The sequence below is a fragment of the Bacillus sp. iso_77 genome, from assembly GCF_056173625.1.
In genome coordinates this window covers 3,162,750-3,220,420 of sequence record NZ_CM149683.1, presented here as the reverse complement: position 1 = coordinate 3,220,420, position 57,671 = coordinate 3,162,750, and the positions used below count along the sequence as shown (strand labels likewise).

Genomic DNA, 57,671 nt, shown 5'->3' with positions numbered 1-57,671 from the left:
AATTGATTTAATGGTATCTTCTACATAATCCTCTGAATTAAACAAAGGAATAATAATAGTCATATCGTAGTTAAAGTTCATTTTCTTCCTCACTTTTGAATTAATAAATGGACAAATCAATTTTATTGAATTTTGAGTAGATATTATCTTAAAAGTGATGAATATCCTATAAATAGATTACAACAAATTAGAATAAATGAACAGATCATTAGTATTGTAGGATTTAAATCAAGTAACTTTATTACTTATACATTTAGGAAAAAACGTTTCAAGGGTTTGTTAATCAGTGAAATCTTCATCAACTTCTGTTACAATTATGAGCGGTGCTTTTAAAAAAAGTAATTCCAAAAACTTATATCTAAGGAAGATTAGAATGAACGCAATGTTGACGATATTGAAGGAGCAAATCAGTTCATTTCCGCTGATTATGCGACTTGCTGTTTATGAAACAAAATCAAAATATCAGATGAATTATTTAGGTGTTTTATGGCAGTTTTTAAATCCATTGATTCAAATGCTGGCTTACTGGTTTGTTTTTGGTTTAGGCATTCGTGGAGGACAGCCAATTGTCATTGGAGGCATGGAGATTCCATTTATCATCTGGATGCTTGCTGGATTAATACCGTGGTTCTTCATTAGTCCGACGATCCTTGATGGATCAAACAGTGTGTTTAAACGCATTAATATGGTATCGAAGATGAATTTTCCGATTAGTGCGCTACCGTCTGTGGTCATTATGTCCAACTTATTCAGCTATTTTGTCATGATGGGTGTCTATCTCATTGTGCTTATTTCTTATGGCATATATCCTGACGCGCATTGGCTACAATATATTTACTACCTTATATGTATGATCGCATTTATGTTTTCGTTTAGTTTGTTTAACTCAACAATTAGTGTACTCGTAAGAGACTATCAATTTCTTTTACAATCAGTGACACGTTTACTTTTCTTTTTGCTACCAATTTTTTGGAATATCTCAGAGAAGCTCACTGGAGACAAAGCATGGATAGGAGATATTTTAAGACTGAATCCTCTTTTCTACATTATTGATGGTTTCAGAAATAGTTTGTTAAAGGGAGAATGGTTCTTCCATGATATCAAATATACACTTTATTTCTGGCTGATTACGCTGCTTCTTTTAACAGTCGGTTCATTGCTGCATATGAAATTTAGGGATAAATTTGTCGATTTTCTTTAAAAAGTAAGGAGATTATACGATGAAACTAAAGGTTTCGTTTCGAAACGTATCCAAGCAATACGTCTTATATAAAAAACAGTCGGACAAGATCAAAGGGCTGTTTTTACCTAATAAAAATGAAAAAGGCTTCTTTGCCGTTCGTGATGTGTCTTTTGATGTCTATGAGGGAGAAACGATTGGTTTTGTAGGGATCAACGGGTCTGGAAAATCCACGATGTCGAACCTCTTAGCGAAAATCATTCCACCGACAAGTGGTGAGATTGATATGGACGGTCAGCCTTCGTTAATTGCTATTGCGGCAGGGCTGAACAATCAGTTGAGCGGTAAAGACAACATTCGTTTAAAATGCTTAATGATGGGCCTGACAAATAAGGAAATTGATGATCTTTATGAAAAAATCGTAGAGTTTGCGGATATTGGAGACTTTATAGATCAGCCTGTAAAGAGCTATTCAAGTGGAATGAAATCCCGTCTTGGTTTTGCTATTTCAGCACATATAGATCCAGATATCCTTATTATTGATGAGGCATTGTCTGTAGGAGACCAAACCTTCTATCAAAAATGTGTGGATCGTATCACCGAATTCAAAGAACAAGGAAAGACGATCTTTTTTGTCAGTCACTCCATTAGTCAAATCCAAAAAATCTGTGATCGTGTTGCCTGGATGCATTATGGTGAACTTCGTATGTTTGATGATACGAAAAAGGTTGTGAAAGAGTATAAGGAGTTTGTTGATTGGTTTAACAAGCTTTCCAAGAAAGAGAAACAAAAATATCAATCAGAACAGAAGGAAGGTCGAAAAGGCCTACAAACGACAGAGAAGGTCACGAGGTATAATGACACTGGAAAACGACGTTCCCTTTTCGGACCGGCGTTTCAAGTCACCATAATAGCTGTTTTAACCATCTTACTTGCCCTTTCTATGTTTTCGGATCGTCCGCTGCGTACACTGGCGACATTTGGTGCAATTCCCTCAGGTAAAACAGAGGCGCCCCAGTCAACGAACCATGAGACGAAAGGTGCCTCTGATGATATGAAAAAGATTGATCAACAGGCCATAGTTAAGGAAGATCCAATGACGGTTTATACAGACAGGGCCATGAAAAAAAAGGCAGACATCACATTATCGTTTGGACAAGAAGTAAAGGCTGTGGCTAAAAATAAAAAAGCCGTTCAAATCAAAATAGCATCAGAGACATATTATGTGCAACCTGATGCGCTACAAAACGCAGATGAATTGAAACCATTATCCATCGGACCAGCACAGTTCAATTCCTACGTATCACCCGCATCTGCGGGTTCGTATGAGTACTTACTTTCTTTCCTTGGAAAAGAAGAGTCTGTGCTGAAGCAAAGAATGCAAACACTTAGCTCGATCAAAAGTGAGCAAGGCGATATTATTGAGCGCCTGACCACTGAGAAAACCGATTATGTGATTCAAAATGGTCAGGCGAATACGGTGGTGTTCCGCGGAATCATGCCTATCTCTCCTTCAACACTTGGACTGACAGCACAGAATGTCTGGATGAATGAGAAACAAACGAAGTTCGCAGTAAAAGGCGAAAATCATCTATTTGTTATCGATAATGAACAGCATACGCTGACTGTTTCAGCGAGCAAATAAAAAGCTGCCGATGCCGGCAGCTTTTTTTAATTCACTTCTTCTTTTTCAAGTAGCTGTTTCATAAATGGAATGAGTTTTTTCTTTAGCTCTTCATCTTGTAGGGCAAACTCTAGCGTCGTTTCGATGAACCCTTGCTTCTCTCCGACATCATATCGTTTTCCTTCAAAATCATAGGCAAATACACGCTGGATGTCATTGAGCTTTTGGATGGCATCTGTCAGCTGAATTTCTCCGCCTGCACCAATTTCTTGTTGATCAAGGTACATAAAGATCTCTGGCGTGAAAATGTAGCGCCCTAAAATGGCTAAATTGGATGGTGCGGTTCCTTGCGGTGGCTTTTCAACAAAGTTTTTCACTTGGTAGCGGCGGCCTTCTTGGGTAAGAGGATCAATAATCCCGTAGCGATGCGTATCGCTGTCCGCTACCTGCTGAACACCAATTACAGATGAAAGGGTTTTTTCATATTCATCCATCAGCTGGCGAAGTCCAGGTGTTTCGGCTTGGACAATATCATCACCTAATAAAACAGCAAAGGGTTCATCACCGATAAAGTTGCGTGCACACCAAACGGCATGTCCGAGTCCTTTAGGTTCCTTTTGGCGGATGTAATGAATATCAGCAATATTAGAGGATTTTCTCACTTTTTCTAAAAGTTCACTTTTTCCTTTTTCTTCAAGGTTGCGCTCCAGCTCTGGCGCAAAATCAAAATGATCCTCAATGGCTCTTTTCCCTTTTCCAGTGACAATAATAATGTCTTCAATTCCTGACTCAACAGCTTCTTCAATAATATATTGAATGGTTGGTTTATCAACGATTGGTAGCATTTCTTTAGGCATAGCCTTTGTGGCAGGGAGGAAACGTGTCCCGAGACCTGCAGCTGGTATAATGGCTTTACGTACTTTTTTCAATGAACTTTGCACCTTCCTTACATATAGAAAAAAATGATGTGACATGACCTTCATTTTTCATCTTTCATAAAGTGTAACTTACAAATGATAGAAATGACAAATGATTTACGAGAAAGATTTAAAACCAATTGTAAAGAACTTGTGTAAATATTCATGTTGAAAAGAGTAAAGGTGATGTAAAGATTAAGAATAGAATGATTAGGATTCGTTCTTATTCTTTTGTATAATGAACAACATACAATAATTGAGAAGAAAAGAGGCATCGACTATTGAGAACATTACATGTAATGACTGTATTCGGGACGAGGCCTGAAGCGATTAAAATGGCACCCCTTGTCCTTGAGCTAAAAAAACATCCACAAATTAAATCTTCAGTTACTGTGACGGCTCAACATCGACAAATGCTTGATCAAGTGCTGAAAGCTTTTGATATTAAGCCCGATCACGATTTGAATATTATGAAAGAACGCCAGACATTATCTGAAATCACATCGAATGCACTGTTGAAATTAGATCAATTATTCAAAGAGGAAAAACCTGATATTGTGCTTGTTCATGGAGACACAACGACAACCTTTGCAGGAAGTTTGGCTGCGTTTTATCACCAAATTTCAGTAGGTCATGTTGAAGCGGGGTTAAGAACACATAATAAATACTCACCGTTTCCAGAAGAATTGAACCGTCAAATGACAGGAAATATAGCCGATATTCATTTTGCGCCGACACATGAGGCAAAGCAGAATCTTTTAGTTGAAAATAAAAAAGAAGAGACCATCTTTGTAACAGGAAATACAGCAATTGATGCATTGCAAACAACGGTTACAGAGCAGTATCAACACCCTATTTTAGAGAAAATAGGCACAGATAAAATGATCTTATTAACGGCTCATCGCAGAGAAAATCTTGGTCAGCCGATGAAGAACATGTTTAGAGCGATTCGCCGTGTTGTCGAAGAATTTGAAGATGTTCAAGTCGTATACCCTGTCCATCTAAATCCTGCTGTTCGTGATGCGGCACAGACTGAATTCAGTGATCTTGATCGTGTGCACTTAATTGAGCCGCTTGAAGTAGTTGATTTCCATAACTTTGCTGCTGCCTCACACTTTATTTTAACGGATTCAGGCGGTGTGCAGGAGGAAGCTCCCTCTTTAGGAAAGCCAGTATTAGTGCTGCGTGATACAACAGAACGTCCTGAAGGCGTGAAAGCTGGTACGCTTAAGCTTGCAGGAACCGATGAAGAAACCATTTATCAGATGGCAAAAGAGCTGTTAGAAGACAAGCAAGAGTATGATAACATGTCGAAGGCTTCTAACCCATATGGTGATGGACAAGCATCGAAACGAATTGTTGAAATGCTTCTTTATCACTATGGATTAACGGATGTCAGGCCGCAGTCATTTTGAAAATGACCATTCATATGTTAGAAAAATTTGTCGATACATGTTACAAATTCTAAATCAATAATTAAAAAAATATAAAAATGTGGTATTATAATGGCATATATTAAGATATGAATGGTTTTTTTGTAATATATTTTACAATCTATTCGTGTTGAAATATTGCCATTTTTTATTTGATATGATTGAGAGGGGTATTAAGTATGATTTATGCAGAAATATTAGCTGGTGGGAAAGGTTCTAGAATGGGTAATGTTAATATGCCAAAACAGTTCTTACCGTTAAATAATCGCCCTATCATTATTCACACTGTTGAAAAATTTCTATTAAATGATCGTTTTGAGAAGATTATCATTGTAACTCCTAAAGAATGGATCAACCATACGAAGAATATACTAGAAAAATACATACATGCTGATGATAGATTAGTAGTAATTGAGGGCGGAACAGATCGGAATGAATCGATCATGAGTGGAGTTCGTTTTATTGAAAAAGAATATGGGCTAAATGATGATGATGTCATTGTTACACATGATTCAGTAAGACCTTTTTTAACTCATAGAATTATTGAAGAAAATATTAATGCCGTTTTAGAACATGATGCTGTCGATACTGTTATCCCTGCTATAGATACAATTGTGACATCAGAAGATGGAGCAAATATTACTGATATTCCTGTACGTGACAACATGTATCAAGGCCAAACACCTCAAAGTTTTAAGATCTCTCTCTTAAAAAGACTTTATGGCGAACTAACAGAAGAACAGAAAAAGGTGTTGTCAGATGCGTGTAAAATTTGTATTTTAGCAGGACAAAAAGTGAATTTAGTCCGAGGCGAGGTATTTAATATAAAAGTAACGACACCATACGACCTAAAAGTTGCGAATGCTATTTTACAGGAGAACATAAAAAATGATTAATCAAACATATCGATTGGTTTCTGCTAGACAATTTGAAGTGACTTATAAGGATAAGGAATTTACTTCTGGTCAAGTCGTTGTTAGACCAACCCACTTGTCAATATGTGCGGCTGATCAGCGTTACTTTACAGGTACTAGAGGTAAGGAAGCAATGGATAAAAAGCTTCCTATGGCGCTTATTCATGAGGGTGTAGGGAAAGTGATGTATGATCCTACAGGAACGTTTAAAGTAGGGACACATGTGGTGATGGTCCCAAATATTCCAAATGAAGAAAATGAATTTATTGCGGAGAACTACCTGCGCTCAAGCTATTTCAGGTCAAGTGGATATGATGGGTTCATGCAAGATTATATGTTCATGAATCCGGATCGCCTTGTTGCCCTTCCAGAGCAAATGAACCTTCATGTAGCTGCTTTTATTGAATTAATTACAATTGCTGTTCATGCAATGAGTAGGTTTGAAAGAGTGGCTCACCAAAAACGAGATACATTTGGTGTTTGGGGGGATGGGAATCTCGGATTTATCACCTCCTTAATACTCAAAAAACGTTATCCTTCTTGTAAAGTATACGTTTTTGGAAAGAACCAATATAAATTAGAACATTTCTCTTTTGTCGATGAAGTTTATCAAATTAATGACATACCAAAAGACCTTCGAGTCGATCATGCATTTGAATGCGTCGGTGGACGTGGCAGTGAAAGTGCAATAGAACAAATCATTGATTATACTCAGCCAGAGGCATCTGTGGCTTTATTAGGTGTGTCAGAATACCCTGTGAAGGTAGCAACAAGAATGATTCTCGAAAAAGGGATTATTTTCATTGGAAGCAGTAGAAGTGGCAGCAAAGACTTTATTAATACTGTTAATCTACTAAATGAATTTCCTGAGATTGTAGATTATTTGGAGACATTAATTGGAGCAGTCCATACTGTGAGAAGCATAGAGGACATTGGAAAGGCATTTGAAGAAGATTTGACTTCTTCATGGGGGAAAACAATCATGAAATGGGAAATCTAACACAATGTATATGACAAAAATTGTGAAAGTTTTTTTTCAAATAGTCTACACAGTCTTTTCTAAATTAATTCCGGTAAGTCCGCAAAAAATTGTGATTGCTTCCTATAGAGATAATGAAATAAATGAAAATTTCAAGAACGTATATAATGAATTGTTAAAACAGCCCCATTTAAGAATTGTTCTATTATTCAGAAAGTCGGAGAGTGGGTTGATAGGTAAGTTTCTCTATATTATTTATTTATTGAGAACGTTGTATCATATTGCTACTTGCAAGGTGCTCTTATTAGATGATTACTATTATCCTCTTTATTTAATTAAAAAGCGGTCGGAAACAAAGGTTGTTCAAATTTGGCATGCATGTGGTGCTTTTAAAAAATTTGGTCACAGTATTAAGGATAAGCAGGGAGGACCTTCTTCAGCTTATTTAAAAGTTGTGCCTGTTCATTCAAATTATGATGTTGCAATAGTGAGTTCAGAAGAAGCAATTGGTCCGTTTTCTGAAGCGTTTAATATGCCTAAGCAAAAAATATTAGCGACAGGAGTGCCAAGAACAGACTTTTTTTATTCAGAAGAGCATATTCATGAATTGAAAAAGAGGTTTCATGAGGAATACCCAGAATTGAAGAATAAAGTGAAAGTGCTATATGCTCCAACTTATAGAGGAGGAGTTAATAAGCAGCATGGGGAGCAACTTCTTTTGAATCAGGAAACTCTTTTTAGACATTTAGATCCACAGCATTATGAACTGCTCATTAATGTGCACCCTTATATGCGAAAAAGTTCATTTGGAGAAGCAGATATATCTGAGAAGTTTACTTTATATGAGTTGATGATTGTTTCTGATGTGTTGGTGACAGATTACTCATCAGTTATATTTGAATATAGTCTATTAAATAAGCCAATGTTTTTCTATTGTCCCAATCTAGAGAACTATGTGCAAGAGAGAGACTTTTATTATCCATTCCATGAGTTTGCACCAGGACCTATTAGAACGAAAATGGAGCCTTTAATAGAGGATTTGAAAAATGTAAGTTTGGATAAAACACAAACAGACTTTCGTTCATTTTCAAAGCGGTTCATGAATCGTTGTGATGGACATTCTACAGAACGTGTTGTTTCACTTATACTAAGCTTACTGAATGAAGGAGAGAGAGTTTTTGAAATTTAAACTAGGGACACTATTCAGGAAAAGGAGTGTTCAAAAAAACCTTAATCATGTAGATGAAATAAGTGAAGAAAAGTTATTCTCACTATTCGATAAAGCAGAAGATGTCATCACCAATAAGAATATACCTATAAGAGTGATAACAAAATTTAACTGGTATGAATCATTCTTAACAATTGAGGGGTATATGTATATTGAAGGTATTCCCTTGCTGAGAGAAGACACTGTAAGAAGAAAGTTGTTAATCGTTCAAAAAGGGGATGTCGTACAATCCATTCCTCTGAAAAATCAACGTTTGGACGAATCAGAAAGACAGCAGCTGGGGTTTTCTGAAGAGTACGAATGGGCTGGTTTTTATCAAGAAATTAACTTTTCAAAGGTAAATGGAGGCAAGCCGTTACCGCACGGGAATTTTCATTTATATTTAGAGTTAGAAGTACTAGATGAACAAAATATAAAATACCATGAGACTCATACGTTAGGAAATATAAATCAATTCCTGAAGCAGGATATCTATGCAACCAAAATGGAACATTTTTCAGGAAAGAAAAGATTGAAATATAATTTCATTGTTACATACGATGAAGAGGAAAAAACAGCTTATGTATCATCACACAAACTCCAAGAAATTGACCAAGGGTTAATAGAGACGACTATGAAAAATGAAAATCGTATAATTCGTAAAATGAAGCGTGTTATGTTTCAAATCTTATATCAACTATTTTGTATCCTGCCAGTAAAACAGAATAAAATCACTTTCGCATCAGACAGTCGTACTGATTTATCAGGAAACTTTGAATTTGTCTATCAAGAGCTTCTTAATAGAGACGAAACGTTTGATTTTCAGTTTTTCTTAAAAGAGAGTATTAATTCGAAAAAAAGTATCGCAGAATATGTGCAAATGGCCTATCATTTTGCTACAAGCCGACAAATTTTAATAGATGATTTTTATCCAATCATCTATCCATTAAAGATCCGAAAAAATGCTGATCTTGTTCAATTATGGCATGCTGTGGGGGCATTTAAGACATTTGGTTATAGCCGTATAGGTTTACCAGGAGGCCCATCGCCGACATCTAAAAATCATAGGAACTATACGAAGGTCATTGTCAGTTCTGATCATATCCGTAAGCATTATGCAGAGGGATTTGGTGTGGATATTGAAAATGTCATTGCCACAGGAATTCCTAGAACAGACTTCTTTTTCGATGAAGCGAAAAAAGCTGAAGTTAGATCAAGTTTATATGAAGAATATCCTTTTCTAAAAGGGAAAAAGGTGATTTTATTTGCCCCGACTTTTAGAGGAAATGGCCAGCAGTCTGCTCATTATCCGTTCGAAGTATTAAATTATGATCAGCTTTATCAAGAGCTGAATAACGAATATATTTTCTTGTTTAAAATTCATCCGTTTGTTAAAAATCAAATTAATATTCCATATCAATATAGTGAATTTTTCTATGATTTTTCAGATTTTAGAGAGATCAATGAACTGTTGTTAATTGCAGACGTTCTGATAACTGACTATTCATCTGTTTGTTTTGAATTTGCTTTGCTACAAAAGCCAATGATCTTTTTTAGTTATGATGTGGACGAGTATATTCGAACACGTGATTTTTATTATGAGTACTTCTCATTTATCCCAGGCCCACTAGCTAGAACTTGTCGTGAACTCGTTTCAATTGTTAAGAACAATCAGTATGAATTCGAAAAGTTAGATTCATTTGTACAGTATTTCTTCGATGAATTGGATGGTCAATCGAGTAAAAGAGTAGTGGATGCGATCTTCTTAGAACAAAAAGAAGGCGATGAAAAATAAGGATAACCTCTTTTATAATGAAAAAACACCTTTCTTATAGAAAGGTGTTTTTTATTTACGAAGCTTCCAAACTATCCTTCAATTCCTTCTTGACTTTCGCTAAACTGCTGTCATCAAGCTGATAGTAATAAATATTATTGATTCGTGCGCCTGTACCTTTCAGCTCGTGCTGTTTCACATTTTGTCTTGCATCACGATAATCATTCATCATCGTCCACATGTCGTCAAAGGACATATTCGTTTTCATGTTATTTTCAACGACTTTAAACATATCACCGAATTTCGTAATAGATGAAATGTTAGCCCCTTTTGCAATGATGCCTTCAATGACTTGTCGCTGTCTTTGCTGACGGCCGAAGTCACCTTTAGGATCTTGCTTTCTCATTCTTGTATAGGCAAGGGCTTGATCACCGTTCAGGTTAATCTCTCCTGTACCAAATGAATGGCCATCATAGCTGAAAGCAAACGTACTGTTCACCGTAATGCCGCCAAGTGTATCGACAATGTCTTTAAAACTTTCCATATTTACTTTCACAAAGTAATCCACAGGTACATCAAGCAGTTCCTCTACTGTATCTGCCGCCATTTGTGTACCGCCGAAAGCGTAGGAGTGGTTGATTTTATCCATTGTGCCTTTTCCGACAATTTTTGTATACGTATCACGGGGGATACTCACCATCTCAGTTGTTTTCGTTTTCGGATTCACAGTCATGTATATTAATGTATCTGCACGGCCTCGGTCATTCTTTCTTTCATCGACACCCATGACTAAAATGGAGATCGGGTCTTTTTTACTTAAATCGACATCTTTGTCACGCTTATCTGACTTCTTTAAGTTCTCTTGAATGCCTGCGACAGTTGATGCGGCTGTATTCCAAAGATGATACGCGTATCCGCCAGTGGCTAATACGAATAAGCCAATAATCGATAAAACAATCCAAAGAACCTTCTTTTTCTTTCTTTTTCTCTCAGCTCTCATAATGTCCCTCACCTTTTCTATCATTCTTCCATGATTATAGGTTTACGAATCTTGATAAACAAGTTATTTTTTTACTCTGAACCTAGATATAGACGTTGTAACAAAAAAAAGGTTTCAAAAAACCTTAAATTTACCTTAAAATATTAAGTTATAAGACGATACAAAGACATGAGGTGAAAAAAATGAAAAAAATCGTCGTTTTACCGTTCTTAATACTACTACTAGGTATCGTGCTCACAGCATGTGGAACGGCTGAGCAATCCTCAGGAGAAAACAAGACAAGCAGTTCAACTCCTCAGGTCCTGGAAGAAAAAGCTGAATTTATTGGAATGGCTGATGCACATACAGTCGAAGTAAAAAAAGTGAATACGACCTTAAGCTATGAATTTACGGATAATTTTAAAGATGTATTAAATGAATTTAAACCAGGTGACAAAGTAGAAATCTCTTACTTTATCAATGACAATGGTCAAAAAGAAATTCAGAAGATTGAAAAACAGAAGTAAAAAAAGATGGGCGGGATGAACAAAATTGAAGAAAACAGGCATTACACTTATCGTTCTCATGACAATGACACTACTAATTGCACCTTTTCAGTCTGCCATGGCCAGCTCGACAATTTCAGTGAAATTGTCTAATTATATAGGAAACAAAACAAGCATGGATATTTCAACAACTGGGGAATACAAGCTGTCAGGATCAAATGTCGCTGTGACGAAAAGATATGACGGCAAAAATCGTTACGAAGTAGCCAATAGTATCGCTTCTGCAGGCTGGAAAAATCCTTCAACTGTTGTGATTGTGAGCCGAGATGCATTTGATCATGCCATTTCTGTATCGCCGTTAGCATACAAATTAGGCGCACCAATTTTGTACACGAACATTGAAAAGCTAACGAAGACAACCGAAAATCAGTTAAAAAAAATGAATCCTGATAACATCTTAATTGTCGGGAATACAAAAAGTATTTCAACAGCTGCTGAGAAATCAATCAAAAAGTATGGAAAAGTGAGACGCATTAGTGGGAAAGACAAATTTGAAATTTCCCAAAAAATCGCCAAAGAGATGGGTAATTATAAGCAAGCAATTGTTGTCGGCGGGAACTCATTCATGAATGGGATTGCAATTGCATCCTATGCATCGAGAAAAGGATACCCAATCCTATTAACAAAAAAAGATTCCATTCCGTCATATAAAATGCCAAGTAAAGTCATTATCATCGGCAGTACAAAAAGTACGGGACAAAAAGTAGAAAATCAAATCAAGAAAACCTCACAGGTGACACGAATCAGCGGTGCCAATCGCTACGAATTATCTGTGAATATCATTAAAAAATTAAACATTAATGCAGATAAAGTGTACTTGGCAAAAGCCTCTAGCTATATTTATGCAATGCCTTTGTCGCAATTGGCTGCAAAATCTAACAGTACCGTTGTGTATGTGAAGCCGGATTCTGTCACAGCGTCATTAAAAGCATTGCTGAAAGAAAAAGGTACATATGCTTACCATCTTGCTGGTAGCACAAGTGCGATTACAGATAGCTTAAAAAATTCTTTAGCCAAACAAGTCTATCTGAAAAAAAATCAAAACTACCAATTGAATATTTCTAACGGAAAAATTTCATTAAAAGGTATTAAGACATATAACACAGTAAGAGTTGTTCCTGAGAAATATTCAACTAAAAATGTCCTTCAAATCGCAGGGAAGCCTTACTTAGGGAACATCAACTTTGCTATTGAATCAGGATATATCAGGCCGACTAATGAAAATATTCCATTTGAAGACTATCTAAAAGGTGTTGTGCCAAACGAAATGCCTGCAAGCTGGCATGTTGAGGCATTAAAAGCACAAGCAGTTGCCGCTAGAACGTATTCAGTGAAAAGTATTGGAAAAGTCGTACCTGATACAACAGCCTTCCAAGTATATGGAGGATATAACTGGTACACAAATTCAACAAAAGCTGTTGATGCCACAAAAGGCAAGGTTCTAAAATACAACAATCAACTTATTTCAGCCACCTATTATTCTAGTAATGGCGGATACACTGAGGCGAGTGAAGAAGTATGGGGGAATGCACTGCCATACTTAGTCGCCAAGCAGGACACAAAAGATCCTGTCAATGCGTGGACACTGAAGTTGTCTAAAAAGCAATTAGGCACTACGTTGACTGCAAGTAAAGCAGCTTCTGAGTGGTCTAAGGCAAAAGAAGCCAATGCTGCCGACCTTGCTGGTCTAAAATCATGGCTGTTGAAAAATAAAGAAACAGCTGCATCTGACATGAGAATTGCATCTATTTCAAGCCTGACATTCTCAGGAAAAACAAAAGGTCAGCGTGCGAAGACCGTTTCAATCAAGCTGAATTACCATCTGAAAAACAAAACAGGTACGTATACAGTGAACAAAAGTACAACGGCAAGTATGAAAATGACAGAGTTTAGAACAGTCATGGGCGCAACAAAGGTGAAAAGTACGTTTGCGTCAGTAAAGAATAATACAAATGATTTCACGATTTCAGGAAAAGGCTATGGTCACGGTATTGGTATGAGTCAATACGGCGCCAAAGCTAGAGCTGAATCTGGAAACTCGTATTCTTCCATACTTTCGTTCTACTATCCAGGTACAAAACTAACAAACTATTAAGAATAAAAGGAGGACTTAGAAGATGCGCTCAATGATCAAAACAGCCATCCTCAGCCTCATCGCCATTTTCGTTATTGTTCCAACAGCTTCAGCAGATAACTCGGTCTCCCGAATTGATGGTGGGAGCCGGTATGCTGTAGCAGCAAACGTAGCGAAAAAAGGATGGGGAACAGCAAGTACAGTTGTTTTAGTGGGGAAAACTGCATATGCAGATGCAACAGCAGGAATTCCACTGGCACATCAAAAAAATGGACCAGTTCTTTACACAAATAGTACAAGCCTTTCTGGAGATACAAAAAAAGCCTTAACGGCTTTAAAAACGAAGACAGTTATTGTTTTAGGCAGCACATCAAGTGTGTCAAACAACGTGGTCAATCAAGTAAAGAAAATGGGCATCTCTACACAACGTATTTCAGGAAAAAACCGATATGAGCTATCGGCAAATATCGCGAAAAAAATGAAAACGCCAGCTGGCGTCGTTGTGGTTGAAGGGTCATTCTATGCACATGGAATTGCCATTGCACCTGTAGCGGCACAAAAAGGGTTCCCAATTCTATATACAGATAAAAAGGGCCTTCGTTCTGAAATCGCTTCTGTTGCAAAAGCAAGCAATGTGAAACAAACCATTGTCGTAGGCGGAGAGAATTACGTCACAAAAGCAGCTTATAATCAATTAAAATCTCCAACGCGAATCAAAGGCTCTACTCGTTATGACGTGGCTGCGAATATTGTGAAAAAATACAATATGAGCACAAACAATACCTATGTAGGAAGAGGGTTTGGCTATGCCACTTCATCTTCTGCGGCAGGAATTGCAGCAAAGCAAAACAAAGCATTGCTCCTAACGAATGAAAAGACGCTGCCAAAGGTAACAAGAGCGACGATTAGCAGCAAAAAAATCACCAAATTTACCGTCGTTGGTAGTACAAATACAGTGACACCAACTGTTGTGAATCAATTGAAAAACCCTGTCGTTGGCAAAAAAGTATTCATTGACCCAGGTCATGGCGCTCATGATTCAGGAGCGGTAGGCTACGGATTATATGAGAAGAACTTAAACTTAGATGTAGCCAAACGTCTAAATACAAAGTTAAACAACGCAGGTGCACTTGTGACGATGTCAAGAACATCAGACACATTCGATAGTCTTCAAACACGGGTGAGCAAAGGTGCGTCAGCAAATGCAGATATCTTCATCAGTGTCCATGCGAACTCAAATGATAACAGCAGTGCAAATGGAACTGAAACGTATTATGACAAAACATATGCGGCAACAAACAGCTTGAAGCTCGCGCAAAATATTCAGCCTAAAATGGTCAGTGCATTAGGCACAAGAGACCGTGGCGTGAAGACAGCTGCCTTCTACGTCATTAAATATTCTAAGATGCCAAGCGTTCTCTTAGAAACTGGTTTTGTTTCCAGTCCAGTTGATTCAAATATTTTGAAATCCGCTACTTATAAAGATCGATTGGCGTCAGGTATTTCAAGCGGTGTTTCAGGCTATTTTAGATAAGAAAACATACAGATGAGGGGTGCCGAAGATACACCTCTTAGGCTGCTCGAGAAACGACTCTCGGCAGCCTTTTTTCAAAAGTACATGAAGTGTTTCCTGGGTTCCATGATGAAGGGTTCAAAACCAAGGAGGTTGACTTCATGCGTTCTTATATCAAATGTTTTGTTTTAATTGTGGTTTCACTATGTTTATATGCACCATCAGCATTTGCGCAGCACAATGTATCGAAGATTGAGGGAAGTAATCGATATGAGGTGGCAGTTAACGCTGCAAAACGAGGCTGGTCGACAGCACCTACAGTTGTTTTAGTAGGCGGTGAAGCTTATGCTGATGCGCTAAGTGCTGTGCCGTATGCCTTTCAGCAAGGAGCCCCAGTGCTGTTAACGAATACTAGTAGTCTTTCTGGTGCAACTAAATCAGGTCTTCAGCAGTTGAAAACGAAGCGTGTTATCATTCTTGGCGGAACCGCAAGCATTTCTCAAAAAGTCGTAGCGCAGCTAAAAGCAATGAATCTTTCCGTATCGCGAATACAAGGAAAGAATCGATATGAATTGGCGGCAAACGTTGCTAAACAAATGAAGAGTGCTGATACAGCTGTGATTGTGAATGGTTCTGCTTATGCAGATGCTGTGGCGATTGCTCCATATGCTGCAAAACAGGGCTTTCCTATTTTATTAACCGATGCAAAAGGGCTGCGGCAGGAAACAGCCAATCTATTAAAAAGCAAAGCGGTGAAACGGACGATTGTGATTGGCGGGGAAACAAGTGTCAATCAAGCGGCCTATCAAAAGCTGCCATCACCCGTGAGAATCAGCGGAGCCAATCGGTATGAAGTGGCAGCCCGAATTGCGAAAACATACCCGATGAAGACAACCCAAACGTATATGAGTAACGGCTATGCATATGCCGATGCGGCAGCTGCGGCAAGTACGGCAGCCAAGCAAGGGCAAACCCTTCTTCTTACAGACGCTCAATCAGTGCCAGATGCGATTCGTCGTGTCATTGGGACTAAAAAGATTTCAACATTTACAGTGTTGGGCGGAACATCAACCATACGAACCAGTGTGATCACACAGCTGAAAAATCATGTGTTAGGTGAAACCATCTTTATTGATCCAGGTCATGGTGCACAGGATGCTGGAGCGGTAGGAAATGGGCTGTTTGAAAAAAATGTTAATCTGGATGTCGCGTTAAAACTGCAAGCAAGGCTCAAACAAGCGGGTGCGCTGACGGTCATGTCTAGAACATCTGATACATTTGATTCCTTGCAAACACGTGTAAGCAAAGGATCACAGGCTGGTGCGGATGTGTTCATCAGCATCCATGCCAATGCAAATGATAATAGCGGTGCAAATGGAACAGAAACGTATTATGATGCGACGTATGCTTCGGCCAATAGTTTAAAGCTGGCACAAAAGGTACAGCCCCAGATGGTGAAAGCCCTTGGCACAAGAGATCGCGGTGTGAAGACAGCAGGATTCTACGTGATCAAGTATTCAAAAATGCCCAGCATCTTGCTTGAAACGGGGTTCGTAACCAGTCCGATTGATGCCAGTATATTAAAATCAACGACTGCCAAGGAGCGGCTGGCTTCAGGAATCGCAGCAGGTGTATCTCAATATTTTGAATAAAATAGATCGAATGAATGATATGTCAAGTTAAAAATACATTTCATTTCAGGTTATTTTTGTTATAATCGAAACATAGAGGGTGGATTTTTTACGTATTTGCCTTCCAATGACAGCAAATCGACAAATCATGAAGAGGTGACGATCTTGAAAAAATTAATCACAATGCCGTTTTTAGTTTTACTTCTAGGTGTAATGCTCACAGCATGCGGCACATCAAATCAGTCAAACGATAACAATACGGATAACAGCAAAAAAGAAACAACTGAAGCAGCAGATCAAAAGAAAGAAAATGCAACAGATGAAAAGACGGAAGACAAGTCTGCAAGTGAAAAAGCAGATGATGAAAGCAAAGAAACAGCTGCTCAAACAGAAGACCAAGCAGGTCAATCTGATGAAGATGCAAAAGAAAGCTCAAGTAAGGAAATCACAAAAGAAGAAACGACAAACGATCAGTCAAAAGCTGAATCTAAAACAAAAAAAGAATCTACAACGAAGAAAAATGAAGTCACCAAAGAAGGCACATATGTCGGTTTGGCTGATGGACATACAATTGCTGTCAACATTGATGGAAAAGAAGTAGCCATTCAATTCGGAAATACATTTTCTAAACAAGTGAACAGCCTAAAAGAAGAGTCAAAAGTGAAAGTAACTTATACAAAAGATGCAAACGGAACGCTTAGACTGAAGACGATCGAATCCGTAAAGGCAAAATAAAAAAAAGACACGTAGACCCGCAGAAATGCGGGTCTTTTTTACGTTTAAAAGGGCATAACTTGATATAAGGGCACATTCTTAACACACTTTTACAAGACTTAACAGCCCATTTACATTTGCTTAATGTTGCTCTGCTAAACTGACTTTCATAGAACATCTCTTTACACAACAACTACTTTGAATGGTGAGGTGCAGGTCAGTGAGCGCAGAGAAAGCGATGAACCTTTACAGAGAATATGAAGTGAGACGAAACCACTCTTTTGCTTTAACAGAACATATGGTTCGATATTTATTTGCAAAACGTTTCATAGATGTCGTGTTCTCGTTCATCGGATTGATGTTGAGTACGCCAATCATTTTACTGTTTGCCCTTTTAATTAAGCTAGAAACACCAGGGCCAGCCTTTTATATGCAGGAAAGGGTCGGCAAAGACGGTGTCTACTTTAAATTATGGAAGCTCAGATCGATGAGAACCAACGCAGAAAGCGGAGGAGCGAAATGGGCGCAAAAAAATGACCCTCGTATCACCAAAGTGGGGGCATTCATCAGAAAAACAAGAATTGATGAACTGCCGCAATTTATCAACGTGTTAAAAGGAGAAATGAGTATTGTAGGTCCACGTCCTGAAAGACCAATGTTTACTGCCGAATTTAATCGGACGATTCCAGGCTTTACAAAAAGACTGACAGTGAAGCCGGGGCTGACTGGTCTTGCTCAAGTAAATGGGGGATATGAAATGAGTCCAAGTGAAAAATTATCACACGACTTACAGTATATTCAAAACTTGACATTTTCTCTCGACACGAAGATTATGGTAAAAACGTTAAAAGTCATCGTGACTGGTGACGGAGCCAGATAAGTAAAGTAGGGAAGAGAAATGGCAAGTATGAAAAATCGCCTGCTGGGCGGAGCAAAATGGACAAGCTTGTCCGCATTGATCATTACCATCATCCAAATTGCACAGTTCGCCTTTTTAGGAAACGTAATGTCACTGAAAGAATTTGGACTCGTTGGCATGATCACAACGGTCACAATATTTACACAGATTTTACTTGATCTAGGCATCGGTGCTGCGATCATTCAAAAGGAACAAACGACGGAACGTCAATTATCCACATTATATTGGATCAACTTGCTGACGGGAATTCTCTTGTTTTGTGTATTGATCCTCGCAAGTCCCTTGATTGCCGCCTTTTATGCCAGACCTGAGCTGGAAGGCTTGCTCAAGTTATTATCAATCATGTTTCTCATTGCACCAATTGGTCAGCAATATCAATATATGATGCAGAAAGATTTAGCCTTTAAAACCTTAAGTACGATTGAAACGATAGCGACGATCATTTCGCTGATTGTTCTACTTATTCTAGCCTTTTTTATCAATCCAATTGTGGCCTATGTGATCTCTCAAGTGCTGCTTCAATCAGGAAAAGGTCTCATGTATGCAGCGGCTTATTGGAAGAAGTGGCGCCCAGCACCCGTTTTCGCATTAGGGGAAGTGAAAGAGTTTTTCTCCTTCGGGGCTTTCCAGCTTGCGTCAAGACTCGTCAATCGGGCAGGCTCAAACATCGACATGATTTTAATAGGACGATTTCTTGGAGCAGAGGCTTTAGGGATTTACAGCCTGGCTTATCAAATCGTCACAATTCCGGTGCTAAAAATTAACCCGATTGTGACGAGAGTGGCTTTCCCAGTTTTCGCAAAAAGTCAGCGCGATCACTCTAGGCTGCGTGAGGGCTTCCTCAGCATGACGAATATGCTTGCACTCATTAGTTTTCCACTACTCATCGGTCTTGCTGCCGTATCAGATAGCTTTATAGAAGTGGTGTTTGGAGAGAAATGGCTAGTGGCGGTCCCGGTTTTGAATATTTTGTGCATTGTCGGTCTACTCCGTGTGCTGATGAATCCAAATGGTTCCATCCTTCTTGCAAAAGGGAGAGCTGACTTAGCTTTTTATTGGGATACAGGCATGCTCATCGTATATGGATGCGCCTTATATGCAGGAGTCCATACTGGCAGTCTATTGACTGTAGCTTGGGTCTACTCAGGGGTCAGCCTGCTGAACTTCATTGTCGGCAGGTGGCTGATGGCTTATGTCATTCAGCTAGATATGAAGATGTATGTAAAATCACTCGTAAAGCCTGCTGTCATGACGCTGCTAATGGCCGGCTGCGCAGTGGCTGTTCATCAAGGGATGAAGCTGACATCAGCGGATATACTGCTTCAATTACTACTGACGATTGGTTTAAGTGCGGCTTTATATAGCTTGCTACTTGTCAAAATGTATCCGCAGATGTCAGGGAAATTATGGAGAAGAGGTCGTTCGTCATGAAGGTGCTATGGCTGACAAGTGTATATCCTAGTGAAAAACATCCAAGTGAAGGCGTCTTCCATGAAACGCAAGTGCAGGAGCTGGTCAAACAGGGCGTAGAAGTGAGCGTGATTTGTCCTACTCCTGTCAATCCGCCCATCTTACGGATGCTTAAAACTTCCTATCGTCAGAGAAAAGATCTTCCCCAGCAGGAAGTGAGGTGCGGCGTGCCGGTTTACAGACCGCCCTATACAGCGCTGCCTGGACAGCTAAAATGGGCTCAGCCGAGTAACCGAATCGCAGCTTCTGTCCTGCGCACAATGGAGCGTTATGAACTGTCACCGGATTTCATCCATGCGCACTTTGCCATGCCGTCTGGCGGCGCAGCAGCTGTGATCAAAAAGGAAGCAAACATCCCTTATCTTCTGACCTTACACGGCAGTGATGTGAACGTCTATCCAACCTATAGTCAAGGGGCGCTTGCAGCCTTTAAAGCAGCAGTAAAACAGGCGTCTGCTGTTCTCACAGTGAGTGAAGAGCTGGCAAAGAAAACACATAACATGACAGAGGTGGATGCACAATGCCTCCCGCTTGGAATTCCGCTCAAGTCATTTGCTAGAACACTGGGGGATCAAACAGCCATCAGAAAGCAGATTGGTTTACCGCTTCACGACAAGCTCGTCGTTTATGTCGGCCGTTTAGTCAAAGAGAAAGGTTTGCTTGAATTAGCGGAAGCTGTCAGCGGGATGGAGGGTGTAAAAGTCGTCTTTGTCGGAAAAGGCCCCCTCGCAAAGGAGCTGACCGAACGGGCGGGAGAATCCATTATACTCCCGGGGCAGGTGCCGAATGAACAAGTCAAACATTATTTAATGGCAGCTGACCTGTTTGCCCTTCCTTCCTACAGTGAAGGAATGCCGACTGTCGTTCTTGAGGCGCTCGCTTTAAAAATGCCTGTCATCGCAACACGGGTTGGTGGTCTCCCATCACTATTTTCTACCTATCAACATCTGCTCATTGAACCGCGTTCAACGAGTCAGTTAAAAGAAGCGATTCACGCTTATCTTTATGAAAACAGATGGAACGAGCAAGTGAAGAACGATCTTCACCACATCGTCCATACAGATTATTCATCATCACATAATGCAACGCTCCTGATTCAGCAATATGAAAAGGTGCTGAATCAATCAACATCCACCGTTTAAACAGGATGAAATGTGCAAAGACTGATAGATAAACAGTTTGGAACGACCAATATGCTTTTACTGAGAGGATGAAACATGTTGAAGAAAATTGCTGTGATTGGAACAGGATATGTCGGGTTAGTATCGGGTACTTGTTTTGCTGATATCGGAAATCGCGTCATTTGTTGTGACATCGACGAATCAAAAATCAACAGCTTAAAAAGCGGTCTCGTTCCAATTTATGAACCGGGCTTAAAGGAATTGATTGAGAAGAATACAGAAGAAGGAAGATTGTGTTTTACAACCAATATTCCCGCTGCAATTCGAGAATCAGAGATTATTTATATTGCGGTAGGAACACCAATGACACCTCAGGGGGAAGCGGATTTAACATTCGTGAGAGCTGTGGCTCAAACGGTTGGGGAACACCTGAATGGCTACAAAATCATCGTGAATAAGAGCACAGTGCCGGTTGGAACAGGACGTCTTGTTCAAGCCATTGTTCAAAAGGCTTCACGCAGTAAATATCCATTTGACGTCGTCTCCAATCCAGAGTTTCTGCGGGAAGGTTCAGCTATTCAAGATACGATGAATATGGAGAGAGCGGTCATTGGCTCTACAAGCGCACATGCATCCACGATCATTAAAAAATTGCATGATCCGTTTCAAACAGAAGTGGTTGAGACCAATCTAGAAAGTGCAGAAATGATTAAGTATGCGGCAAATGCCATGCTCGCCACAAAAATCTCATTCATCAATGACATTGCGAACATTTGCGAGAGAGTTGGTGCTGATGTGGAAAAAGTCAGCGAAGGCGTTGGATTAGACAGCCGTATCGGGCATAAATTTTTAAAAGCAGGTATTGGATTTGGTGGTTCTTGTTTCCCAAAAGATACGATGGCTCTTCTCAAAATTGCCGAAACAGCTGGCTACCGGTTCAAGCTGATCGAATCTGTCATTGAAACAAACAACCACCAAAGAGCCCATCTTGTCAGCAAACTGATGAGTGTGTTCGGTGATATTAAAGGAAAAACGATTTCCGTTTTAGGGCTCGCATTTAAACCAAATACAAACGATATGCGTTCAGCGCCAGCACTAGATATTATCCCAATGCTGAGAGAGCTCGGAGCTTTTGTCAAAGCCTATGATCCAATTGCTTATGTAGAAGCAGAAAGAGAGCTTGGCCCGCAGGCGGTCTTCAGCAATGATCTCTATGAAACAGTGAAAGATACAGATGCTTGTCTCATCTTAACGGAATGGGATGACGTACAGAAGATGGATAAGGATCAGATCAAGCAGCTGCTTCGTTCTCCCATTTTAATTGATGGAAGGAATTTGTTTGATCCAGCAGAAATGAAAGAGAGAGGATTTATTTACCAGTCCATCGGCCGCCCAGGCGTATGGGAAACAGAATTGGTATCGAAGGCACAATAATAGGGGGAACTTGGATGAAGAAAGTATTGGTAACTGGGGGAAGTGGATTTATAGGATCTCATACGGTAGAGGCTTTATTAGAGAATGGTTATGAGCCCATCGTTCTTGATAACTTTTCAACTGGATCGAAGGAAAATATCGCTCATCTTTCTGTACAATGCATTGAAGCAGATGTCACAAAATCAGAAACGGTCGATTTGATCAAACACATTGCACCAGATTATATCATTCATCTTGCAGCGCAAGTGAGTGTAGCCGTTTCGGTTCAACATTTCGTCTACGACGAAGAGGTCAATATTAAAGGTTCGTTGCATGTGATCAAAGCAGCGGCTGAAGCCGGGGTGGAGAAAGTGGTGTTTGCCTCATCGGCAGCAGTCTATGGAGACCCAGTCTATCTGCCGGTCGACACAGCTCATCCACTGCAGCCTGGTTCACCTTATGGCTTGTCGAAACTGACAGTTGAACGATACTTACAGATGGCAAAATCACTCTATGATGTGGACTATTGTATTATGCGGTACAGCAATGTATATGGTCCGCGTCAAGACGCACTTGGTGAAGGCGGTGTTGTCTCAATTTTTTCTGATAAGTTTGCAAAGCATGAGGCACCTTTCATCTTTGGAAACGGGGAACAAACAAGAGATTTCATCTATGTAGGCGATCTAGCCGCAGCGAATGTTGCAGCTTTAACAGCTCAATCAAACGTTTGTTTAAATATCTCATGTGGTCATTCCATCACGGTGAATGAGCTGTTTCAAACGATGAAGCGAGTCACGAGATCAGATCTTGAACCGATTTATAAGCCTCAGCGTGCAGGAGATATTGTGCATAGTACATTGGAAAATGAGGAAACGAAACAAGTCTTAGCATGGGAGCCTGTTGTGAGTTTACAAGAAGGTTTGGCTCGTACCATTTCCTACTATGAACAGGAAGTAAAGGCTTAATCCCTCAAATCGGATGGGTTGCTTAGGAGGAACATGGGTATGAGTGTGAAACAAACAGCATGGCAAATCATAATCGGATGTATTTTATTAGCAGCAGGTATCGGGCTTGTACAAATGGCATCCACACAGCCTATCGGGTTAAAGAAGATGGTGGTCATTCCGGTTTTGATTGTGGTGCTCATAGCGGCTGCTATATGTATGAAGCTCTACATGAATGGTGAGCACATATTCATGTCAGCCATTTACCTTTTGATTGCATTAACATTTCTCAATAACGCTTTTTTCTCTATCAGTGCCGGATTCTTTAGTCTCTTTCTCTACCGCATCATGCTCTTGGCTGTCTTTGCTTTATTCATATGGCGGATGAGGGACAAAGGAACGTACATATCCCAGTGGCAGCAAATTCGCGTTAAAGGCATTCTTGGTTTTTTCGCTGCATGGTTTCTTTACGGACTCATCTCACTGCTTTGGGCTCATTCGGTCACAGACGGCCTGAAATATATGTCTCTTCTTGCGATGGGAATGGGTTTTGTCTTTCTTGTGGTCATGTACATTCAGCGAATGGATCAGATCGTGACTTTTTATAGTATTTGGCTAGTCATGACCGTATTTGTGATGGGAATCGGGTTCTATAATCACTTGACCTTGAACCATTTACCGAATACCTCATTGTATCTTGGACCAGCATACAAACAGCACTATCCTACAGCTGTCTTCTTTAACCAAAATGATTTTGCGACTTTTTTATCTATTAGCTTTTTCTTATATGTGGCGTGCATGCGCCAAATGAAAAATGGTTATATCAAAGCGTTCGGATTACTAGGAGCCATCTTAGCGCTGTATCTCATTTTGTTAACAGAATCGCGCGCCAGCTTGCTTGGCATATTAGCCGGAGCGGCAATCTATGTATGGCTGTTGATGCCTCGCTTTTTAAAAAAGTGGTCCATCATGGCAGCAGGCGGGCTTGTTATCATCTGTATCGCCATTTTTTCAGCCAAAATCTATTCTGTCTTTTATGACTTGTTTCTCGCTTCTCAGGTCGCTCATTCTTTTAGCGAACCACTTCCGTCCAACATTGCCCGGGCAAATTTAATCAAAAACGCTTGGTATTTCTTTACGAATTCATACGGTTTCGGAGTCGGAGCGGGCAATGTGTCTTATTACTTAGCTCACTTTTCTATCTTTGATACAGATCAGGTCGTGGAAGTTCACAATTGGCTGCTAGAGGTGATGACGAATTTTGGGTTTGCCGTCATGCTAGGTTATATCTCAGTGTATGCCTATCTCATGTTCTCACTGTACAAACAATACCAATTGGCTGACACGAGATCAGCCAAGATGATCATTGAAGGTCTATTTGCTGCCATGCTGAGCTTTCTCGTCTCAAGTATCAGTCCTAGTTCCGTATCGAATTTATATTTCCACTGGGTGTTTCTAGGGCTGGTGATCGCAGCGGTCAATATCATGAAAAATAAACAGCGCTTCAAGCCGTGGGCAAACGTGTGATGCAGAGTTTGTATGGCTACACTAGTGAAAAAGCAAATACGTCAATGTTGGGAGAATGAGCATGTCTGGTTTTATGTTAAGAATAGGGAAGCGAATGAAAAAATATATCGTCTGGCTTGTGCTGCTGCCCGTTGTATTGGCTGCTTTTGGTTTCTTTTTTGCCAAGGGGACAGTAGAACAGTCTAGTTACACAGCTGCTGTGACCTTGACGCTTGGGAAATATGACGACGGTGTGTATAACAATATGGCAGAAGTGACATCTCTATTAAAAAGTGATGCATTTCTGAATCAAGCACTCCGTGATGTAAAGGAAGAAGAAAGGCAGGATGTGAAAAATCGTTTGATTCTCACTAACCAGTCCGATACACAATTGCAGTTGTCGTTTACAGATGCTGATCAAGCTCGAGCTTTGGCGGTAGTGAAACAAGTGTCAGATACATTTTTAAAGCAGGACAAAGCCTTATTTACGAAAAGACAGCAAGTCATTGAAAGGAGACTATCCGCTCTTGAAGATGAATCTGTCAGCAATGACTCCAAGGTCGATAAAGAACGATTTTTATATGAATTGGAATCGACAAAGCTCGGGATGAAGCAGGCAAAGATTGTCGATCCTGCCCAAGTGCTTGATGAAGCAGGCAAAGGCATGTCAGCGAAAAAACGAGCACTGCTTGGACTTGTCATTGGCCTTAGCATCTCGCTTATGTTTGTGGTGTTACCTGAAGTGTTCAAAGAATCTTAATGATGAACTGGAGATGAGTCTTAGGTGAACAATCAACCGTTAGTATCAATTATTACACCGGCGTATAATGCGGAACGTTATTTAACGGATACAGTTCATTCCGTCCTTGCCCAAACCTATTCCAACTGGGAGCTGATCATTGCAGATGATTGCTCAACAGATGGCACAAGGAAGTTGTTAGGGGAATTAAGTCAGACGGACGACAGAATCAACGTCATTTATTTAGAGGAAAACGGGGGAGCCGCTATTGCTAGAAACACCGCCATCAAACAGGCGAAAGGCCGCTTTATCGCTTTTTTAGATAGCGATGATATGTGGAAACAGACAAAGCTCGAAAAGCAGGTCAAGTTTATGTTAGATAATGATCATGCCTTTACTTTCACGGCATATGACATCATTTCAGAAAATGGAGAGCCGTTACAAAAAACCGTCACAGCGCCGGCTCAGTTGAACTACAATGAAGCTTTAAAAAATACGATTATCGGCTGTTTGACGGTGATGCTCGATCTTCAACAAGTAGGACACGTGGAAATGCCAAACATTCGAACAAGGCAGGACTTAGCCACATGGCTCTCTATTTTAAAAAAAGGATTTACTGCCTATGGAATGAGTGAGCCGCTCAGTGAATATCGCATCGTGGGAAACTCGATTTCTAGTAACAAGTGGAAAGCAGCGAAAAAAACATGGTTTGTCTACAGAGAAATTGAGCAGCTTCATTTTGTGAAAGCATCTTGGTGTTTTATGCACTATGCCACAAATGCTGTCAAAAAGCGCTTATAAACAGAAGGGAAAAAAGGTGATAAAGGTGAAAGCAGAGTCGATCATACATGTGATTGTCGCAACGGGAGAATGGGGACACGATGGCCTAAGGTACAGACGGCATCGACTGGCGGAATTTCTTGCATCTGATCCAGAAACGAAAGAGGTCATCTGGGTATGCCCATCTGCCACTCGTCATTCAGCTCCCTTTCAGCCTATAACGGATCGAATGAAGCAAATGACCATTCCTGATGTGCTCAAGAGCAAGTTTTTTCGCTTTGGCCGTTATCAAGATATGTTTTATTTTCATAAATTATCTCCTCTTCTTGAGCATTTGCGTCAAGAAGAAAAGCAGGGCATAGCCGTCTGTTTATGGTATACGTTTCCGGGATTTCCGCTCTTATCTTCTTTATTTGAATGGAAACATATTGTGTATGATTGCAGTGACCTGTGGGGAGAGCCCATCAGCGGAAAAAACAACATTCTCTCTTATATGAGACAGCGAGTCATTGTAAAAGCTGAAAACCGCATTATTAAATATGCACACAGCATTACATGCTCTTCACAATACTTACATGATCAAATCAAAAAAAGGCTCATGGGTGAACCGAAAGATGTCTTTACAGTGGAAAATGGCGTCGAGTATGATGTGTTTGCAAAAAGCAACCTTCCTAGCAGGGAAGACGTGCTAGAGGGAAGAGAGGGAACGGTTCTTGGCTTTATAGGTGGGATCAAGCCGAAGCTCGATTTTGACATGATCGCTCAAGCTGCTCGCATGCAGCCAGATTGGACATTTTTATTTGTCGGTCCGGATGGAACGAATGGAGATCCATCTTTTCAGCATGCACTCAAACTGCCCAATGTCCTATGGACTGGAGCAGTCGCACCAGAAGAAGTGCCTGCTTATATGAAATTAATTGATGTAGGGATGATGCCATACAAACAGTCTCCTTACAATCAAGCGGTTTTTCCGCTCAAGCTGTATGAATTTTTAGCAGCCGGAATCCCTGTTGTTGGTTTAAATCTTCCATCAACGGAAAGGCTAAAAGAGAATGATGTGTATGAATATGTAGAGGGCGAAGATCCAGCTCTCTTCGTAGAAGCCTGCCAGAAAGTGATCAGTAAAAAAGATGACATGAAATGCAGACATCTAAGACAAAGCCGGGCAAAGAAAAAAGATTGGCACGCACTGTTCACAAACATGGTGGAATTAACGAATATTAAAGAAAACGCATAATTCATTCAGGATTGTGCGTTTTTATTTGTTTCTTCTTCTTAGGGGGAGCTTGTGATCATCCTATATTCAATTGTATAATGGAAAGAGCGGCCAATATACAAAATACAGATTTCAATTTAGAAGGAGACTGACCTATGGATTACGAACGCGCCTTATTAGCGTTTTTTGTCTCTCTGGCTACAGTTTTAATTGTGACACCAATCGTCAAAAAGTTTGCAATTAAGATTGGTGCAGTGGACCAGCCGAATAAACGAAAAGTTCATGATAGAGTAATGCCTCGAATGGGCGGTTTGGCGATTTTTATTGGGGTAGCGGCTGGAGCACTAGCAGGCGGGCTGTTTCTACATAATAAAATTACAGCTATATCAGTTGGCGCTGTACTCATCGTCATTTTAGGTATATTTGATGATAAATATAATTTAAGTGCAAAATTTAAATTTCTTGTACAAGTTCTCGTTGCTTGCTTAATCGTGAGCACGGGCTTAAAAATGGACTTTTTCTCTGTTCCTTTCTTAACAGATCGACTGGAGTTAGGATGGATGGCGTATCCCCTGACTGTACTATGGATTGTTGGGATTACAAATGCGATCAATTTAATTGATGGATTAGATGGACTGGCTGCCGGAATTTCGGTTATCGGTTTAACCACGATTGCCGTCATGGCATTTTCTGCGGACAAGATCCTGATTCTTTCGTTATCTCTTGTCGTCATTGGCAGTACCATCGGTTTTCTTTTTTATAACTTCCATCCAGCAAAAATATTTATGGGTGATACAGGTTCGTTATTTTTAGGCTATATGATCTCGGTCCTGTCACTTTTAGGATTGTACAAAAGTGTTACTTTGTTTAGTGTTGTTGTCCCTGTGATTATTTTAGGTGTGCCTATTTTTGATACGACCTTTGCGATCATAAGACGAATATTGAATAAACAGCCTATCTCATCACCTGACAAATCACACATCCATCATCGACTGATGGCCTTTGGCTTATCACATCGAATGGCAGTGATTGTGATTTACATGATTGGCTTAGTCTTCAGCTTAAGCGCGATTTTGCTGACAAGTGCCACCATTTGGCTGTCATTGATCATCATCTTTTTACTGGTCATGTTTATGCAAGTTATCGCTGAAGTCACTGGTTTGGTGAACGAAGAGTTTAAACCATTTACGAAATTCTACAAACGAATGGTCAAAAGACAATAAAAAAACAGCCCGCTTCCAAGGAACGGGCTGTTTTCCTATTATTGTCCTGATGTGCTGGTCGAAGGGGCCTGTGTATCGGCTGACCCTGTTGTACCAGAAGATGAATCGGTTTGTGTATTTGTTTCAGTTGAGGACGATGACTCAGCAGGAAGCTTTAAATGCGTCCTTAACTCATTTTGCACCTCAGCCAAGTTGGTTTGATCTGGCTCAAAGAAGTATGTTCGATTTGGTCCTAAATAAAGGTCTGATCCTTTAATAGATAGTGTTTCAGTATCGTCTCCTTTAAAACCACTGTAAATTTGCTGTAGCGCAAGTCCTTCTGTGATGCGGAAGTTGGTTGTTATATGATCACTTACTTCTTTTGCAATATTATCCACGTTTGCAATGTTATGAGGTTTCGCCATTTGATCAATCATGGCACGTAAGATTTGTTTCTGACGATCGTTACGCCCGAAATCACCACGTGGATCTTGTTTTCTCATTCGCGCATAAGCAAGTGCCTCTTCCCCGTTTAAATGCATATTCCCTTTTTTAAAGTAAATCTTTTTCGATTTTTTGACGTCACTTTTTTCATTGAAGTCAAATGGAACGTCTATATCAATTCCCCCAACTTCATCAATGACATCCTTAAAACCGTCAAAGTCCACTGTTGCATATTTGTCAATTGGGATATGCAAGAATTGTTCGACAGTTTCAATCGTTTCGTCTTTACCGCCTTTAGCAAATGCCGCATTGATCTTTACTTTATTTCCCGTTGTGTCACTAGCAAGCTGTACTCGTGTGTCACGGGGGATACTGACCATTTTCATCGTTTTATCCTGAGGATTAATCGTTGCGACGATGAGTGAATCTGAACGGCCGTGATCACCATTTGTGGCGTAATCCTCTATACCAACAAATAGGACAGAGAAAGGTTTTTTCTTTATATCAATGACAGCATCACGGAGTTTCGATTTCTCCCCGCGCTCTAATTCATCATAAGTTTTGTCAGCAGCCTGGAGTGTATTCACAATCTTATAAACTGCAAATCCGCCCATGCAGATGAAGAGAAGCAAAAATAAGACCAGAATCCGTTTGAAAATCTTTTTCTTCTTACTCTTTTTCTTTCGTACACGCACTTTTACTCGTTGTGCCATTCATCTGTCTCCTTTATCGGACCAACGTCCTTTTCTAAATAAATCAATTCGCCTTCTTTAGTAACACTCTTTCCATTAGTTAACTCAGTCATCCATTCAATGAACTGCTCTGTTTGTGTTTCTTCTACATACGTTTCAAAAATCACATCTTCTGCATAATGGATGTCTTTTAGCTGAAAAGATGAGGCTCTAAGCTCATTCTCTACCTTTCCAAGCCATGTATAATCTATTGTTGTGTGCATCGTACGCATTAAACAGCGTTCTACCATACCAACATGATTAATAGCTTCAGACACAGATTTTCCGTACGCACGAATTAATCCACCGGCACCTAGCTTAATACCGCCGAAATAACGAGTGACGACAACAACTGTATCTTTCAGCTTGCGTTTTTTTAGCACTTCAAGCATAGGCACCCCTGCCGTACCGCTTGGTTCACCATCATCATTTGCTTTTTGAATCAGATCATGTTCACCGATCAAATAGGCGGAACAATTATGAGTGGCGTTCCAATGTTGTTTTTTTATGGATTGTATAAAGGCTTGTGCTTCTTCTTCTGAGACAGCACGTTGTATATGACAAATAAAACGTGATTTTTCAATGACGATCTCATGCTCGCCACGGCTTTTTACTGTGAGATAGCGGTTCAGCAAAAGACATACCCTCCTGACAAGCAAATTGTAAGGCTAGAGAAAATTTGCATTGGTTTTAGAATTTTACAGCGTATTTTGTTATGATGATAGGAGCGGAAAAAGGGTCGTCATAAAAATTTCATGATTTATACGCATTCTTTCATTATAATTCGACATAAAATGCAGATCAATGACATTTATAATAAAAAAAGATGACATCACTGTTACGGGAGGGAAAAGCCATGACAACACCTAAAATGGATCCGAAGTTATTGGATTCAATCATCATGAAAATGCTAAGTACAGTTGATGGCAGTAAGGACGAAGTATTTAGAATCGGCGAACAGTCCCGTCAACAATATGAAAGCCTAGTAGAAGAGCTCAAGCAAATTAAACAGCAAGTCAACGAAGTAATTGATTTTGGGGATAAACTAGAAGTACATACGAGACATGCTAGAAATCGATTATCTGAGGTCAGCAGAAACTTCAACAAATTCAGCGAAGAAGAAATACGAGAAGCCTATGAAAAAGCACATAACCTGCAAGTAGAATTGACCATGATCCAGCAGCGCGAAAAACAGCTGAGGGAAAGAAGAGATGATCTCGAAAGACGATTGTTAAGCTTACAAGATGTCATTGAACGTTCAGAAACGCTTGTGAGCCAGATCACGGTCGTTCTCAACTACTTGAACCAAGATTTACGTCAGGTCGGTGTTTTACTTGAAGATGCTCAGGCAAAACAAGATTTTGGACTAAGAATTATTGAAGCCCAGGAAGAAGAGCGCAAAAGGGTATCACGAGAAATCCATGATGGACCTGCTCAGATGCTGGCAAACGTGATGATGCGTTCAGAACTAATTGAACGAATTTTTAGAGACCGTGGAACAGAAGAAGGCTTTAAAGAAATTAGAAGTCTAAGACAGAATGTGCGAAATGCACTGTACGAAGTGAGAAGAATCATTTATGATTTAAGACCGATGGCTTTAGATGATTTGGGTCTCATTCCGACACTGCGAAAATACTTAAACACAATTGAAGAATATGATGGAAAAACCAAAATTACGTTCCAATGCCTAGGGGATACAGAAAATGAAAGAATTGCTTCTCAGTTCGAAGTGGCACTGTTTAGACTAGCCCAAGAAGCTGTCACAAATTCATTGAAGCATTCCGAAGCTGAAGAAATCTCTGTAAAAGTAGAAGTGACAAAAGACTTTGTCACGTTAATTATCAAAGACGATGGAAAAGGCTTTGATATGAAAGATGTGAAAACAAATAAAAACAAATCCTTCGGTTTACTTGGCATGAAAGAGCGCGTAGACTTACTAGAAGGTAAAATGACCATAGACTCAAAAATAGGTCTAGGGACATTCATCATGATTAGAGTACCGTTAACATTACAAAATAAAATTGTAAAATAGAGACAAAAGACATATTGACCATAAAGTTCAGGTGTAGAACAATAAACATGGGGAGGCGTAGCTTGTGACTAAAGTAAATATTGTAATTATCGATGACCACCAATTATTCCGTGAAGGTGTCAAACGGATTTTAGATTTTGAACCTACTTTTGAAGTAGTTGCAGAAGGAGACGACGGTGACGAAGCTGCACGTATCGTAGAACACTATCATCCGGATGTTGTCATTATGGACATTAATATGCCGAATGTAAATGGTGTGGAGGCTACAAAACAGCTAGTAGAGCTTTATCCCGAATCAAAAGTCATTATCCTATCTATTCATGACGATGAAAACTATGTGACACATGCATTAAAAACAGGAGCAAGAGGCTACTTGTTAAAAGAAATGGATGCAGATACCCTCATTGAAGCAGTAAAAGTAGTAGCTGACGGAGGCTCTTATTTACATCCGAAAGTCACTCATAACTTAGTAAATGAATTCCGACGCTTAGCAACAAGCGGCGTTTCAGCACATCCACAGCACGAGGTATATCCTGAAATTCGCAGACCACTTCATATCTTAACAAGACGTGAATGTGAAGTTCTTCAAATGTTAGCTGACGGAAAGAGCAACAGAGGTATTGGTGAGTCGCTCTTTATTAGTGAGAAAACAGTCAAAAACCACGTGAGTAACATCTTGCAAAAAATGAATGTAAACGACCGTACTCAAGCTGTTGTTGTAGCAATTAAAAACGGCTGGGTAGAAATGAGATAATGTCCGGACAAGTACTCCTTTTCCGCCTGTTTTTAATTCTCTCACATTCAAGTTAGAGAGCAATGATAGGCAGGTAAGGAGTCTTTTTCGGATATAGCGGGCTTGCCTATTGATTAGGCAAGCTTTTTTGATTAGTATTATAAATCTAGTGAAAAACAATGATCATTCTTTTTTTAAAAGCAACTTAACGGATAAGGAAGGTATTTAAGAATGAAAATAGCCGTTGTAACAGACAGTACTGCTTATATACCACAAGAACTACGTGATAAACATCATATTCATATGATCCCTCTGAATGTCATCTTTGGTACTGAATCATACCGTGAAGAAGTAGAAATGGATTGGAAGACATATTATGAAGAAGTCAAGAAACATAAAGATCTTCCAACAACCTCTCAGCCTGCTTTCGGTGAACTTATAGAATTATATGAAAAACTTAGTGAAACATATGATGCTGTGATTAGTATACATCTGTCAAGCGGAATTAGTGGAACATACAATAGTGCGGCCTCAGCGAATGAACTAGTTGACGGAATCGACATTTATCCGTTTGATACAGAGACTAGCTGTATGGCGCAAGGTTTTTATGTGTTAGAAGCGGCTGAAAAAATCCAAGGTGGTGCTTCTCCAGAAGAAGTGATTTCCCATCTCAATTATCTAAAAGAAAATCAAAGAGCTTATTTTATGGTAGACGATTTAACTCATTTACAACGTGGCGGCAGATTAAATGGTGCTCAGGCTTTTATTGGAAGCCTCTTAAAGGTAAAGCCTATCTTGCATTTTGACAACAAGCTAATTGTCCCTTTTGAGAAGATTCGTACACGCAAAAAAGCCATTTCACGTATTTTTGAATTATTTGATGAAGATGCATCACGTGGTGTTCCAATGAGAGCAACTCTGATACATGGTAATAGAGAAGAAGAAGCAGATGAATTAATTGCGCACTTATTAGAAAAGTATCCTCATGTTGAATTTTATAAAAGCTACTTTGGTGCCGTGATTGGCACTCATCTAGGCGAAGGCTCTTTAGCACTTGGCTGGATCATCAGGTAGATATCAAAATCCCCTTTTCTCATGGAAAAGGGGATTTGTTTTTCTATTTTTACAATTAGACGAAAGGCCTTCTCTTTGTACATAATGGGTCAACATGAATGGAAAGGTAGTGCGTGAAATTGAATCTGGAAAAAGCAATGGAACTCAGTCACAAGCTACAATCAAGGCATCTTCTTCCTGTTGAATGTCAATGTACACAGTCCGAATTGGAGTGGCTGGAGAATCAAGGATTTATCCATAGAACACCTGCTGTCGATAGGGTGGCGAGTGGTTTGATCTGCTGCCGGTGCGGTGTATCAAACAAGCGCTACTTTGCCCTCTCTCCGTGTGAAACATGTAAAAAAGACTGTGTATACTGTAGATCCTGCATCATGCTGGGAAAAGTAAGTGAATGTGGCTTTCTCTATGAATGGACGGGTCCACAAAAGAAAGAAACAAGACGAGTTGAATTAACATGGCAGGGAGAGCTTTCTAAAGGGCAAAAGAGAGCGTCTGATAGACTAGTAGAAGCAATCCAAAACAAATTTGATCTGCTCGTTTGGGCTGTTTGTGGTGCGGGGAAAACGGAGGTGCTTTTTCATGGAATAAAATATGCGCTAAATAACGGAATGAGTGTTTGTATTGCGACGCCTAGAACCGATGTTGTACTTGAGCTCGAACCTCGAATGAGAAAGGCATTTCAAGGACTGAATATAGCTGCACTTTATGGCGGGAGTTCTCAAAGATTTCAAATGGCACCGCTTATGATCGCTACAACCCATCAGCTAATGAGATATAAAAACGCCTTTGATGTCCTCATTGTAGACGAAGTCGATGCATTTCCTTATTCAATGGATGAACGGCTTCAGTTTGCTGTTTTAAAATCAATGAAAAAAACAGGAGTTAGAATTTACTTAAGTGCCACACCATCTAAAAAAATGCAAAAGGATGTTGCTCGTAGACAATTAGAAGCGATCAAAATTCCTCTGCGCTTCCACCAAAAACCGTTGCCTGTCCCAACATTTCAATGGGTTGGAGATTGGAAAAAAAAATTAAAAAGAAATCGGCTTCCAGCATCTACAATGAACTGGCTGCATGAACATATCACAAAGAAAAAAAGAGTGTTACTCTTTGTTCCTTCTATTTCTACTATGAAGAAGGTAACTCATGTTCTTCAAGGTCAAGATGTAAATGTACAGGGTGTTTCTGCGGGTGATCAAGAAAGGAAGCAAAAAGTCCAGCATTTCAGAGATCATAGATACGATGTATTGGTTACAACAACTATTCTAGAAAGAGGCGTTACCATTCAAGATGTTCAGGTGGGCGTATTAGGTGCGGAATCTCCTATTTTTTCAGAAAGTGCACTTGTCCAAATTTCTGGTAGAGCAGGGAGACATCCAGATTTTTTTAACGGAGACGTGTATTTTTTTCATTTTGGTTTAACGAGAAGTATGAAACAAGCAAAGAAACATATCGTAAAAATGAATAATACAGCTGAAAAAGAGTTTTCTGAAAAATAGTGTGGGTTCAACTAAATCATGGTACATTATATTCACAAAACACAAATGGCAGGAGAGACAAAATATGCTACTCAACGCAAAAGAAATACTACTTAAAGAAATTCTCTATCAATATCTCAACCAATTAAACATGATTTGTCATTGTGAAAAATGTATAGAAGATGTATTAGCCATTTCTCTAAATCAAGTGAAACCGCAATATATAACAGATATCGATAAAATATCCTACAGTAAATCCGAGATGGTGGATAAACAGAAAAATACGGCGATGCTCGTCATTCTGACAGAAGCTGCTTCAACGGTCACTACATATCCAAGGTGCGAAAATCATTTGCCGTTGAACAAAGAAAAGCGTTGATTTGTCCAATTTGTGAGAGCCATTTTGTGGCTGCTTTTACATGGAAATCATTCCTACTATTAAATGAAGATCGTTTATGTGTAGCATGTAAGAACCACCTGATGAAGATTCAAGGTCCTACTTGTCCCAAATGCGGAAGAGCGCAATCAAATGATCAATTGTGTCAGGATTGTTCAAGGTGGGATAAACGACGGGATTTTGCTGAGATTCTTGTAATGAATCGGTCTGTTTATGCTTACAACGACTTTATGAAAGATATTCTAGCTCGATTTAAATTTCGAGGTGATACGGCTTTAGCTGATCTATTAAAAAAAGATGTACAGTCAGCGTTTAAACGTTTTTTTTCAATCAAAGAACCGGTCCTTGTCCCAATTCCTTTGAGTAAAGAGAGATTAAAGGAAAGAGGATTCAATCAGTCAATGATGCTTGCTTCCATGATTGGCGGACCTATATTGGAGCCACTTATAAAAGTACATCAAAGTAAGCAGTCTAAGAAAAGAAAAAATGAACGTTTACATCAACAGAATTTGTTCCAATTAAGGCAGTCAAACCCGATCGTTCTAAAGGATATCATATTAATCGATGATATTTATACAACTGGGGCGACAGTCTATCATGCAGCAAAAATTTTAAAAGACGCAGGCGCCAAAAGTGTTTCCTCTTTTACGTTGATTCGTAGTCAAAAATCATGACAATCAACCGATATTAAGAAAAGAAAATAACGTAAGGGGTTTTGGTTATGAATCAATTGGCAAACTGTCCACAATGTAATCAGTTATTTTTAAAAACCACCATCCAAACGGTTTGTAACAAATGCTTTGAAGAAGAAGAACGTTCTTTTGATATCGTTTATAAATTCTTGCGTAAGCAAAGTAATAGACAATCAACCATTGCTGAAATAGTAGACGCAACAGAAGTTGATGAAGAATTAATCCTGAAATTTATCCGTTTAAAAAGACTTCAAATTAGTCAATTCCCGAATATCAATTATCCTTGTGAAAGATGCGGCCAACCGATCAGAAAAAACAAGCTGTGTAGCCATTGTGAAAAGGATATAAAGACGCAAATCAGCCAAATGGACCAAGAAGAAGAGCGTAAAAGGGAGATTGAATCTAGGAAAAAAGACACCTATTATGCCATTAATCCTAAAAACGACTGATTCCCTAAACTAAGTTGCAGTTTGGTCGATAAAATGGATAGAATCAAGACAGACTGTAACGGAAAGCGAGAGGAATCCCGTGAAAATTAATCGATATGGAACACAACCAGTAAATCCTTACAAGAAAACATATGAGAAACAAACGTTGCAATCGAATCAAGCAAAATCAACTGACAAAGTCGAAATTTCTAAAAAGGCAATCGAAATGCAAAAGGTGCCGAATATCATGAAAGAACGTCAAGATAAAATAGACCAAATTAAAAAAAGCATTGAAGCCGGAACATATCAAGTAGATACAAAAGGCATTGCAGATAAAATGTTGAATTTTTATAAACAACAATAACAAAAGGGAGTAGCGTGAATGTCAGTAAAAATAATGATTGAAGAACTGCACCGTCTCTACGGATTACATGAACAGCTTCTAAAGCTGTCTAAGAATAAAACAGAAATGCTGAAAAATAATGAGATCGATGCTCTTTCAGAGGTTCTGAACCTTGAGCAAAAATATATTCAGGCCATTTCACAATTAGAAGAAAAGCGGATTGAAGCAGCAGTTCAATTTTTACAAAGTGATCAATCGCCGACAATCACCGCATGCATCGAAAAAGCTACAGGAACGGATCAAGAACAGCTTATTTCGTTATATGAGAAGCTGAATGACATCATGGTGGAACTGAAAGATGTAAACGAACTGAACAAACAGCTTATTCAGCAGTCACTTCAATTTATTTCACTGACATTCGATCTTGTGAATCCTAACAAAGAAAATATGAATTACGGACAAAATGGTCTTGAGAGTTCAAAGCCTAAACAGCATAGGGCTTTGTTTGATTCAAAGGCGTAAACAAGGAGGATATCTATGGGTTCTACATTCATGGGACTAGAAACGGCAAAAAGAGGAATCACAGCCCAGCGTGCAGGGCTTTATGTCACATCAAACAACGTATCCAATGCAAATACTGATGGCTACTCAAGACAGAGAGTTACCTTTAAAGCAGAGAATCCTTACCCAGTGATTTCTGTTTATGATGGCAAGACATACGGCCAAATGGGGACAGGTGTCCAAGTTGGAACTGTTGAAAGAATTCGAGACAGCTTTTTAGATCTTCAGTATAGAGATCATAACAATAACTTGTCTTATTATGCGACGAAGTCTGATGCTCTTTCACAAATGGAAGGAGTGATGAATGATTTGACAGATGAAGGCTTGAATAGAGCCTTTGATAATCTCTGGAAATCATTACAAGTCTTATCGGAATCGAAAAATGCTGATACTGCTTCAGCCCGTACAGTTGTTAAGACAAGTGCTCAAGCTTTAGTAGATCAATTCCGCCTGCTAAATTCTTCTTTAACAACGATACAAAAGAATTTAAAAACTGAACTCGATTCAACGGCAAAAAATGTGAACACCCTATTAACTCAAATTGATGAAGTGAATAAACAGATTGCAACAGTTGAGCCAAATGGTTATCTTCCCAATGATCTTTATGATACGCGAGACGCTCTTATAGATCAGCTTTCCTCACTTGTTGATATTAAAGTGAGCTACAACCCTTCTGGAGGAAATGCTCTGGAAATTGCTGAAGGAACCGTTAACATCGATATTATCGGTGCAAATGGACAATCTGCTGGAACAATTTTAAATGGCATTACCAATGAAAAATCTGAATTGCAACTTTCCTATGATAATACGACGGGACTTGTTAACTCACTCCAATTTGGAACGACAACCATCGCAGCTGATCAATTACAAGTGAATGGTAAAGTAAAAGCACTTGTTGAGGCGTATGGCTACATGTCTAATGGAGATGAAAAAGGCATGTACCCGGATATGCTTGCTGAGCTGGATGAAGTAGCAAAAGTATTTATGGATGCTTTTAACGACGTCCATAAGCAAGGATACACGTTAAATGGCACAAGTGGACAAGACTTTTTCGATATTGAGAATAACAATGATTTGAATAAAGGCTTGGCAGCCCGTATCAAAGTGAGTGACGTGATTTTAGCATCGACAGATAACATTGCTGCATCTCTTAATCAAACGCAAGGTGATGGTTCGAATGCTACGAAATTAGCTAATATTCAAAACTTAAAGCTACCAATCGGCGGAAATACCACAACAATTCAGGATTACTATCAGAATGTCATTGCCGAAATGGGGATACAAGCTAAAAAGAACATGACCCTTGAAAGCAGTTCAGCAGCTCTTGTGAATTCAGCCAATGAACGCAGGATGTCAACTAGTGCTGTATCTATAGATGAAGAAATGACGAACATGATTCAATTTCAGCATGCGTATAATGCAGCAGCAAGAATTATGACGATGCAAGACGAAGTATTAGATAAAATAATAAACGGCATGGGAGTCGTAGGAAGGTAGGGTAACTGATGCGAGTCACGCAAAGTATGATTTCTCAAAATTCACTTCGAAATATTAGTAAAAGTTATGAAAAACTCTCTAAAATTAATGAGCAGGCACAGTCTGGAAAACGTTTCACAAAAACGTCTGATGATCCTGTTGCAGCAGTGAAAAGTCTTCAGTATAGTACAGCCATGTTTCGAAATGAGCAATACCAAACTAATTTAAATGAGGCACGAAACTGGATTGATACATCTGAAACAAGTGTCACTGAAATAATTGATATCATGTCAAATATACGAGATAAAGTACTCGATGCGGCCAATGGAACAAAACAGCCAGAAGATTTAGCTGCTATCGGGGTAGAAATTGGTCAGATGAAGAATCAAATCATTGATGCAATGAACACGCAGATGTTAGGTAAGTTTGTTTTTAATGGGACGAATACAAATGTTAAACCAGTTGTAGAGAATGCAGATGGTACGTTTACATTTAACTTTGAAAACTATACAGATGCAAACGTGGTTCAGTCGAACATTTCTGATGGAATCACATTAAATGTGAATTCAAATCCTCTTTCAGCTTTTGGTGGACAATCTGCCAGTGGTCAAAATGTCATTGAAATGCTGACTGATTTAGAAAACTCATTAAAAAATGGAACGTTTACAAATTCAGATGATGCATTAGGAAATATCGATCAGTTTAAAGAAGTGATGAGTGCTGAGCGTTCAGATTTGGGGCTAGATCCAATCGTATCGACTTAGTCGGGAGCCGTTTGACTTCGCAATTTGAAGTGCTGAAAAAGGCTAAATCAGATGCCGAAGATGTAGAAAGTGAAAAAGCCATTCTTGATCTTCTTCAACAAGAGACTGTGAATAGAGCTGCTTTAGCGACGACAGCTAAAGTGATTCAGCCATCCCTTGTCGATTTCTTAAGATAAGAAAAAGCATCCGTTGGGTGCTTTTTTGCATCATGGAGGTGAACCTATGCAAATCCCTAGATTGTTAATGGAGCAAACTTATGCAAAGCTGCAAATGTCGACAACCCCTTCCAAGCAAGAAGTAGAGCAGCCAAGAGCGGATCTTGACATTCAGCAGCCAAGAGCTGTCATGAATATCACAAGGACACCGTCGAAATTAACCATAGATCAAACCGAGGCATTTGCCGATATGGATATTAAGTCGATTTTTAGACGTTCAGAGGAATGGGCTACTGAGGGGAAACGTGCGATTGGAGAAGGAATGGGACGTAGAGCGGAAGAAGGAAGTGAACTCATCAAGATCGAGAATGGTGGGAATGCGATTGCTGAGTTTGCGAAAATCAACGGCAGTCCTCCAGCAAAACAATTCAACATCGGTGTGATTCCTTCATTTTTTAGTGTAAAAATTCACTATCAGCCATCTGAACTTAAAATTGATGTGGAGCCGCAAAAAGCAATTATAGAGGCAACACCTCATAAACCAATTGTTAACTACCAGCCAGGTAAAGTTCATATTGATATGTTACAATACCCAGAATTAAAAATAGAAGTTGACGAAACAGGTCAAAATGGTGATAAGGTATAGTTAAGAAAAATGAAAAAGGTCGTGAATTATGATCATTCAAACAAAATACCATGGCGAAGTGACGATTAAAGAGGAGCAAATCATTCACTTCTCTAATGGGATACCAGGATTTCTGGATCAAAAACAATTTGTCATTTTACCTTTATCAGAAGAATCCCCATTTTTAGTTCTTCAATCTTTGAAAAATGCAGAACTAGGCTTTATTGTCAGCAGCCCATTTTTGTTCTTCAATCAATATGAATTTGACTTAGAAGAATCGGTTGTAGACATTCTTGGGGTAGAAGATGCCAATGATGTGGAAGTCATGGTTATTTTAACAATGGGATCTTCTATTGAAAAAACGACAGCCAATTTAAGAGCGCCTATTATTGTGAATCGGAAAAACATGAAAGCCAAGCAGGTCATTTTGCATGATTCAGCCTATCATACAAAACATTTGTTAGAGGTGGCTTCCTCATGTTAGTTCTATCTCGTAAATTAAATCAATCGATTCAAATAGGCGACGATATTGAAGTTAAAATTATTGCGATTGAAGGCGACCAAGTAAAAGTCGGAATTGAGGCTCCTAAGCATATTGATATTCACAGGAAGGAAGTATACCTGTCTATTCAAGAAGAAAACAGCCGTGCTGCTAGCTTGTCCTTTGATCTACTTTCTCAATTATCCTCACAAAAAAAGTGAGGATTTTTTTATCCTATTTGTCTATCCTCCTCCGTGTGAAACCGTAGAAGTACAACATCTATATGAAACTTTAACAAATCGGTCCATCTATATTTAATTTAATAATTCAAAGCCGATATAAAAGGTAGATTAAAGCACAGGAGCTGAATAACTATGTCTGTTGGTAAGTTGACTTCGCTAGAGCCACTGATTGATGCATTTCAAACCCGTGTTACGAATCATCAAAATGACAATGCAAACACTGATTTACAAGCAAATGGAAAAGTCGTTTCAAAAGAAGAAATTGAGAAAACGCTTCAAGGAGCAAATAAGCTGATTGAACCTACTCAATTTCATCTTCAATTTGAATTACATGAAAAACTCAATGAATATTATGTCAAAGTCGTAGATAACCAAACCGAAGAAGTCATTAGAGAGATTCCTTCCAAAGAATGGCTTGATTTCTATGCGGCAATGACAGAGATTGTCGGTTTATTTGTCGATAAAAGAATGTAATTGAAGGGAGAACATAAATCATGGTTAATCGAATTACTGGATTTTCAAATGTATTTGATATTGATGAAATCGTCTCAAAGCTAATGAAAACTGAGCAAGCACCACTTGATAAAATGACACGCCAGAAACAAACACTTGAATGGCAAAGAGACAGCTACCGCGAGGTCAATTCAAAGGTCAAAGAATTAGATGATCTCATTGCCAAACTAAATTTAACATTACCAAGTACTTATGGTGCAAAAAAGGTCACAAGCTCCAATGAATCTGCTGTCACAGCAACTGGCTCAACAAATGCTGCCTCTGGCTCAATTAATGTGACCCAACTAGCGACAGCATCCGTATTCAAATCTTCTAGTCCATCTGGATTTACTGCTTCAAACGGTACGTTTACGTTTGAGGTGACGACACCAGATTCTACAACACCTAAAACAGTGACCATTAAAACAACTGATACAGATACTCTTGATACAATCGTGACAAAATTGAACAGCTCTCAACTTGGTGTCACGGCTTATAAAGGCCATATTTTGATGGAACCAACTACGTAGATACGATCGCTCTGACTTCGCGTACGACTGGTGAAGGTGTCAGTATTAAGGCAGCGGATGGCAATTCTGCTTCATTTTTAACGCAATTAGGCTTCCAAGTGGATGGAGATAATAAGTTAGTTGCGACTACTCAAGGGCAGAAAGCGCAATATGAAATTAATGGTCTCAAAATGGAAAATAACAATAATACTTTCACGCAGGCTGGTATCACATATGAGCTGAAAGGAACAACAGATAAGCCTGTCAGCTTGAACGTTTCAACAGATGTCGATGCCATCTTTGATAAAATTAAACAATTTGTTGATAAATACAACGAACTCGTTGAATTGGTCAATGGTAAAGTGAATGAAAAACGAAATAGAGACTATCAGCCATTAACGGCTGAAGAGAAAAAAGCCATGTCTGAAAAAGAAATTGAGTTATGGGAAACAACAGCTAAATCGGGCTTGCTGAGAAGTGATTCTATTTTACGAGGTGGTGCCTCTAAAATAAGAAGTGATTTTTATGCTGATATTACGACAAGTGATGGGAATAAAATTCACATGACACAAATCGGTATTTCTACATCATCTTCGTATAAAGATGGCGGGAAGCTTGAATTAATTAAGGATTCGAATGGAATAGAGAAATTAAGAAAAGCCATTGAAGAAGACCCAGACAAGGTAAGGCAAATGTTTATCTCTGGTTCTTTAAATGTTGACTCTAAAGACAAAGACAAAGCACAGCAGCAATATAAAGAACAAGGAATCATCTATCGCGTCAAAAATTCCTTATCAGCCTTCACGAAGAGTATTCAAACAAAAGCTGGTAGTACATCAATGGAGCTAAAAGAATATGGACTTGGTAAGGATTTAGATTCTTTGACAAAACGAATGGATACATTCCAAGATCGTTTAAAAATGGTGGAAGCTCGTTACTACAAAAAGTTTAACGCCATGGATAGTGCGATTCAAAAGCTAAACAACCAATCTGGCTATCTTTCTCAACTGCTTGGACAATAATTGGAGGTTTATAACATATGGCAATTCAGAACCCTTATGCCGCCTATCAGAAAAATTCTATTGAGACCGCAACACCGGCCGAGTTAACGCTTATGCTTTATGAAGGATGCTTAAAGTTTATTAGACTAGCAAAGTATGGCATTCAAAAAGAAGATGCTGAAATGAGAAACTTGAACCTGAAAAAGGCTCAAAACATCATCCAAGAATTAAATGTCACCTTAAATCGTACGTATGATGTATCAAAGAGCATGGCAAGTATGTATGACTACATCTATCGAAGACTGATTGAAGCCAATCTGCAAAATGACGAAGAGATCCTGAATGAAGTAGAGCAATATGTGACTGATTTCCGAGATGCTTGGAAGGAAGTCATTCAAACCGATCGAAAAGGGCGTCACCACTCTATTGGAGGATCTCTATGAGTATTGTGGACCAACTGCACGACCAAACGTTAAAAATGGCAGCGGAAATAGAGGCCAACCCGCAAAGTGAGACACTCGTTGAAGACTTTGATGCTTTTTTAGTTGAGAGAGACGAACTAATGAGAGACATTCAACATGAGCTTTCCGTTCAAGAAAAAGAGAAAATCAAAGAAATCATTCAAACAGATCAACTGATGGCCAAGCAATTAACGGAGATTCAAAATGGGATCAAGGCAGATATTCAAGCCATTCAACGTAAGAAAACAAAACAGCTGAATTATCAAAATCCGTATCAGCCCATGACAAGTGATGGCGTATACTACGATAAACGGAAATAAATAGGTGAGACCTGTGGCGTATCGTTCAGATGACTATATTTTATTAACCACATATTATGACCTTCTATATACGATAGAAGAGAGTCTAAAATATTTAGATGAAATTGAGAAGGATTTCGCTAAAACAGAAGGGGATCGGATCTTTAATGATCTGATCCATGCCTTCTTTCATTTAGAGACAACACACCCGCTTCTGCTTTCGATTATTGAAAATGAGCACTTTGCCAAGACGATTCGATCGTTTGACCAAATTTTTTTAAGTTTCGATATACTAGCTTTCTATACATTCCCTTCAAATCACTTCCAGTCATTCCTTACATCATATTTTATACCTGAATATAGAAAGTGGATGGATGAAATACATGCCTGTATGAGGCCGTATGTCATTCATTAATTTTTGTTCAATTCAGACCATTCGGAGGAATTTATGAGACTAAAAAATCAATTTTTATTTGGGCTTATTGTCATATGTGTATTGTTTGTCAGTATTTTAGGATTTTCTAGCTTTATCTATTACAAAACAGATCAATCGTATAAAGCACTCCTCACCAAAGAAGTAAAGCTGTACCAGACCTCACTGGAATTAGAGGCACTGCTACAAAAGCAGGAAGCACAAATTAAAACGTATGTGGTTGTGCAGGATAGGAAAGTCTCACAAAATATTGAAGATACCTATGTTGATATTAATAAAAAAACAGGTGATGCTTTAAAACTGAGTACAGTCAAACAAGCAAAAAAATTGTTAGAAAAGATTTCTCAGAAGAATGAGCTTTATTATGAATCCACGAAAAGGCTATTTATCTCATTGAATACTAACAATCAAAAAGAATTCAACACCCGCCTCAGTCAAGAATTACAACCTATCGAACAAGAAATACATACCTTTACAAAAGAATTTGCTCAAACACAATTGAAGCAGCGGGATCAAAAAATCAGTCAGCTCAATGAAGAAAGTAACCAATTATTGCTGACGCTCATTCTCGTTAGCGCAGCGATTATAGTCGGCTTTTTAGTCATTGGCACAAGGTTTGTTCATCGTATGACAAAACCGATTGTCTCTGTCACACATGCAGCAAGAAGAATGGCAGATGGTGACCTCACACTTGAAGAGATTGAAGTAACCTCTAAAAATGAAATTGGCCAGCTCGGTACGGCTTTTAACCAAATGACAGCTCATTTGCGTCAGCTCATCTTACAGGTGCAAAACGGGTCAAGGCAATTAGCTGATTCTGCTGCTCAATTTGAAGAAACCATCAGTCAAACCATTTCGGCTAGTGAACAGACGTCTAGCTCGATTGAACAGGTCAGTGAAGCTTCACGTGAACAATCGGATGCAGTAGGAAAAGTAGCTTCGGCGATTCAAGAAGTCTCGACTGGTATGCATAATGCGGCTGAACATACGTCTGATGTTTCGGGTCACTCAATTTCAGTGACTGAAAAGGCTGAAGAGGGCGCATCCCTCATTCAACAATTTGTGAAACAAATGAGTTCTATTAAGGAATCTGTGAATGAACATCATTCTACAATGGCCAATGTACAAGTACAGTTTACCGGCATTCAAGACCTGCTGGGGAATATTCATGCCATTGCAGATCAAACAAATTTACTTGCTTTAAACGCAGCCATTGAAGCAGCAAGGGCTGGGGAACATGGACGAGGTTTTGCGGTTGTTGCAGATGAAGTCAGAAAGCTGGCGGAAGAATCAAGTCAGCTGACTGATCAAATTAGTCAGCTACTCGCCAACGTGAACAAAGATACTGAAAGATCGTCTCAATCTATGACGAAAGTGGAACGAGATGTAGCAGAAGGTGTGAAAGTATCGCAATTGTCTGAACAGAGTTTTCAAGAAATTCTGGAATCCATCCGTGATATCTCGATGAAAGCAGAGGAGCTTTCTGCCACGACAGAGCAAATCTCAGCTAGCACAGAAGAAATTTCTCAAACAATTGGTGTGATAGAAGAAGGAGCCAAGCGAAATTCTCAGGAAACAGAGTACATGTCGGCGGCTGTTGAAGAATCACTAGCGGCGAATGAGGAAATGAAAGCAGCTGCGGAAGATTTAAAATCTTTGTCTCAATCACTGAAAACATCTATTTCATCTTTCAAGATTTAACAGTGCGATGGTCTTTTTCAAGAATTAATCGAATATATATTCATCACCTATCAAGTAAAAGCTGAAGCACCGCAGGATTCGACAAATTTCAATAAAAATTCACATTTTTTTTACGTTTGAGCAGGAGAAAAGGAGGGAAAAGTAGAAATAAGTTTACATATCCTTAATTTTAAAGGAGGCGTTCTTTACATGAATTACAATGTCCGAGGAGAAAACATCGAAGTAACACCTGCAATAAGAGATCATGTCGAGAAAAAAATTGGAAAGCTGGAGCGTTATTTTGAGTCAGATGTTGATGCTTCAGTCAACGTGAACTTGAAATTTTACAACGATCAAGAATCTAAAGTTGAGGTTACCATTCCAATGACTGATCTAGCACTTCGAGCAGAGGTGCATAATGAGGATATGTACAATGCAGTAGACCTAGCAACCAGTAAATTAGAACGTCAAATTAGAAAACATAAAACGAAAGTAAACCGTAAATTCCGTGAGCAAGGTGCGAAAAAGCATTTATTTGCTGGAGGAAACGGTGCGTCCGAAGTAGCAGTTCAAGATGACGAAGAGATTGATGAAACAGAAATCGTCAGACAAAAACGCTTCAATTTAAAACCAATGGATAGCGAAGAGGCCATTCTCCAAATGAACATGTTAGGTCACAGTTTCTTTGTCTTCACAAATGCTGAGACAAATTTGACCAATGTGGTATACCGCCGAAATGACGGTAAATATGGACTCATTGAGCCGAACGCTTAATCATTCGTTCCTTTTGATCCAAAAATGACCTAAAAAAAGTAAACCCGCTCCCTTCATTAGGGGCGGGTTTTTTGTGCTAAATCATTGCAAATTCTTTGGAAATCAAGGAAGGTATGGTATGATAAATGCAGGTAAATATGGACCTGTCAAACTTTTGGACATGCCGAAAAATTGCATGAAATAGAGGAGCGTTATTATATGCTTGGAATCTTAAACAAAGTGTTTGATCCTACGAAACGTACGATCAGCCGATATGAAAAAAAGGCAAATGAAATCGAAGCTCTCGCTCAAGATTTTGAGAAATTATCTGACGAGGCTTTACGAAATAAAACGATCGAATTTAAAGAAAAACTTGAAAAAGGACAATCTGTAGACGACCTTTTGGTTGAAGCATTTGCAACGGTTCGTGAGGCTTCCCGCCGCGTGACAGGAATGTTCCCATTTAAGGTGCAGCTCATGGGGGGGATTGCCCTACATGAAGGGAATATCTCTGAGATGAAAACAGGTGAAGGTAAAACGTTGACATCAACGATGCCTGTTTATTTGAATGCTCTTTCTGGAAAAGGCGTCCACATTGTGACAGTCAACGAATATTTGGCAAGTCGTGATGCAGAGGAAATGGGCAAGATTTTTGAATTTCTTGGATTAACGGTTGGCTTGAACTTAAACAGTCTAGACAAAGATGAAAAAAGAGAAGCGTATGCTGCTGATATCACGTATTCAACAAACAATGAGCTTGGCTTTGATTATTTACGAGATAACATGGTGCTGTATAAAGAGCAAATGGTTCAAAGACCACTTCATTATGCCGTCATCGATGAAGTTGACTCCATCTTAATTGATGAAGCGAGAACACCTCTTATTATTTCTGGACAAGCTGCAAAATCGACGAAACTTTACGTACAAGCAAATGCCTTTGTTCGTACGTTAAAAATAGAAGACGATTTCACTTATGATATTAAAACAAAAAGTGTACAGCTGACTGAAAGCGGAATGACGAAGGCGGAAAAAGCATTTGGCATCGAGAACTTGTTTGACGTCAAACATGTTGCTCTTAACCACCATATCGCGCAGGCTCTTAAGGCACATGTTGCGATGCAAAAAGACGTTGATTATGTTGTGGAAGATGGTCAAGTCGTCATCGTTGACTCCTTCACAGGACGTTTAATGAAAGGACGTCGCTATAGTGAAGGTCTGCACCAAGCCATTGAAGCAAAAGAAGGTCTTGAAGTGCAGAATGAAAGCATGACACTTGCAACCATTACGTTCCAGAACTACTTCCGTATGTATGAAAAGCTATCTGGTATGACAGGTACAGCGAAAACGGAAGAAGAGGAATTCCGTAACATTTACAATATGCAGGTTGTCACAATCCCAACCAATAAACCGGTTGTGCGTGATGACAGACCTGATTTAATTTACCGTACAATGGATGGCAAATTTAAAGCAGTAGCTGAAGACGTCGCACAGCGTTATATGACAGGACAGCCGGTCCTTGTCGGAACTGTTGCGGTTGAGACATCTGAATTGATTTCAAAACTGCTTAAAAATAAAGGCATCCCTCATCAAGTGTTAAATGCGAAAAACCATGAGCGTGAAGCACAAATTATTGAGGAAGCTGGACAAAAAGGTGCCGTCACAATTGCGACAAACATGGCGGGACGTGGAACAGACATCAAGCTTGGCGAAGGTGTGAAAGAACTAGGCGGTCTTGCTGTTATTGGGACAGAGCGTCATGAATCACGCCGTATCGATAACCAGCTCCGTGGTCGTTCTGGTCGTCAAGGAGACCCAGGGATTACTCAATTCTATCTCTCAATGGAAGATGAATTGATGCGCCGATTTGGTGCAGAGCGGACAATGGCGATGCTTGATCGCTTCGGTATGGATGACTCTACTCCAATTCAAAGTAAAATGGTCTCAAAAGCTGTTGAATCTTCTCAAAAACGTGTTGAGGGGAATAACTTTGATTCCCGTAAGCAGCTTCTGCAATATGATGATGTTCTTCGTCAACAGCGTGAAGTCATTTACAAACAGCGTTTTGAAGTCATCGATTCTGATAACTTGAAATCGATTGTGATCAATATGATTCAATCATCTATTGAGCGGGCTGTTGGATCTTACACGCCGAAAGAAGAACTTCCAGAAGAATGGAAACTAGATGGTCTTGTTGAATTAATCAACACGAACTATTTAGATGAAGGTGCCATTTCGGTCAAAGATATCTTCGGTAAAGAAGCAGATGAGATCACCGAATTCATCATGGAGCGGATTAAAGAGAAATATGATGCAAAAGAAGAGACATTTGGCGATGAACAAATGCGTGAATTTGAAAAAGTCATCGTTCTTCGTGCAGTAGATTCGAAGTGGATGGATCATATCGATGCAATGGATCAGCTGCGCCAAGGAATCCATTTACGTGCATATGCACAAACCAATCCACTTCGTGAGTATCAAATGGAAGGATTTGCGATGTTTGAGCATATGGTCGCTTCAATTGAAGATGACGTAGCTAAATATGTGCTAAAATCAGAAATCCAAAACAACCTAGAACGTGAAGAAGTCGTTCAAGGACAAACAACTGCTCATCAGCCTCAAGAAGGCGATGAGGAGAAAACAGTGAAGAAAAAGCCGGTGCGTAAAGTGGTGGATATCGGAAGAAACTCGCCATGTCACTGCGGAAGCGGCAAGAAATATAAAAATTGTCATGGGAAGACAGAATAAGTAATGGAAAGAGGTGAAAACCTCTTTCTATTCATGTCAGCCCCCATACATCTATGAGGTGAAGGATATGGAATTAGTAGAAATTAGACAAGAGCTTGAAAATATGGCTAGCAGGCTAGCTGATTTTAGGGGGTCTCTTTGACCTAGAAACAAAAGAAGTCAAAATCGCAGAGCTTGAAGCGACGATGTCAGAGGCTGATTTTTGGAACGATCAGCAAAAGGCTCAAGGGGTAATCAATGAAGCCAATGCACTAAAGGATTCTGTGAACTCCTATCATGAACTCAGTGAATCGCATGAAGAACTACAAATGACACATGACTTATTAAAGGAAGATTATGACGAGGAGCTTCATGCAGAGCTTGAAAAAGAACTGAAGAACTTAACAAAACAATTTAATGAGTTTGAATTGCAGCTTCTTTTAAGTGAACCGTATGACAAAAACAATGCCATTCTTGAGCTTCACCCAGGTGCAGGTGGTACTGAATCACAGGACTGGGGATCGATGCTCCTCAGAATGTATACCCGCTGGGCAGAGCGCAGAGGCTTTAAGGTTGAAACCCTTGATTATCTTCCTGGGGATGAAGCCGGAATTAAGTCTGTGACATTACTGATTAAAGGACATAACGCTTACGGTTACTTAAAAGCAGAAAAAGGTGTCCATCGTTTAGTCCGTATTTCTCCATTTGATTCATCTGGCCGTAGACACACATCTTTCGTTTCCTGTGATGTCATGCCAGAATTTAATGAAGAAATTGATATCGATATTCGTACAGAGGATATTAAGGTGGATACGTATCGTGCAAGTGGTGCAGGGGGTCAGCACGTCAATACGACGGACTCTGCGGTTCGTATCACACACATCCCAACAAATGTCGTCGTGACGTGCCAAACGGAAAGATCCCAAATCAAAAACAGAGAACGTGCAATGAAAATGCTGAAATCTAAGCTTTATCAAAAACGGATCGAAGAACAGCAGGCGGAATTGGATGAAATTAGAGGAGAACAGAAAGAAATTGGCTGGGGAAGCCAAATTCGCTCGTATGTTTTCCACCCATATTCTCTTGTGAAAGACCATCGTACCAACACGGAGATGGGAAATGTTCAAGCGGTGATGGATGGAGATTTAGATTCCTTTATCGATGCGTATTTACGTTCAAAATTATCATAAAAACTCGGCTTCTTGCCGGGTTTTTTTAATTGTGAGAAAATATAATGAATATAAAGGAATACATATGCCATACTGACTCTATATCCTTTGTATGATGAAATTAGCAATTAAAGGGGGAAATAATTTGGGATTAAAACCATTACAAGAGACGTGGGATTTAGATGCCTTTTTTAAAGGAGGCAGTTCTTCACCAGAATTTAAGACATACCTGCAAAACATTCAGCAGCTATTAGATGAGTTACGACAAAAGGTAGATGCCTTTTCAAAAGAAGATACACAAATTGAAAAAAAGTTAACAGCTGTCCTTGAAACGTATGAAATCACATATAAAAAACTAGCGCAAGCAGGTTCATTTGTATCCTGTCTACAATCTCAAAATACAAAGGATATGAAGGCGGGCAGTCTCCGAGGGTCTATTGCCAAGCTGGAAGCTGAATTAGGAACCATTTTAGCAGGGTTTGATCAATCACTTGCTGAGATTCCTACTAGCCAGTGGGAAGAATTAATGGATTCAGCCGCTTTTTCAGATGTTCGTTACATATTAAATGAACGAAGAGAACATGTGAAAGATCAACTGCCTGTTGAACAGGAAACACTCATTCAAAAACTAGCAGTAGATGGGTATCATGCGTGGGATGAACTTTATTCTAGCTTGGTGAACAAAATTACCATTCCATTTGAGCAAAATGGTGAAACACAAATGATCTCTGTAGGCCAAGCAGAAAATGCGATGGATGATTCAGATCGTGAAGTAAGAAAAGCCGTGTATCATAATTTAGAACATGCATGGACACAGGATGAACATTTGTTTGCAAGCACACTCAATCATCTCGCTGGTTTTCGTCTACAAGTATATGAAGCAAGAGGATGGGATCATATATTAAAAGAGCCCCTTGATATTTGCCGGATGAAACAAGAGACGCTCGATACAATGTGGTCTGTCATTGATGAACATAAACAGCCATTCATTGATTATTTACAACGTAAAGCTGACATGCTTGGGGTTGATAAACTAAGCTGGTTTGATGTGGGAGCGCCTATTGGAAGTGAGACAAAAACCTATTCTTATCAAGATGCAGCCGCTTTTATTATCAAGCATTTCGCAGGGTTTGGAAAAGAGCTTGCTGCTTTTACTGAAAAAGCTTTTAATGAACGCTGGGTAGAAGCTGAGAATCGCCCAAACAAACGAGTGGGCGGTTTCTGTACGAATTTCCCTGATAGCGGAGAATCACGTATTTTTATGACCTTCTCAGGGACTCCATCCAATGTAGCGACACTAGCACATGAGCTTGGTCATTCGTTCCATCAGGAAGTCATGCAGGATGTTCGGATGTTAAATCGTAAATATGCGATGAATGTAGCTGAAACTGCGTCGACATTCGCAGAAATGATTGTGGCAGATGCTTCATTAAAAGAGGCGGCCAATGAAGAAGAGCGTCTCAGTTTGCTAGAGGATAAGCTGCAGCGCAGTGTGGCATTCTTTATGAATATTCAATCACGCTTCTTATTTGAACAACGCTTTTATGAAGAGCGCAAACAAGGAGAAGTGCCAGCAGACCGCTTGAATGAGTTGATGGTAGAAGCACAGAAGGAAGCCTTTGGTGACTCTTTAGATGAATACCATCCGCATTTCTGGGCGTCTAAACTGCATTTCCATATTACAGGGGTCCCGTTTTATAACTTCCCTTACACCTTCGGGTACATGTTCTCTCTAGGTATTTACGCGAAAGCATTGCAGGCTGGGGCATCATTTGAAGAGAAATATATTGCGCTATTAAAAGATACAGCGTCAATGACTGTAGAAGATTTGGCATATAAGCACCTAGGTGTCGACCTGACTCAAAAAGCATTTTGGGAAGAGGCCATTTCACTGGCTGTCGCAGATGCTGAAGAGTTTTTAGAAGCGACGAAGGCATAAAAAATGAAAAGCTCCCATTACGGGAGCTTTTTTGCTGGTTTTAACCATTCCAGCATCGTCTGAACGATGTCTTTTTGTTGCGTGAGGACTGGAATGTCTGCAGGCTGATCCCCTTTTTGTTTGCCATACATGCCAAATTGAGCATGATTACCACCTTTTATCTCATGGTACACCGTTTGGGAAGGTAGCTGCTTTTTCGATTTTTTGATTTTTTCTTGTGTCGCTAGCCCATCTTTTTCGCCTGAAATAGATAATACTTGCAAGGAAGCCTGTTTCAAATCATCTGATGCAGGATAGGAGGCAAGGAAAAAGAGGCCGTCCAGCTTGCTTTGATTTTTCTCTGCATACATAGCGGCAGCTGTCCCGCCTAGCGAATGTCCGCCAATGTACCAATGCTTGATGGCTGGATGACTTTTGAGGATATCCTCTGCCTTCTTCGTATTAAAAATCGCGAAGGAAAATGGCATGTCTGGGATAAAGACCGAATAGCCTTTCTTCATCAGCGCATTCCCTAGATAGGCATAAGCAAGAGGTTCAACTTTTGCCCCAGGATAGAGAATGATGCCAGTATCGCTTTTTGATGCTTCAAATGAATATACCCCATTTTTATGATCGACCTGCTCAATCTTCATCTGCTTTTTTAACGCTTCCGATGGTCCATATGTAAAGCGGCTCCATGTATAGAAAGCACCAAAAGCTAAGATGATGAGTGCAAGTAATGTAATACCGGTGATCTTCAGTATTTTCTTCATCGTGTGTCCCTTCTTTCTCATGTACATATTAAATATACCATCATTTACTCTTCTGCCAAACGGCAAGTACGCTGATCCGGCTGTGTGATAAAGTATTAATCCATTAGCACTGCATTTGGCTGTTATTTACAATCTGAATGAGAGGGCTTAAAATAGGTGTGCATTCAGAAGTAACGGAGGAAGAAAGACATGAAGCAGGAACATTCTCAACTTTGGATTGAAGTGAAAAATTATGTACTCATTTTAATAGGATCAGCCATCGTGGCGGTTGGCTTTAATACGTTATTATTACCAAATCAGATTGCTGCTGGCGGTGTGAGTGGAATCAGTACCATTATGCAGTCATTCGGTTTTGAAGCTGCATATGTACAATGGGGTCTCAATATTCCGCTCTTTATCGCAGGCTTTTATTTATTAGGTGGAACATTTGGGGTAAAAACGCTCGTTGGTTCTGTCTTTTTACCTTTAATGGTGTTCTTAACAAGACACATTGCTCCTGTCACCCATGAAGCACTGCTCGCCGCAATATTTGGCGGTGTAGTGATTGGGATCGGAATTGGGCTCGTTTTCCTCGGCAATGGTTCAACGGGAGGAACGGCACTTGCGGCCAAAATCATCAATAAATATACAGGGCTGACGTTAGGTACTTGTTTAGCGATGATGGACGGTTTGATTGTTTTGGCGGCCATGACTGTTTTTGGGATTGAAGAAGGACTGTACGCTGTGATCGGAGTGTTCATTTCTAGTAAGACGATTGATGTGGTGCAGGCTGGCTTTAGTCACTCGAAGATGGCCATGATTATTACGGGCCATGAGGATGAGGTCAGACAGGCGGTGTTTGATCAAATTGATCGTGGTGTAACGAAGATTTCAGCAGTAGGTGGGTACACCGACCATGACCGGCCTATTTTAATGTGTGTGGTAGGGCAGTCACAATTCACAAAGTTGAAACAAGTGGTAAAAGCGATCGATGCATCAGCGTTTGTCATCGTCATGGATGCAAAAGAGGTGCTTGGTGAGGGTTTTAAAAGGGCGTAAACAAGGATATAATAACGTTGATCAAATGATTGTAAGGGAGGGAAATACATGAAAAAGAGCGGATTAACGCTTCTTTTTGTCGCTATGCTTTTTGTACTTGCGGCCTGTGGAGGAAATTCAAGTAGCAGTGACAAAGAAGGCAGTAAAAGTGCTTCAAGTGTGAGCAGTGGTGAAGAGATTTATCAGCAAAACTGTATTGGCTGTCATGGAAAAGACTTATCTGGCGGAGGCGGCCCAAGCCTGAAAGAAGTCGGGAAGAAATATAATGAAAGCCAAATTGCAGATATTGCCCAGAACGGTAAAGGATCTATGCCAAGCGGAATGGTAGATGAAAAACAAGCAAAAGAAGTCGCCAAATGGCTTGCAGAGAAAAAATAAAACCTTTGTCTAATCGACAAGGTTTTTTTATTTTCTATTTGTAGAAAAAGACTTTTGGATAGTATGAAAACGTATTATATTAAATTTTATTTAAAAAATAAGGGTAAAAAGACATGTTTTTCGGTTTTGATTGCTCTATTTACCTTTTATTTATAAGTTTTGAAATATAAATGTAATACCATTGCGTCGATTCATGACGTATAATTGGAGTTGTTGAAATTTAGACGATTCAATTTTTTCATCTTTTTGGATGAAAAGGACATAAATTGCTTGTGCGTATCGAAGGGTATGTGCGTGACCATACATAACGTTTTTTGACGAGAAGTGTCAGAACATCATGATAAGCTGTTTGACAGCGAATAAGAAAAGATTAGGTGATTACATGATTGAAATGAAGGAAGTCTATAAGATCTATCCTAATGGTGTAAAGGCGATCAATGGAATCAATGTCTCTATCCATCCAGGAGAGTTTGTGTATGTTGTTGGTCCCAGTGGTGCTGGTAAATCCACGTTCATTAAAATGATGTATCGTGAAGAGAAGCCAACAAAAGGGAAAATCTTAATTAATAACAAAGATTTAGGCTCGATGAAGGAAAAAGAAATTCCTTATGTGAGAAGAGAAATTGGCGTAGTATTCCAAGATTTCAAACTGCTTCCAAGTCTCACGGTCTTTGAGAACGTGGCATTTGCTCTTGAAGTCATTGGTGAACAGCCAAGTATTATTAAGAAAAAAGTGCTTGAGGTACTTGATTTGGTGCAATTAAAGCACAAAGCTCGTCAATTTCCAGATCAGCTTTCCGGCGGTGAACAGCAGCGTGTATCGATCGCTCGTTCGATCGTCAATCATCCTGAGGTTGTCATTGCAGACGAACCGACAGGAAACCTTGATCCAGATACTTCATGGGAAATCATGAAGACACTCGAAGAGATTAATAACCGCGGAACAACAGTCGTCATGGCGACACACAACAAAGAGATTGTAAACAGCATGAAGAAACGCGTCATCGCAATCGAAGATGGAATGATTGTGCGTGACGAAGCAAGAGGGGAGTACGGAATTTATGATTAAAACTCTCTCGCGGCATTTACGTGAGAGCTTCCGTTCACTTGGAAGAAACACGTGGATGACATTTGCATCAATTAGTGCGGTCACTGTCACTTTGATTTTAGTTGGGGTTTTTCTTGTCATTATGCTCAACTTGAATAACATGGCATCGAACGCTGAGAAAGAAGTAGAAGTAAAAGTTCTCATCGATTTAACGGCGAATCAAAAGCAGCAGGATGAATTAAAAGCAGAAATTGAGAAGATTCCTGAAATCAGTGATGTGAAATACTCATCCAAGGATGATGAACTAAAAGCACTCATTAAAAGCTTTGGTGAAAATGGACAATCTATGGGACTGGTTGATCAAGAAAACCCATTAAATGATGCGTTTATTGTGAAAACAACAGATCCTCACGATACACCAAAAGTAGCGAAGAAATTAGAAAACCTAAAAGGGACGTATAAAGTCACTTATGGAAAAGAAGAGGTCAGCCGACTCTTTAATGTTGTCGGAGTGGCGCGTAATGTCGGCATCGCACTTATTATTGGGCTTTTATTTACAGCGATGTTCTTGATTTCCAATACGATCAAAATTACGATTTTTGCTAGACGTAAAGAAATTGAGATTATGAAACTAGTAGGTGCAACGAACTGGTTTATCCGCTGGCCGTTCTTCATCGAAGGATTACTACTTGGTGTATTTGGCTCGATTATACCAATCGCTGTATTGCTTGGCACATATCATTATGCTGTCGGCTGGGTGGCGCCAAGGGTACAAGGTTCATTTATTTCAATGCTTCCATACAATCCGTTTGTCTATCAAGTATCACTGATCCTTCTATTGATCGGTGCCATTATCGGTGTGTGGGGAAGTTTAACGTCCATCCGTAAATTCTTGAAAGTATAAATCTATTTATATTGATGGCAGCACTCGAAGATTCTATAGAAGGTGTGACCGGTTGATCCAATTCATCCGGTCGACTCTTCATGCAGGCAGTTGTCATGGGAGGGGAATATCGTTTTGAAAAGAAAGCTGATAATGGCTGGAATGGCAGCGTTTATTGGAACAACGTGGCTATACATTCCAGGGAACGAAAATCGTGCATTCGCATACGAAGACCTAGATCAAAAACGTCAACAAATTGAAGAGAAAACATCGAAGACTGAATCAACCTTGAAGAAAAAGAAATCAGAACTGGCAAAGCTTGAAAAGAAAGAATCAAAGCTAAAGCAAGAAATTGAAAAAATTGACCAAAAAGTAAGTGCCGCAACTGAAAAAGTCGCTGAAAAAGAAAAAGAGGTCAAACAGACGAAACAAGAGATCAAAAAACTAAAAAAAGAGATTGAAGTCATCAACGAGCGAATTGAAAAGAGGAAAGCGATTTTCAAAGATCGAATTCGTTCTATGCAAAAAAGCGGCGGTACAATCAACTATTTAGATGTGCTGCTAGGTGCTCGTAGCTTTAGTGATTTTGTCAGTCGTGTGGGAGCTGTCACAACCATTGTCGAAGCAGATAAAGACATGAT

The 57,671-nt window shown here is 39.5% G+C and carries 55 protein-coding genes and 2 pseudogenes (2 of these 57 cut by a window edge); 51 read left to right on the top strand and 6 right to left on the bottom strand.

Features of this window, described 5'->3' with window-relative positions; translation table 11 throughout:
* Nucleotides 1-81: the 5' portion of a bifunctional glycosyltransferase/CDP-glycerol:glycerophosphate glycerophosphotransferase gene (locus AC0VYC_RS16605; protein WP_135009620.1), read on the bottom strand. Its footprint begins 2,535 nt before the window's first position; only the first 81 of its 2,616 coding nucleotides appear in the window; its start codon is at nucleotides 79-81; its stop codon lies beyond the left edge, outside the window.
* A 292-nt stretch (nucleotides 82-373) separates the two neighbouring features.
* Here AC0VYC_RS16605 and AC0VYC_RS16600 point away from each other — a divergent pair, with 292 nt between their 5' ends.
* The gene (locus AC0VYC_RS16600; RefSeq protein ID WP_335350819.1) at nucleotides 374-1,201 is read left to right on the top strand and encodes an ABC transporter permease; all 828 of its coding nucleotides are present in this window, start codon (nucleotides 374-376) and stop codon (nucleotides 1,199-1,201) included.
* Between the two features lie 19 nt (nucleotides 1,202-1,220).
* The gene (gene tagH, locus AC0VYC_RS16595) at nucleotides 1,221-2,825 is read left to right on the top strand and encodes a teichoic acids export ABC transporter ATP-binding subunit TagH (protein ID WP_475388866.1); all 1,605 of its coding nucleotides are present in this window, start codon (nucleotides 1,221-1,223) and stop codon (nucleotides 2,823-2,825) included.
* Between the two features lie 26 nt (nucleotides 2,826-2,851).
* Here tagH and galU read toward each other — a convergent pair whose 3' ends face one another.
* Nucleotides 2,852-3,733 (bottom strand): UTP--glucose-1-phosphate uridylyltransferase GalU, encoded by an 882-nt coding sequence (gene galU, locus AC0VYC_RS16590; RefSeq protein ID WP_008343198.1) that lies wholly within the window; start codon nucleotides 3,731-3,733, stop codon nucleotides 2,852-2,854.
* A 269-nt stretch (nucleotides 3,734-4,002) separates the two neighbouring features.
* Here galU and wecB point away from each other — a divergent pair, with 269 nt between their 5' ends.
* The 5 genes from wecB to AC0VYC_RS16565 all read left to right on the top strand — a co-directional run bounded on the left by wecB (nucleotide 4,003) and on the right by AC0VYC_RS16565 (nucleotide 10,049).
* Nucleotides 4,003-5,136: a non-hydrolyzing UDP-N-acetylglucosamine 2-epimerase gene (gene wecB / locus AC0VYC_RS16585; protein ID WP_335350821.1), complete on the top strand. Its 1,134-nt coding sequence runs from the start codon at nucleotides 4,003-4,005 to the stop codon at nucleotides 5,134-5,136.
* A gap of 197 nt (nucleotides 5,137-5,333) precedes the next feature.
* Complete coding sequence (locus AC0VYC_RS16580) at nucleotides 5,334-6,050, top strand: IspD/TarI family cytidylyltransferase (RefSeq protein WP_135009623.1); 717 nt, start codon at nucleotides 5,334-5,336, stop codon at nucleotides 6,048-6,050.
* Nucleotides 6,043-7,068, top strand: a complete 1,026-nt coding sequence (locus tag AC0VYC_RS16575) for a ribitol-5-phosphate dehydrogenase (protein ID WP_138279071.1) — start codon at nucleotides 6,043-6,045, stop codon at nucleotides 7,066-7,068. Before AC0VYC_RS16580 ends, AC0VYC_RS16575 begins: the two co-directional genes overlap by 8 nt.
* Nucleotides 7,069-7,072: 4 nt before the next feature.
* Nucleotides 7,073-8,236, top strand: coding sequence for a CDP-glycerol glycerophosphotransferase family protein (locus AC0VYC_RS16570; RefSeq protein WP_475388863.1), 1,164 nt, complete (start codon nucleotides 7,073-7,075; stop codon nucleotides 8,234-8,236).
* Complete coding sequence (locus AC0VYC_RS16565) at nucleotides 8,226-10,049, top strand: CDP-glycerol glycerophosphotransferase family protein (RefSeq protein WP_335350823.1); 1,824 nt, start codon at nucleotides 8,226-8,228, stop codon at nucleotides 10,047-10,049. Before AC0VYC_RS16570 ends, AC0VYC_RS16565 begins: the two co-directional genes overlap by 11 nt.
* 55 nt (nucleotides 10,050-10,104) lie before the next feature.
* On the opposite strand, the gene tagU is transcribed toward AC0VYC_RS16565, so the two are convergent.
* On the bottom strand, nucleotides 10,105-11,028 hold the full coding sequence (gene tagU / locus AC0VYC_RS16560; RefSeq protein WP_116306309.1) for a polyisoprenyl-teichoic acid--peptidoglycan teichoic acid transferase TagU: 924 nt from the start codon (nucleotides 11,026-11,028) through the stop codon (nucleotides 10,105-10,107).
* 182 nt (nucleotides 11,029-11,210) lie between these two features.
* Here tagU and AC0VYC_RS16555 point away from each other — a divergent pair, with 182 nt between their 5' ends.
* The 15 genes from AC0VYC_RS16555 to AC0VYC_RS16485 all read left to right on the top strand — a co-directional run bounded on the left by AC0VYC_RS16555 (nucleotide 11,211) and on the right by AC0VYC_RS16485 (nucleotide 28,836).
* Nucleotides 11,211-11,534 carry a hypothetical protein gene (locus tag AC0VYC_RS16555; protein WP_024719258.1) on the top strand — a complete coding sequence of 108 codons (324 nt, stop codon included), beginning with the start codon at nucleotides 11,211-11,213 and terminating at the stop codon, nucleotides 11,532-11,534.
* 25 nt (nucleotides 11,535-11,559) lie between these two features.
* Nucleotides 11,560-13,668 (top strand): SpoIID/LytB domain-containing protein, encoded by a 2,109-nt coding sequence (locus AC0VYC_RS16550; protein ID WP_335350563.1) that lies wholly within the window; start codon nucleotides 11,560-11,562, stop codon nucleotides 13,666-13,668.
* Between the two features lie 22 nt (nucleotides 13,669-13,690).
* On the top strand, nucleotides 13,691-15,181 hold the full coding sequence (locus AC0VYC_RS16545) for an N-acetylmuramoyl-L-alanine amidase (RefSeq protein ID WP_024719256.1): 1,491 nt from the start codon (nucleotides 13,691-13,693) through the stop codon (nucleotides 15,179-15,181).
* 140 nt (nucleotides 15,182-15,321) lie between these two features.
* Nucleotides 15,322-16,812 (top strand): N-acetylmuramoyl-L-alanine amidase, encoded by a 1,491-nt coding sequence (locus tag AC0VYC_RS16540; RefSeq protein ID WP_058213542.1) that lies wholly within the window; start codon nucleotides 15,322-15,324, stop codon nucleotides 16,810-16,812.
* Between the two features lie 144 nt (nucleotides 16,813-16,956).
* A complete protein-coding gene (locus AC0VYC_RS16535; protein WP_019743577.1) occupies nucleotides 16,957-17,526 on the top strand; it encodes a hypothetical protein in 570 nt (189 codons plus the stop codon).
* Nucleotides 17,527-17,725: 199 nt separating this feature from the next.
* Entirely contained in the window at nucleotides 17,726-18,385 is a 660-nt protein-coding gene (locus AC0VYC_RS16530) for a sugar transferase (protein ID WP_008348294.1), read from the top strand.
* An 18-nt stretch (nucleotides 18,386-18,403) separates the two neighbouring features.
* Nucleotides 18,404-19,855 (top strand): teichuronic acid biosynthesis protein TuaB, encoded by a 1,452-nt coding sequence (gene tuaB / locus AC0VYC_RS16525; RefSeq protein WP_440170266.1) that lies wholly within the window; start codon nucleotides 18,404-18,406, stop codon nucleotides 19,853-19,855.
* Entirely contained in the window at nucleotides 19,852-21,036 is a 1,185-nt protein-coding gene (tuaC, locus tag AC0VYC_RS16520) for a teichuronic acid biosynthesis protein TuaC (RefSeq protein WP_440170268.1), read from the top strand. Before tuaB ends, tuaC begins: the two co-directional genes overlap by 4 nt.
* 75 nt (nucleotides 21,037-21,111) lie before the next feature.
* Nucleotides 21,112-22,449, top strand: a complete 1,338-nt coding sequence (gene tuaD / locus AC0VYC_RS16515; RefSeq protein ID WP_427243725.1) for a UDP-glucose 6-dehydrogenase TuaD — start codon at nucleotides 21,112-21,114, stop codon at nucleotides 22,447-22,449.
* 14 nt (nucleotides 22,450-22,463) lie between these two features.
* The gene (locus tag AC0VYC_RS16510) at nucleotides 22,464-23,393 is read left to right on the top strand and encodes an NAD-dependent epimerase/dehydratase family protein (protein ID WP_475388860.1); all 930 of its coding nucleotides are present in this window, start codon (nucleotides 22,464-22,466) and stop codon (nucleotides 23,391-23,393) included.
* Nucleotides 23,394-23,432: 39 nt separating this feature from the next.
* On the top strand, nucleotides 23,433-24,899 hold the full coding sequence (tuaE, locus tag AC0VYC_RS16505; protein ID WP_041507842.1) for a teichuronic acid biosynthesis protein TuaE: 1,467 nt from the start codon (nucleotides 23,433-23,435) through the stop codon (nucleotides 24,897-24,899).
* A 61-nt stretch (nucleotides 24,900-24,960) separates the two neighbouring features.
* Nucleotides 24,961-25,638 (top strand): teichuronic acid biosynthesis protein TuaF, encoded by a 678-nt coding sequence (tuaF, locus tag AC0VYC_RS16500; protein WP_039169802.1) that lies wholly within the window; start codon nucleotides 24,961-24,963, stop codon nucleotides 25,636-25,638.
* Between the two features lie 24 nt (nucleotides 25,639-25,662).
* Entirely contained in the window at nucleotides 25,663-26,418 is a 756-nt protein-coding gene (gene tuaG, locus AC0VYC_RS16495) for a teichuronic acid biosynthesis protein TuaG (RefSeq protein WP_024719247.1), read from the top strand.
* Nucleotides 26,387-27,634, top strand: a complete 1,248-nt coding sequence (gene tuaH, locus AC0VYC_RS16490; RefSeq protein WP_052141842.1) for a teichuronic acid biosynthesis protein TuaH — start codon at nucleotides 26,387-26,389, stop codon at nucleotides 27,632-27,634. Before tuaG ends, tuaH begins: the two co-directional genes overlap by 32 nt.
* A gap of 134 nt (nucleotides 27,635-27,768) precedes the next feature.
* A complete protein-coding gene (locus tag AC0VYC_RS16485) occupies nucleotides 27,769-28,836 on the top strand; it encodes a glycosyltransferase family 4 protein (protein ID WP_024719245.1) in 1,068 nt (355 codons plus the stop codon).
* A 38-nt stretch (nucleotides 28,837-28,874) separates the two neighbouring features.
* Here AC0VYC_RS16485 and AC0VYC_RS16480 read toward each other — a convergent pair whose 3' ends face one another.
* On the bottom strand, nucleotides 28,875-29,972 hold the full coding sequence (locus AC0VYC_RS16480; RefSeq protein ID WP_024719244.1) for an LCP family protein: 1,098 nt from the start codon (nucleotides 29,970-29,972) through the stop codon (nucleotides 28,875-28,877).
* A complete protein-coding gene (locus AC0VYC_RS16475; protein ID WP_017357860.1) occupies nucleotides 29,957-30,625 on the bottom strand; it encodes a YigZ family protein in 669 nt (222 codons plus the stop codon). The genes AC0VYC_RS16480 and AC0VYC_RS16475 overlap by 16 nt, the downstream gene beginning before the upstream one ends.
* Before the next feature lie 221 nt (nucleotides 30,626-30,846).
* On the opposite strand from AC0VYC_RS16475, the gene degS reads away from it, so the two are divergent.
* From degS to AC0VYC_RS16355, 24 genes and pseudogenes are all read left to right on the top strand, one after another.
* On the top strand, nucleotides 30,847-32,022 hold the full coding sequence (gene degS, locus AC0VYC_RS16470) for a two-component sensor histidine kinase DegS (protein WP_024719243.1): 1,176 nt from the start codon (nucleotides 30,847-30,849) through the stop codon (nucleotides 32,020-32,022).
* Nucleotides 32,023-32,086: 64 nt separating this feature from the next.
* Nucleotides 32,087-32,776: a two-component system response regulator DegU gene (gene degU / locus AC0VYC_RS16465; protein ID WP_008348273.1), complete on the top strand. Its 690-nt coding sequence runs from the start codon at nucleotides 32,087-32,089 to the stop codon at nucleotides 32,774-32,776.
* Between the two features lie 210 nt (nucleotides 32,777-32,986).
* The gene (locus tag AC0VYC_RS16460) at nucleotides 32,987-33,829 is read left to right on the top strand and encodes a DegV family protein (RefSeq protein ID WP_024719242.1); all 843 of its coding nucleotides are present in this window, start codon (nucleotides 32,987-32,989) and stop codon (nucleotides 33,827-33,829) included.
* A 119-nt stretch (nucleotides 33,830-33,948) separates the two neighbouring features.
* Nucleotides 33,949-35,328: an ATP-dependent helicase ComFA gene (locus AC0VYC_RS16455; protein ID WP_445596822.1), complete on the top strand. Its 1,380-nt coding sequence runs from the start codon at nucleotides 33,949-33,951 to the stop codon at nucleotides 35,326-35,328.
* 64 nt (nucleotides 35,329-35,392) lie between these two features.
* Entirely contained in the window at nucleotides 35,393-35,686 is a 294-nt protein-coding gene (comFB, locus tag AC0VYC_RS16450) for a late competence protein ComFB (RefSeq protein ID WP_008348267.1), read from the top strand.
* A gap of 101 nt (nucleotides 35,687-35,787) precedes the next feature.
* Entirely contained in the window at nucleotides 35,788-36,378 is a 591-nt protein-coding gene (locus tag AC0VYC_RS16445) for a ComF family protein (protein WP_475388855.1), read from the top strand.
* Between the two features lie 47 nt (nucleotides 36,379-36,425).
* Nucleotides 36,426-36,845: a TIGR03826 family flagellar region protein gene (locus AC0VYC_RS16440; RefSeq protein WP_017357864.1), complete on the top strand. Its 420-nt coding sequence runs from the start codon at nucleotides 36,426-36,428 to the stop codon at nucleotides 36,843-36,845.
* Between the two features lie 79 nt (nucleotides 36,846-36,924).
* Entirely contained in the window at nucleotides 36,925-37,188 is a 264-nt protein-coding gene (gene flgM, locus AC0VYC_RS16435) for a flagellar biosynthesis anti-sigma factor FlgM (RefSeq protein WP_003213252.1), read from the top strand.
* A gap of 18 nt (nucleotides 37,189-37,206) precedes the next feature.
* The gene (locus AC0VYC_RS16430) at nucleotides 37,207-37,689 is read left to right on the top strand and encodes a flagellar protein FlgN (RefSeq protein ID WP_113766912.1); all 483 of its coding nucleotides are present in this window, start codon (nucleotides 37,207-37,209) and stop codon (nucleotides 37,687-37,689) included.
* Nucleotides 37,690-37,704: 15 nt separating this feature from the next.
* Nucleotides 37,705-39,225 (top strand): flagellar hook-associated protein FlgK, encoded by a 1,521-nt coding sequence (gene flgK, locus AC0VYC_RS16425; RefSeq protein ID WP_058336981.1) that lies wholly within the window; start codon nucleotides 37,705-37,707, stop codon nucleotides 39,223-39,225.
* A gap of 8 nt (nucleotides 39,226-39,233) precedes the next feature.
* A pseudogene (gene flgL / locus AC0VYC_RS16420) lies at nucleotides 39,234-40,144 on the top strand (flagellar hook-associated protein FlgL).
* Between the two features lie 46 nt (nucleotides 40,145-40,190).
* Nucleotides 40,191-40,769, top strand: coding sequence for a DUF6470 family protein (locus AC0VYC_RS16415; protein ID WP_135009633.1), 579 nt, complete (start codon nucleotides 40,191-40,193; stop codon nucleotides 40,767-40,769).
* Between the two features lie 28 nt (nucleotides 40,770-40,797).
* Entirely contained in the window at nucleotides 40,798-41,232 is a 435-nt protein-coding gene (fliW, locus tag AC0VYC_RS16410; protein WP_025208061.1) for a flagellar assembly protein FliW, read from the top strand.
* Nucleotides 41,226-41,450, top strand: a complete 225-nt coding sequence (gene csrA, locus AC0VYC_RS16405) for a carbon storage regulator CsrA (protein ID WP_008348252.1) — start codon at nucleotides 41,226-41,228, stop codon at nucleotides 41,448-41,450. Before fliW ends, csrA begins: the two co-directional genes overlap by 7 nt.
* 153 nt (nucleotides 41,451-41,603) lie before the next feature.
* Complete coding sequence (gene flaG / locus AC0VYC_RS16400) at nucleotides 41,604-41,945, top strand: flagellar protein FlaG (protein ID WP_007499987.1); 342 nt, start codon at nucleotides 41,604-41,606, stop codon at nucleotides 41,943-41,945.
* Between the two features lie 20 nt (nucleotides 41,946-41,965).
* Nucleotides 41,966-43,494 (top strand): annotated as a pseudogene (locus tag AC0VYC_RS16395) (flagellar hook-associated protein 2).
* Nucleotides 43,495-43,511: 17 nt separating this feature from the next.
* On the top strand, nucleotides 43,512-43,916 hold the full coding sequence (gene fliS, locus AC0VYC_RS16390; protein ID WP_159145154.1) for a flagellar export chaperone FliS: 405 nt from the start codon (nucleotides 43,512-43,514) through the stop codon (nucleotides 43,914-43,916).
* Nucleotides 43,913-44,254: a flagellar protein FliT gene (gene fliT / locus AC0VYC_RS16385; RefSeq protein WP_008348246.1), complete on the top strand. Its 342-nt coding sequence runs from the start codon at nucleotides 43,913-43,915 to the stop codon at nucleotides 44,252-44,254. The genes fliS and fliT overlap by 4 nt, the downstream gene beginning before the upstream one ends.
* A 13-nt stretch (nucleotides 44,255-44,267) precedes the next feature.
* Entirely contained in the window at nucleotides 44,268-44,648 is a 381-nt protein-coding gene (locus AC0VYC_RS16380; protein ID WP_008348244.1) for a DUF8042 domain-containing protein, read from the top strand.
* Nucleotides 44,649-44,681: 33 nt separating this feature from the next.
* Nucleotides 44,682-46,367 carry a methyl-accepting chemotaxis protein gene (locus AC0VYC_RS16375; RefSeq protein WP_342495006.1) on the top strand — a complete coding sequence of 562 codons (1,686 nt, stop codon included), beginning with the start codon at nucleotides 44,682-44,684 and terminating at the stop codon, nucleotides 46,365-46,367.
* 189 nt (nucleotides 46,368-46,556) lie between these two features.
* Nucleotides 46,557-47,120 (top strand): ribosome hibernation-promoting factor, HPF/YfiA family, encoded by a 564-nt coding sequence (hpf, locus tag AC0VYC_RS16370; RefSeq protein ID WP_475388848.1) that lies wholly within the window; start codon nucleotides 46,557-46,559, stop codon nucleotides 47,118-47,120.
* 198 nt (nucleotides 47,121-47,318) lie between these two features.
* Complete coding sequence (gene secA, locus AC0VYC_RS16365) at nucleotides 47,319-49,844, top strand: preprotein translocase subunit SecA (RefSeq protein ID WP_035701569.1); 2,526 nt, start codon at nucleotides 47,319-47,321, stop codon at nucleotides 49,842-49,844.
* A gap of 67 nt (nucleotides 49,845-49,911) precedes the next feature.
* Nucleotides 49,912-51,013 (top strand): peptide chain release factor 2 gene (gene prfB / locus AC0VYC_RS16360; protein ID WP_096881918.1). Its coding sequence is split into 2 segments (ribosomal slippage): nucleotides 49,912-49,983 and nucleotides 49,985-51,013, totalling 1,101 coding nucleotides; the frame shifts between segments, so codons are not numbered across the junction.
* A gap of 124 nt (nucleotides 51,014-51,137) precedes the next feature.
* Nucleotides 51,138-52,931: a M3 family oligoendopeptidase gene (locus AC0VYC_RS16355; protein ID WP_017368134.1), complete on the top strand. Its 1,794-nt coding sequence runs from the start codon at nucleotides 51,138-51,140 to the stop codon at nucleotides 52,929-52,931.
* 17 nt (nucleotides 52,932-52,948) lie between these two features.
* On the opposite strand, the gene AC0VYC_RS16350 is transcribed toward AC0VYC_RS16355, so the two are convergent.
* Nucleotides 52,949-53,683, bottom strand: coding sequence for an alpha/beta family hydrolase (locus tag AC0VYC_RS16350; protein WP_039169771.1), 735 nt, complete (start codon nucleotides 53,681-53,683; stop codon nucleotides 52,949-52,951).
* 189 nt (nucleotides 53,684-53,872) lie between these two features.
* Between AC0VYC_RS16350 and AC0VYC_RS16345 the strand changes: the two genes are divergently transcribed.
* The 5 genes from AC0VYC_RS16345 to AC0VYC_RS16325 form a co-directional block, all read left to right on the top strand.
* Nucleotides 53,873-54,721 (top strand): YitT family protein, encoded by an 849-nt coding sequence (locus tag AC0VYC_RS16345; RefSeq protein WP_035389657.1) that lies wholly within the window; start codon nucleotides 53,873-53,875, stop codon nucleotides 54,719-54,721.
* Between the two features lie 48 nt (nucleotides 54,722-54,769).
* Nucleotides 54,770-55,099, top strand: a complete 330-nt coding sequence (gene cccB, locus AC0VYC_RS16340; protein WP_008348231.1) for a cytochrome c551 — start codon at nucleotides 54,770-54,772, stop codon at nucleotides 55,097-55,099.
* A gap of 382 nt (nucleotides 55,100-55,481) precedes the next feature.
* Nucleotides 55,482-56,168: a cell division ATP-binding protein FtsE gene (ftsE, locus tag AC0VYC_RS16335; RefSeq protein ID WP_008348229.1), complete on the top strand. Its 687-nt coding sequence runs from the start codon at nucleotides 55,482-55,484 to the stop codon at nucleotides 56,166-56,168.
* On the top strand, nucleotides 56,161-57,051 hold the full coding sequence (gene ftsX, locus AC0VYC_RS16330) for a permease-like cell division protein FtsX (RefSeq protein WP_025208057.1): 891 nt from the start codon (nucleotides 56,161-56,163) through the stop codon (nucleotides 57,049-57,051). Before ftsE ends, ftsX begins: the two co-directional genes overlap by 8 nt.
* A gap of 114 nt (nucleotides 57,052-57,165) precedes the next feature.
* Nucleotides 57,166-57,671, top strand: partial view of a murein hydrolase activator EnvC family protein gene (locus AC0VYC_RS16325; protein ID WP_475388844.1) — the beginning only. It continues 757 nt past the right edge of the window; 506 of the gene's 1,263 nt are visible here — the first part of the coding sequence; it begins with the start codon at nucleotides 57,166-57,168; its stop codon lies beyond the right edge, outside the window.

Excerpts from the sequence above, each read along its gene's own strand:
- AC0VYC_RS16600 (WP_335350819.1), top strand. The coding sequence starts at position 374 with ATGAACGCAATGTTGACGATATTGAAGGAGCAAATCAGTTCATTTCCG.
- tagH (WP_475388866.1), top strand. The coding sequence starts at position 1,221 with ATGAAACTAAAGGTTTCGTTTCGAAACGTATCCAAGCAATACGTCTTA.
- AC0VYC_RS16580 (WP_135009623.1), top strand. The coding sequence starts at position 5,334 with ATGATTTATGCAGAAATATTAGCTGGTGGGAAAGGTTCTAGAATGGGT.
- AC0VYC_RS16575 (WP_138279071.1), top strand. The coding sequence starts at position 6,043 with ATGATTAATCAAACATATCGATTGGTTTCTGCTAGACAATTTGAAGTG.
- AC0VYC_RS16570 (WP_475388863.1), top strand. The coding sequence starts at position 7,073 with ATGTATATGACAAAAATTGTGAAAGTTTTTTTTCAAATAGTCTACACA.
- tagU (WP_116306309.1), bottom strand. The coding sequence starts at position 11,028 with ATGAGAGCTGAGAGAAAAAGAAAGAAAAAGAAGGTTCTTTGGATTGTT.
- AC0VYC_RS16555 (WP_024719258.1), top strand. The coding sequence starts at position 11,211 with ATGAAAAAAATCGTCGTTTTACCGTTCTTAATACTACTACTAGGTATC.
- AC0VYC_RS16545 (WP_024719256.1), top strand. The coding sequence starts at position 13,691 with ATGCGCTCAATGATCAAAACAGCCATCCTCAGCCTCATCGCCATTTTC.
- AC0VYC_RS16540 (WP_058213542.1), top strand. The coding sequence starts at position 15,322 with ATGCGTTCTTATATCAAATGTTTTGTTTTAATTGTGGTTTCACTATGT.
- tuaB (WP_440170266.1), top strand. The coding sequence starts at position 18,404 with ATGGCAAGTATGAAAAATCGCCTGCTGGGCGGAGCAAAATGGACAAGC.
- tuaC (WP_440170268.1), top strand. The coding sequence starts at position 19,852 with ATGAAGGTGCTATGGCTGACAAGTGTATATCCTAGTGAAAAACATCCA.
- tuaD (WP_427243725.1), top strand. The coding sequence starts at position 21,112 with ATGTTGAAGAAAATTGCTGTGATTGGAACAGGATATGTCGGGTTAGTA.
- AC0VYC_RS16510 (WP_475388860.1), top strand. The coding sequence starts at position 22,464 with ATGAAGAAAGTATTGGTAACTGGGGGAAGTGGATTTATAGGATCTCAT.
- tuaE (WP_041507842.1), top strand. The coding sequence starts at position 23,433 with ATGAGTGTGAAACAAACAGCATGGCAAATCATAATCGGATGTATTTTA.
- tuaF (WP_039169802.1), top strand. The coding sequence starts at position 24,961 with ATGTCTGGTTTTATGTTAAGAATAGGGAAGCGAATGAAAAAATATATC.
- tuaH (WP_052141842.1), top strand. The coding sequence starts at position 26,387 with ATGCCACAAATGCTGTCAAAAAGCGCTTATAAACAGAAGGGAAAAAAG.
- AC0VYC_RS16485 (WP_024719245.1), top strand. The coding sequence starts at position 27,769 with ATGGATTACGAACGCGCCTTATTAGCGTTTTTTGTCTCTCTGGCTACA.
- AC0VYC_RS16480 (WP_024719244.1), bottom strand. The coding sequence starts at position 29,972 with ATGGCACAACGAGTAAAAGTGCGTGTACGAAAGAAAAAGAGTAAGAAG.
- degS (WP_024719243.1), top strand. The coding sequence starts at position 30,847 with ATGACAACACCTAAAATGGATCCGAAGTTATTGGATTCAATCATCATG.
- AC0VYC_RS16460 (WP_024719242.1), top strand. The coding sequence starts at position 32,987 with ATGAAAATAGCCGTTGTAACAGACAGTACTGCTTATATACCACAAGAA.
- comFB (WP_008348267.1), top strand. The coding sequence starts at position 35,393 with ATGCTACTCAACGCAAAAGAAATACTACTTAAAGAAATTCTCTATCAA.
- AC0VYC_RS16445 (WP_475388855.1), top strand. The coding sequence starts at position 35,788 with ATGAAGATTCAAGGTCCTACTTGTCCCAAATGCGGAAGAGCGCAATCA.
- AC0VYC_RS16440 (WP_017357864.1), top strand. The coding sequence starts at position 36,426 with ATGAATCAATTGGCAAACTGTCCACAATGTAATCAGTTATTTTTAAAA.
- AC0VYC_RS16430 (WP_113766912.1), top strand. The coding sequence starts at position 37,207 with ATGTCAGTAAAAATAATGATTGAAGAACTGCACCGTCTCTACGGATTA.
- flgK (WP_058336981.1), top strand. The coding sequence starts at position 37,705 with ATGGGTTCTACATTCATGGGACTAGAAACGGCAAAAAGAGGAATCACA.
- AC0VYC_RS16415 (WP_135009633.1), top strand. The coding sequence starts at position 40,191 with ATGCAAATCCCTAGATTGTTAATGGAGCAAACTTATGCAAAGCTGCAA.
- fliW (WP_025208061.1), top strand. The coding sequence starts at position 40,798 with ATGATCATTCAAACAAAATACCATGGCGAAGTGACGATTAAAGAGGAG.
- csrA (WP_008348252.1), top strand. The coding sequence starts at position 41,226 with ATGTTAGTTCTATCTCGTAAATTAAATCAATCGATTCAAATAGGCGAC.
- flaG (WP_007499987.1), top strand. The coding sequence starts at position 41,604 with ATGTCTGTTGGTAAGTTGACTTCGCTAGAGCCACTGATTGATGCATTT.
- fliS (WP_159145154.1), top strand. The coding sequence starts at position 43,512 with ATGGCAATTCAGAACCCTTATGCCGCCTATCAGAAAAATTCTATTGAG.
- fliT (WP_008348246.1), top strand. The coding sequence starts at position 43,913 with ATGAGTATTGTGGACCAACTGCACGACCAAACGTTAAAAATGGCAGCG.
- AC0VYC_RS16375 (WP_342495006.1), top strand. The coding sequence starts at position 44,682 with ATGAGACTAAAAAATCAATTTTTATTTGGGCTTATTGTCATATGTGTA.
- hpf (WP_475388848.1), top strand. The coding sequence starts at position 46,557 with ATGAATTACAATGTCCGAGGAGAAAACATCGAAGTAACACCTGCAATA.
- secA (WP_035701569.1), top strand. The coding sequence starts at position 47,319 with ATGCTTGGAATCTTAAACAAAGTGTTTGATCCTACGAAACGTACGATC.
- AC0VYC_RS16350 (WP_039169771.1), bottom strand. The coding sequence starts at position 53,683 with ATGAAGAAAATACTGAAGATCACCGGTATTACATTACTTGCACTCATC.
- AC0VYC_RS16345 (WP_035389657.1), top strand. The coding sequence starts at position 53,873 with ATGAAGCAGGAACATTCTCAACTTTGGATTGAAGTGAAAAATTATGTA.
- cccB (WP_008348231.1), top strand. The coding sequence starts at position 54,770 with ATGAAAAAGAGCGGATTAACGCTTCTTTTTGTCGCTATGCTTTTTGTA.
- ftsE (WP_008348229.1), top strand. The coding sequence starts at position 55,482 with ATGATTGAAATGAAGGAAGTCTATAAGATCTATCCTAATGGTGTAAAG.
- ftsX (WP_025208057.1), top strand. The coding sequence starts at position 56,161 with ATGATTAAAACTCTCTCGCGGCATTTACGTGAGAGCTTCCGTTCACTT.